Below are 57,671 nucleotides of genomic sequence, written 5' to 3' on the forward strand. Positions count from 1 at the left end.
TGGGCTCCCCAAAGGTGGCACTCGGGGATATCGTGCTGTTGTCGTCCGGTTGAACGACCGATCGAACGGGGCATCACCCAGGTGACCGTTTCGGACCGCGAGCCAGATGGGAATGGCCGTGGAACCGAACCGACCTGAACCGCACCGAAACAGACCGGCCGGACCGGACGGGACACGGATTTCGCGCACTGGCGGCCGGACGGCCGTACCCCTGTCGCACACATCAAGAGGAGCCGCCTGATGTCCGACTTCGTACCCGGACTTGAGGGAGTAGTCGCGTTCGAGACGGAGATCGCCGAACCGGACAAGGAGGGCGGCGCACTCCGGTACCGGGGCGTCGACATCGAGGACCTGGTCGGCCACGTCTCCTTCGGCAACGTCTGGGGCCTGCTCGTCGACGGCGCGTTCAACCCCGGCCTGCCGCCCGCCGAGCCGTTCCCGATCCCGGTCCACTCGGGCGACATCCGGGTGGACGTCCAGTCGGCCCTCGCCATGCTGGCGCCGGTCTGGGGCCTGCGTCCGCTCCTCGACATCGACGAGCAGACGGCCCGCGACGACCTCGCCCGCGCCGCCGTCATGGCCCTGTCGTACGTCGCCCAGTCGGCGCGCGGGCAGGGCAACGCCATGGTCCCGCAGCGCGAGATCGACAAGGCGCAGTCCGTCGTCGAACGCTTCATGATCCGCTGGCGCGGCGAACCGGACCCGAAGCACGTGGCCGCGGTGGACGCGTACTGGACGAGCGCGGCCGAGCACGGCATGAACGCGTCCACGTTCACGGCACGGGTGATCGCGTCGACGGGCGCGGACGTGGCGGCGGCGCTGTCGGGGGCGGTCGGGGCCATGTCCGGCCCTCTCCACGGAGGCGCTCCCTCCCGCGTCCTCGGCATGATCGAGGAGATCGAACGCACGGGCGACGCGGACGCCTACGTCAAGCAGGCCCTGGACAAGGGCGAGCGCCTGATGGGCTTCGGCCACCGCGTCTACCGCGCCGAGGACCCACGCGCGCGCGTGCTGCGCCGTACGGCCCGTGACCTGGGCGCTCCGCGCTTCGAGGTCGCCGAGGCTCTGGAGAAGGCCGCCCTGGCGGAGCTGCACGCCCGCCGTCCGGACCGGGTCCTGGCGACGAACGTCGAGTTCTGGGCGGCGATCGTCCTGGACTTCGCGGAGGTCCCGGCCCACATGTTCACGTCCATGTTCACGTGCGCCCGCACGGCCGGCTGGTCGGCGCACATCCTCGAACAGAAGCGCACCGGCAGGCTCGTACGCCCGTCGGCCCGCTACATCGGCCCGGGCACCCGGAACCCGCGTGAGATCGAGGGTTACGAGGGCATCGCCCACTGAGCCCACCGGCCTGCCCCGACCGGGTACGGCCCGGGTACGCCGACCTGCTGCCCGCTCCGATAACGTGTCCCGCTCGAACAGGGGAGGCACAGCACATGCTGGTCGGGGCGGGAAACAGACGGCACGGAACGGCCAAGGCGGCGCTGCTGGCGGCGTCGCTGACGGCACTCACGGCACTGACGGGCTGCTCGGAGGCGGCGAACGAGGGCGCGAAGCCGCCCGCGCCAGTGACCGCCTCCGCGACAGCACGCGAGGCCACCGCCGAGAGCGGCGGCAACATCGGAGCCGCCGACTCGGCCTGCAAGCTCCCCGCGACCTTCGACATCGCCAAGGACTGGACGGCGGAAGCCGTGACCGATCCTCCGCGTCAGGGCCCGGTCGCCCTCGTCTGCGAGGTCGACGCCAAGCCGGCGGGCCACATCGGCTTCCTCCGCGTGTGGACGGCAGGCCCGGGCACCGCAGACGCACGCGCCGTACTGGAAGCCTTCGTGACCGCGGACAAGAACACGAGCAAGGCGCGGTACAGCACGTTCCAGGCGGGCCCCCTCGCCGGCGTCGAGGTGAGATACGCGTACCAGAGCCAGTTCGATGACGCGGCGAAGACAGAACGCGCCCTCGCGGTCACGACACCGCGCGGCCCGGTCGTCGTACACCTCGGAGGCATGGACGACGCCGAACACGAGGCAATGCTCCCGGCGTTCGAACTCGTGAAGCGCACCTTGAAGGGCTAGAGGCCTGAACGCAGGCGACCCGCGAGCTCGGGCCCTCTGGAGGAGGGGCCGGCCGGACTCACCGGCGAGCTCGCGGGTCGGGTGACTGCGTTGGATTCGGCCGGCTGCGTGTCAGTGACCCACGCTGGTCCGGCACCGCATTGAACGTGGTGGCGAGCCGCTAGCCCGCAGCCACCTCACGCGTCCGGGTTTCACTCATTTACCCGATCACCTCCCTTCAGTGTGCTCACACACTAGATACGGGCACGACCGTCGTTCAACCGTTTTTTCGAGAGCTTGGGCCAGGGGTCCCGCCCCCGTCGAGGCGGGCCTCCTCGGGACGGGCGATGTTCAGGATCTCGAAGTGGTCGCACAGAGCGTTCAACGAACGGGACAGACGGCGCGCGTAAGCGATGTGTGAACTCAGGCCGGGGCGCGGCTCGATACGCAGCTTCCTGCGGCTCTCGGTGACGGCCGTCCAGGCGCACACACGGGCGAGGTCGTAGTCCTCGTCCGGTCCTGCGGCAGCCCGCTCCACTTCGGGGATGACGAGCGCCAGGTGTCCCTTCAGCATGAGCATGAGTGTCTCCAGTTCCTGCGCGGAGGGCACTGTGGCGTCGGGCGCGAGCAGGCGGCCAGCGCTGGCGCGCATCGTCTCGATGTCGACGGGGAGCGAGGCGTTCGCGGTCACAGCCACTCTCCCCGTGAGCGGGCGTTGGCCACCGCGACGGCGGTGCGCAGGGCCTGAGACTCGGTGACGGGCCGGAGGTCGTCCGGCCGTGCGTCCCATTCCCGGCCACCGCCGATCGGCCGCAGTTGGACGTACGGCCCCACGTAGCCCATGACCTTGCCGACCTTCCTGGTGCCGGTGTCCTCGACGGTGTCGCCGAGATTCGGCTCGTACGCAGTCACCTTCAACGGGCCTCCTGCGCCGACACCGCCAGCGCGTACGCCGGCCCGTGTGGTGGAAAGGCGTACGCGCGCATCGGAGAAGCAGCGCCCCGTTCGAGGCAACGAGCAGACGTCGACATAAACCCTTTGCGCTGGGCCCTGCGCCGTCGGGCGTGGACGAGGATGGCACCCCACATCTCCGGCGACGGATCGCGCACGATCACGTTCGAGTCCTCCTCCCGGTCTGAACCGAGCGCGTGGCGGCTGGATTCAGGCAGCCCGAGCAGGAGTGCTCTCACCCGTTCGAGCAATCGTGGTACAAGGTTCACGTCGACTCCTTCGCAGTCGGCCACGCCTCGGGACCGTGTCAGCGGTCGCCGGGGCTTCATCGGAGCCGTTGCCCCGTATTGCCGTTTCTCGTCCCACTACCGTTCCAAAAGCAGGGGGCGCCGTCACGGGCGGCCATGTCCAACTTTCCTGGACCGACAGCACAGCCTTGACCTGCGGCAACGCCTCTTCTTGGGCAGTGCCTTGGGCTGCACGCCCGGCGAAATCTCCCCGAGCCGACATCCTCTGGGTGACCGCACGGATACCGTGAGTTCACAACGTCGCGCAGGGGAGGCCGCCCATGACCGCTCGTCCCAAGCTCGGTTCCAAGGCTGACCGGGACGCCCTCCGCCACGACATGAACGGCGCCGGATGCACGGTCGCGGACATCGCCATCGAGATGCGCATCCGTTTTCGCATGCGCCCTCGTGAGGCGTGGAGGCATGCCCACGGGTGGACCCTCCAGGAGGCGGCGGACCGCGTTACTCAGGTCAGCAGCCGCCGTCCCGGCGAGGCCGTGGCCGCCGACGCGTCACTTGTCGCCAAGTGGGAGAAGTGGCCGGGACCGTCTGCCCGTCGACCGACCCCCGCCGTCTTCCTCGCCATGGCTGACGCCTTCGTCTGCCGCGTGGAGAACCTGCTTGACCTGGACGACCGGCGGGCCCTGCCCGAGGGAGACTTGCGCCTGTTGAGCGGCCCGGTTCCTTCCCCCAAGCCGACTCCTCCAGTACTGCGAGCATCAAGTCAACAGACGGAGTCGAGCGGCAGCGACCTGGTGCGCCTCGCCGCAGACGAGTCCGCGACCTGGGCGCAATGGGCAGAGGTATCGAACGTCGGGGACATGGCGCTGGAACAGCTCATGGCTGACACCAGGGCGCTGGCTTCCGACTACCTCACTTCCGACCCGCTGCCCCTCTTCACGCGCACACGTGCCCTGCGGGACCGTGTCTTCGCTCTCCTCGAAGGCCACCAGTACCCGCGCCAGTCCGCCGACCTCTACGCGGCGGCCGGTTACCTGTGCGGACTGCTCGCATGGATGTCGTCCGACCTCGGGCAGCTCAGGGACGCGGACACGCAAGGCCGCACAGCGTGGCTGTGCGCCGAACTGGCCGGGCACAACGACCTGCGCGCCTGGGTACTGTCCACCCGCTCCAAAGTCGCGTTCTGGGACGGGCGCCTACGGGACGCCATCACCTATGCCCGGCGCGGGACGGCGTACCGCTCCTCAGGCACGGTCGCCGTGCTGCTCGCCTGCCAGGAAGCCGATGCCTGCTCACAACTCGGAGCCGAGAACGAGGCTCTGGAAGCATTGACCCGCGCCGCCGACGCCCGCGGATCCGTGACCGGCGAAGACGACATCGGTGGCATCTTCGCTTGCCGGCCCGCACGCCAGGAGAACTACTCCGCAGCGGTCTACCTCCGTGTCGGGCGTCCGGCCGACGCTCTCCGCGCGGCGGACAGTGCCATCACCCTCCTTGCCGCACAGCCCGTACGTGCTTACGGCACCGAGGCACAGATCCACATCAGCAAGGCCGCAGCGCACCTGAGCGCAGGCGAAGCCGAGGGCGCGTTCGAAGCGCTCGCGCCGGTGCTCGCGCTCCCACCCGACCACCGCCTCGCGCCTGTCACCCGGCGTCTGGGCGAGTTGCCCGTCGATGCCGGTGGCCCGCACGCGAGCGGCACAGCGTCCGTCGGCCTGCGCGCGGCCATCGAAGAGTTCTGCCTGGACTCCGCCCCGCGCCACCTTGCGCTCTCGTCAGGAGAAGGCGCCTGCTGATTTCATCTCGGGCATGACCTCTCGAACCGAGACCATGCGGAACCATTGGTGGTGGCGGCCCGGTTGGAGCGTGGGCCGCCGCTTTTACACCTGGCACCTCACCTTTGAGGGCGAGACGGACGTGCACCGGCTTGCCGCCGAGTACCGGTCGGCCCTTGCTCCGCTCGGAGATTTCCTGACCCCCATCCCCGACCGATGGCTGCACCTGACCATGCAGGGCATCGGCTTCGTGGGTGAGGCCAAGGAAAGAGACGTGCAGGCCATCGCCGACCTGGCTCGCGACCGACTGGCAGTCCTCCCCGCCTTCGACCTCCGGATCGGGCCGGCCGTACTCGACCCCGAGGCGGTTCTTCTGCACGTCAACCCTGATGGTCCGGTCCGTAGCGTGCGGGACGCGATTCGGGACGCGATCGGTGAGGTCCTCGGCGATGTCCCGGAAAAGGCCGAAGGCTTCACACCGCATGTGTCGGTCGCCTACAGCAACAGCGAAGGCCCCGCTGAACCAATCGCCCGAGCTCTCGCCGGGCTCGACATCACGCCCGCTGGATCACGTGTCTCCGCGGTGGAACTGATCGTGATCAACCGGGACAACAAGATGTACGAGTGGGAGACGTTCGCGAGCGTTCCGCTCGGCTGACTCCCACCCGGGCATGCGCTCGAGCCCCGTCGCCCGTACGAACCCCCGAGTGAACTGGGCGGCGGGGTGCGGTTGCTCGCGGCTGGCGACAACGCCTCTCAGTGGGGCGCCGCCCCCGCAGCGCCCCAGGCCCGCCCGATCTCAGCCGCCGGGAATGGTGTCCGCTTGCTCTCGTTGAGCAGACGGCGGACGAATTCGCCCATGACCGTGGCGGCTCGGGCATGCCGGTCGATGAGCGCGGCGATCTCGCGCGGGACGTCGGCGGCCCGGTGGCCGTTGATCCACTCGCGCAGGAACGCTTCGTGCTCCATGCCGCCGCGCAGGCCCTCGGGCAGGTGGTGGCGGAGCAGATGGCTTGCTGTGTAGGAGCGGTCGTAAAGAAGGTGGTCGGAGTGGAACTCCGCCTCGGCAGCCGACAGTTCGAAGCGAGAACTCAGGGCGAGGCCGAAGTCCGCGAAGTAGAGCAGCTGTCCGTCGGTCAGGACATTGGCGAAGTGGGCGTCGAAGTGGACGAGTCCGCGCGAGCTCATGAAGGCACTCCCGCGCGCGAGGGCCTCCTCCACCCATGGGTACGGCGAATCCTCCCCGCCCTCGGGCGCGGCCGTCCGGTAGTTGTGCAGCCAGTCGGCGAGTGTCTGCGGCACATGTTCCAGGAAGAGCACGAGGCTGGACGAAGACCGGCCGATTGCCTCGAGGCGTTCGCGTACGGCCGCTGAACCCTCCCAGTGCGCGACCGCCCCGTCGATGCCCCCGAAAGCGTCGGCGAACCCTTCGGGAGGGGAGTCGGGCAGGATGCGCCAGTGGTACATCAGCGGAAAGCCCTCGTATTCGTTCCCGAGGACCCAGTTGGTGGTCATGGCATGCACGGCCAGCTCTCGCCATGCCCCGAAACCGGCTGACCCCACCCCGTACTGGTAGAACATCGGCAGTCCGAACAGGTTCGCCGTCGACCGCGCGTTCTCCGGCCGCGACTCGATCTCCGTCAGCGGTATCCGCTTGATGAACACCCGCGTGCCGTCGATGTCCAGCTCCGCCGATCTGCCGCCGATGCCGGACCCGAGCGGGTCGGCGGCGGCCACGGCCTCGCCGAGCCGATAGTCGCTCAGCAGGGACAAGTGCGTGGCCACGGTCCCGTAAGTGGCGAGCCGCGCGGCATACCGCGGGTTCGGGGGATGCATTCACGACTCCTCGGTGCCCCGAACCAGGGCTTCGGTAAGTGATCTCGTGCAGGTGATCGAGCCTATCCGCCATGCGAGTCCGCGCGTCCCAGGTTTTTCGTCGGGTGAGCCCGTGAGCTGCATGGTCACCATCTGGTTCCCGAGTCACCGAAAAGTGCGTTCTTCCACGTCAGCCGCCACTCTCCTATGGTTCCCGAGTAACCAACAGAGACCCACGAACAGGCGGACCCACCATGGCCATCACCCTGCTGAACCCCGAAGGACTGCCCAAGATCGACGTCTACCGGCAGGTGTCCGTAGCCACCGGCTCCAAGCTGGTCTTCCTCGCCGGGCAGGTCGCCTGGGACGCCGACGGCGTCACTGTCGGTGAAGGCGACCTCGCGGCGCAGGTCGAGCGGTGCTACCTCAACGTCGGCACCGCCCTGACGGAGGCCGGCGCCTCCTTCGACGACGTGGCGAAGCTGACCGTCTACGTCGTCGACTGGACGCCCGACAAGATGCCCCTGCTCCTGGAGGGCCTCTCCCGGGCGACCGAGAAACTGGGCGTGACCTCGGCGCCGCCGGTGACGATGATCGGCGTCGCGGCACTGGACATCCCCGAACACCTGGTCGAGATCGAGGCCACTGCGGTCATCGACTGACGGACCTGCCCGGCCGGATGGTCCGCACCGTGGTCATCGACTGACCGGCCTTCCCGGGCGGATCGTCCGCACGGCGGGCGCCGCGTCGACGGCCGGTACGCCGAGTTGCTCGACGGCGACTGCCGCGAGGTGGGCCGGCAGGTCGTCGTCCAGGAGTCCGTGCACGTACTGGAGGGCCTGGGCCGGAGACAGGACGGGCAGCCTCTGCCGCAGGCCCCGTACCGCACGTATCCGCCCCTGCGCGGCGGCGAGTTCGCGTATCTCGTCGTGCAGGTCGTCCACGGCGGTGCGGACGGCCAGGCCCCGGATGCGCGCCCGGTAGTCGGTTTCCCACGCCCCGTCCGCCATGGAGGCGGCCCCGATCACATGCAGCCCTCCGTCGACACGGTCGACGAGGTAGGGGGCGCCGCCGATCAGCATCGAGCGGAAATCCCGGGTCCGCATGTACTCCTCGGACTGACAGAAGACCAGCCACACCAGCTCGTGCGCCTCGACGCGCGCGATCGCCACGCGCATCACCGGATCCACGGCCGGCCCCGCCGACTTCTGGTACTCGCGGTCCAGCTCCTCCTCCACGATGCGCACCGCGTCCTCGCGCCCGATCCCGCCGAGGCGGCCCCCGTCACCCCTCACTGCACCTCGCGAACCATGAACACGTCCACCGCGTCCTCGCTCTCCACCCGGAACCCGTGCCGCTCGTACAGCCGTCGTGCCGGGCTGCCCTGGAGCACGTCCAGGCGGACGAGGGTGCCCTCGGCGTCGCATCGTGCCAGCAGGGCGCTCAGTACGCCCGAGCCGATGCCGCCGCCCTGGTGGCGCTGGTCCAGGTAGAAGTGTTCGAGCCAGTGGGCGTCCTCTGCGGGGCGCAGTGCCACGCAGCCCGCGAACTCGCCGCCCACCTCGATCACCCAGGTGTGGGCCGGGTCGAACGCGTCCCGGAACCGTTGCCGGACGCGGTGTTCGTCGTAGCGCCCGAGTCGTTCCAGATCCGCCCGCATCACCGCGGCTCGTACCTCGGCCAGCGGCTCGATGTCCGCTGTCGTCGCCGGTCGTATGTCCCAGTCCGCCATGATCGGCACGGTACTACTCGGTACTACTCCGTTGACGACGTCCTGCTGAGTGCTATTTCCTGGCGCCGTGTCTGATCTTCGTATCGTGCCCGTGAGCGATGTCGACGAGGTCGCCCTCGAGGACTGGCGGCTCGTCCACAACCTGATCGTTCCGCCTGCCGCCATGTCCCTGGACGCGGTACGCGCGCGTAGTGTCCGGAACCGGCTGGAAGTCGCTTATCTCGGCGACACCCTCGTGGGGTGCTCCACCGTTCGCCCGCCCGCCGGGGACGGTGCGGCGGCCGTGGCCACCGTCATCGCGCGCGTGCTGCCCGGTTTCCGGCGGCGCGGGTTCGGGGCGGAGATCTACGCGCGCGGGCTCGCGCTCGCCCGGGAGCTGGGAGCCGACCGGATCGAGACCGTCGTCCTGGCCGCCAACCACGACGGGCTCTCCTTCGCGCTCAAACACGGGTTTGTCGAGGTCGAGCGGTATGTGCTGGACGGGGAGAGCGACCTCTGGGTCGACCTCCGGCTGGCGGGCGGGGGCAGGGGCGCGGGATCATGAAGGCCTCGGACGTTCCCGTAGTCAGAGCTTCTCGCATTCCGGATGGTCGGTTTGGTCCGGCGGGGTGCAGGGCAGAAGGGGCTTGTTCCCGGAGTACGGCGGATTTCCGCCGTACAACGATTTCCTTCGAACTTGGGGGAACTCGATGTGTGCTGCGTCACGTTCGAGTTGAATGATGGTGAGTGAGCGAACCGTCGCGCAGTACGCGGACGCAGCCTGCAGGGGGTCCAGGTGAGTGCTTCCCGGCGTAGTGGGACCACCGACGAGCTGGGGCCGGACGAGCCCGAGAGGGACGGCCCGGAAGGTTCGGACGGCGGTGGGTTCGACCTGCTCGCAGCCCTTCTCGACGGCATGGACGCCGCCCTGTGCGCCTTCGACGCGGACGGCGTGGTCACCCACTGGAACCGGGAGGCCGAGCGGATTCTCGGCTGGACCGCCACCGAGGCCGTCGGACGGCACGGGTTCGCCGGGTGGGCCGTGCGCAGTGCCGACGCCGAGGAGATCGAGGGGCGGCTGCTGTCCGCGATGCACGCCCCGGGGCGCCAGGTGCATGAGTTCGCGCTGCTGACCAAGGACGGCGGGCGTGTGCTCGTACGGACGCAGTCGGCCGCCGTGCGCGGGCCCGACGGCAAGCCCGCCGGGCTGTACTGCGCCTTCAGCGAGGTGCACGCGCAGATAGACCTCGAGCGGTCGATCGCGCTGAGCGAGGCCCTGTTCGAGGACGCCAGCTGGGGTGTCGTGCTCGTCGACGCCGATCTGCGTCCCGCTGTCGTCAACGCGCACGCCGCACGTTCGTTCGGCATCGGGCGTACGGCCGTACTCGGGCGGCCCCTCGGTGAGCTGCTCGCGCAGGGCGTCGAGGAGCTGGAGAGCGCGCTGACGCACGTACTCGCCGAGGGCGCTCCGCCCGCGCCCGCCGAGATGTGGGTGAGCGTGCGGACGCCCGAGGGCGACAAGCGGCGCTGCTGGCGGAGCGGTTTCCTGCGGTTGGCCTCGCCGCTCACCGAGGAACCGGTGCCGCTCGGCGTGGGGTGGCTGTTCCAGGACATCACCGAGAACAAGCAGATCGAACAGGAAGCGGCCCAGCTGCGGTTCCGCACCAACCAGCTGCACCGCGCCGCGCGTGCCGCCGCCGAGTGCGAGGACGCCGCCGAGGCCGCGACCACGCACCTTGACTTCGCCCTCGCCGGCTTCGCCGACCACGCGCTCATCGACCGGATCGCCGTCATCGGCGGTACGGCGGCCGACGGCACGGCGAACGGCGGGGACGGGCCGGTACGGCTGGTCCGCGCCGCCGCGACGCCCTCCGGGGCGCCCGGGCCCAGCGTCCTCGCCGGCCACGCCGGACTGCCGGTGCGCTACGGCGACGGCCACCCTGCCGTGCAGTGCGTGGAGCGGTCCGGGTCCGTACGGGCGAGCGCCGGGTCGTACGCCGCCGAGCAGGCACGCGCGTGGGCCGTGCAGCGCCAGTGGCCGCCGGAGTCGGTCCACGCCCTGTGCGCGGTGCTGCGCAGCCGGGGGCGCACCCTGGGTGTCGTAACGTTTCTGCGGGGTGCCGGCCGAAGCCAGTTCGAGCGCACGGACGCCATGTACGCCGAGGACGTGGCCGCCCGGATCGCGACGGCCCTGGACCTGGCCGCGCTCGGCAAGGACGGGTAGCCGGTAAGCCGACCGGCCGGGTCCCGAGGAACCAGGCGATGAACGAGCCTCAGCGCTCGTAGAAGATCCGGTCGCCGTACTGCTTCATGATGTGCGCGTTCCAGTCGTGGCCGCCGTCCACGTTGCCCGAGCGCAGCAGCGGGGGCTCGATGCCCCGTTCCGCCAGGATGCCGGCCGCCGTCGCCATGACCGACTGGAGCAGCGCCGACGTGACGACCGTGGAGGCGGGGGCGAAGGGCGCCGGGACGGTGTCGAGGGTGAGTACGGCGTCCCCGGGGGCGATCTTCGAGTCCAGTACGACATCGCAGTGGTCCTTGAGGAACGTGCCCGAGGGGTTCCGGGGCGTCGTCTCCGTCGTGTACGCCACCGAGGTCACGCCGATGACCTTCACGCCCAGGGCACGCGCGTGCAGCGCCATCTCCACCGGGAGGGCGTTGCGGCCGGACAGGGAGACGACCACGAGTACGTCCCCGGCGCGCAGCGGTGACGTGTCCAGGACGGCCGTCGCCAGGCCCTCGACGCGCTCCAGGGCGGAGCCCAGGGTGGCCGGCATGACGTCGACGCCGACGACGCCGGGGACGGTCAGCAGGTTCATCAGGGCGAGGCCGCCCGCGCGGTAGACGACGTCCTGCGCGGCGAGTGAGGAGTGCCCGGCGCCGAAGGCGAACAGACGGCCCCCGGCGGCCACGGTGTCGGCGATGAGCGTGCCGGCGGCCCTCACGGCCTCCGCCTCCTCGTCGCGCACGCGCTGCAGCAGCCCGATCGCGGCGTCGAGGAACTGCCCGGCCAACTCGCTGTCGCTCATCGGTAAGCCCTTCGGGAGATCGGCGCATCCGTCCGTGTCGCCGATCACGGTGAGGTCTGGACCACTGCCCTGTCAACAGCGCCGCGAGCCGTTACCGCGGCCCTCGCCGTACCCTCGGTGAAACGTGCTGTGTACCCGGCCGCGGGGATCCGTAACCGTGTGGTCGCAACGCGGCGGCACGGTTGTCAGTGGTATGCGTCAGAATTGAAGCCAGGGCCAGCGCACGCGCCGGAGCCGTCGAGCCTCCGGCACATCTCATCAAGGGGCACGAATGTCCGGACTGATCGATACGACGGAGATGTATCTCCGCACCATCCTCGAGCTGGAGGAGGAAGGTGTGGTCCCCATGCGCGCCCGGATCGCCGAGCGGCTGGACCAGAGCGGTCCGACGGTCAGCCAGACCGTGGCCCGGATGGAGCGCGACGGTCTGGTGGCGGTCGCCACCGACCGGCACCTGGAGCTCACGGACGAGGGCCGTCGCCTCGCCACCCGCGTCATGCGCAAGCACCGTCTCGCGGAGTGCCTGCTCGTCGATGTGATCGGCCTGGAGTGGGAGCAGGTCCACGCGGAGGCGTGTCGCTGGGAGCACGTGATGAGCGAGGCCGTGGAGCGCCGGGTCCTCGAACTCCTGCGCCACCCCACCGAGTCGCCGTACGGCAACCCGATCCCGGGCCTGGAGGAGCTGGGCGAGAAGGACGGCGCGGACCCGTTCCTGGACGAGGGCATGGTCTCGCTGGCCGACCTCGATCCCGGCACCGACGGCAAGACGGTCGTCGTACGCCGGATCGGCGAGCCCATCCAGACGGACGCGCAGCTCATGTACACGCTGCGTCGCGCGGGTGTGCAGCCCGGTTCGGTGGTCAGCGTGACGGAGGCGGCCGGCGGGGTTCTGGTCGGCAGCGGCGGTGAGGCGGCCGAGCTGGAGGCGGATGTCGCCTCGCATGTGTTCGTGGCCAAGCGCTGATCCTGACTCCGACCCGGCCGACCCGACCCTCGCCGCGCGGCGAGGGTTCGTCGCACCGTCAATGCCTGTGACCGAGGGGGAGTTGCCGCCGTCCCGGCGGGTCGTGCCGTCCGGGGTGACAATCCAAGATTCAGTCCGCGGAATCGCAGCGCTCGGCCGCCGCGCGTGCCACGCTGTCGCGAGAGGCATATGACGTGAGGGGCTCTTGGCCGGGTGCGGCGGAGGCGTCGCCCGGCGGGGAGGGGGAGCGTGAGGATGTGCCGCAGACGTGAAGAGGGCCCCGGCGCCAAGTGGCGCCGGGGCCTGTCCTCCCCTGTGCTGACCCGGAGCCCCGAGCTCCCAGGGTCATCCCCTTCGGACCGTTTTCCCCGAGCGGTCCGCCTCCCGCAGAAGATCTCCCCTCGGCCACGCGGATCATTCCCTGAGCGGTGTCACTCGAACGAGGGGTGTTGCGGCCGGAGACCGCATTCTCGAATACCCATTCGATAATCTGGACTCCGGCGAGGAAACTTCGACAGGAACCTTCGACAGGAAACTTCGATGGCTAGGGGGGTGCCAGGACCTGTGGCGCGGCGTATCGATGTGACCGGAGCGGGCGGCGTACGACTTGCCGCCTGGGAGTTCGCCGACCCTCCCAAGACCGGCGAGGGCCAGGCCCCGGTCGGAGCACCCGACCGAGCACCCGGCGTGCTGTTACTGCACGGGCTCATGGGCCGTGCCTCGCACTGGGCGTCCGCCGCCCGGTGGCTGGGCGAACGGCACCGGGCCGTCGCACTCGACCAGCGGGGCCACGGCCAGAGCGACCGTCCGGCCGGCGACATCTACACCCGCGAGGCGTACGTCGAGGACGCCGAAGCGGCGATCGAACAGCTGGACCTCGGCCCGGTCGTCCTCATCGGCCACGCCATGGGCGCCCTGACGGCCTGGCAGCTCGCGGCGAAACGCCCCGACCTGGTGCACGCCCTGATCATCTGTGACATGCGGGCCTCCGCACTGGGCGCGGCCTCCCAGCGCGAATGGGAGGACTGGTTCAAGGCCTGGCCCGCCCCCTTCGCCACCCTCGCCGATGTACGCAAGTGGTTCGGCGAGGACGATCCCTGGGTGGAGCGGCCCAATCCGGCGCGCGGTGAGTTCTACGCCGAGGTGATGCAGGAGTCCCCGGACGGCTGGCGGCCCGTCTTCGAACCGGAGCAGATGCTCAAGTCGCGGGAGACGTGGGTGTACGACGCGCACTGGGAGGAGCTGACGCAGGTTCAGTGCCCGGCGCTTGTCGTGCGGGGGCTGGATGGGGAGTTGGGGCGGGCGGAGGCGATGGAGATGGTGCGGGTGCTGCCTCGGGGGGAGTATGCGGAGGTGGCTGACGCGGGTCATCTTGTGCACTATGACCAGCCGTCGGCTTGGCGGGGGGCTGTGGAGCCGTTTCTTGAGGGGGTGCTGGCTCGATAGTTCGCCGTTGGGTGGTCGGTTCTTTGGCTGCTGGCCGGTGGGGGCTTGTCGCGCAGTTCCCCGCGCCCCTAAAAACCGTTTCCTGTCGCCGTCAGGAAAGTGGTTGCGCCTGTTGCTACCAGGGTTACCGCCAGTAGGCACCAGCGGCGGGCCTCGTGGAAGGTTGTTCTGATCTGCCAGACGTGGGCCATGGCCAGCAGCCAGCGTACGAAGGGGTCGGTGCGGGCGATGTTGGTCTTCGCGCGGTCCAGGTGAGCTCGCAGCAGTTGTCGGCGGTGCGGGTCGGTCTCGGCCGTGAGCGCGCGGTGGATGTTCGCGGCGACGGTCCGGTGGCGCAGCAGATCGTCGACGCCGGTGGCGGCGGAGCCGAAGAAGTCGGCCGGGGAGGCGTCGATCAGCTCGCGCAGGCCGCGTGCCGCCGGGGAGTTGAGGGTGGCGGTGGTGGTGATCGGTGGTACGAGCACCCGGCTGACCTGCCAGACGGCGAGGCAGACCCCGGCGAGCGCGACGGCCAGCGCACCGCCGGCGACCAGCGCCTCGCCCGTCCCGTGCACCTTCCCGACGGCCACCAGCGGCCCACCGCCGACCAGCGCGGCCCCGACGGCACCGAACGCGGCGATCATCCACCGTGCGGCGGCCCGCAGTTCGGGCACGGCGTCGAGGGGGGAGGGCAGGGCGTCGAAGGGGGTGGCGACGCCGGGTTCTGGCGACGGCGACGGCGACGGCGGCGGTTCGGTGGTCACTGCGGCCGGTCTTCCGTGGTGGTCGGCGCGGTCGGCGCGGTCGGCGTGGTCGTGGTGGTCGTGGTGGGCGCGGAGTCCTTGGTCAGTGCCTGGGGCGGCCCGTCGTCGTCGGGCACATCGGGGTACAGGATCCACGCCGTGCCGTCGTAGAACTCCAGCACACCGTTGTCGCCGAGCCGTACGTCGTTGATCTTCGGGGCGTCCGCCATACGCGCAGTATCCCAGCCGGTGGCCGAGTGCCGGCAGCCTCCGCCGACAGGTCAACGGAGCCCCGTCTCCGCGTCGTTGAGGTGGCGCAGCAGCGCGGCGACGACGGCCCGGTGGGTCGGCTGCCCCAGCCCGCTGCCGAGCCCGGGGTCGCGTTCGCCGGCGAGGATCCGCTCCAGGACCGGCGCCATCGGCGCGAGGGCGGGGTCGGCGGCGAACCCGTCCAGGTTCTCCCGGGTCACCTCGTGCTCGCCGGTCGGGTCGAGGGCGTCGGCGACGAAGCTGCCGAGGGCGATGCCGAGGTACATCACCGTCCACAGCTCGACGGCCACGGTCCCCCGGCCGTCCAGCGCTTCGAGCGCCCGCACGGCCACCCCGGCGTCGAGGGGCGTCAGCCCGGCGAGGACACCCGAGCCGCGCTCACCGGCCTGGATGCGGCCCAGTACGTCGGCCAGTGGGCCGAACATCGGGTCCACCGTGCCGACATGGGCGAGATGCTGGCGCAGTTTCACCTTCGCCGCCGTGTTGCGCCGCTCGGCGGCCACCAGTGCCGCGAGCGTCGGCTCCCAGGTCATGTCCCACGCGGCCGTCCGCACGGAGGCGAGCCGGTTCGCCTCCGTTCCCTGCTCGGCCGCGCTCCTTCGCGCCTCCCGGACCAGTTCGGCGAGCGCCTCCCGGCTGCGGGCGAGCCCGGGGTCCAGGCCGGCCAGCAGCCGGTCCAGGGCGACCCCGGGTACCTCGGCCACCCGCGTACACAACTCCTCGACATTCTCCGGCAGTTGGGCGTCAGCCGTGGCGCCGAACTCCTGGAGGTCGCCCGCGAGGGACAGCGCGGCGTCCATCGTCCGGCCGCCCCCGGTGAGCGTGGCGAGCAGCGCGCCCGTCAGATGGTGGGCGACCGCGCCCGCCGCGTCCCGCGCGTGAGTGTGGAGGTAGGTGCCCAGGTTGGCGTGACCGACCGCGACGATCGCCACAAGCCCCGCGCGGTACGCGTACCGCAGGCTGTCCCGCTCCCGGGCGATCGCCACCTCGCCGTGTCCGCGCACGTCCGCCACATTGGCGAGCGCCCCGAACACCTCGCCCAGGTACGGGAAGTCCCCGGCGTCCTCGAACACCTCCCGGCACTCCTCCAGCAGCCGCAGCGCGTCCTGGATCCGGCCCAGACGCAGCAACGGCATGTACGCGGGCAGCCGGGCCTGCGCGAGGTCGGTGACCGGCGCGCCGCGCGCCCGTTTGGAGTTGCCCAGGTCGTCGGCGTACTCCAGCGCGCGCTGCCACTCGTGCGACTCGATCGCGGCGCGCTGCCCGGTGTCGCACAGCTCCTCCCAGACCTGCCACCAGTCGACGCCCTCGCGCGGCCCGCGTTCCCGGGGCACGTCACGCATCCGCAGGCGCAGGGCGTCGGCCTCGGCGAGGACTTCGCCGGCCCGGGCGGTCTGCGACAGGACGTGCAGCCGCTGAACCTCGTACAGGAGCGTCGTCCAGGTGCCGAGGCCGGCCCGCCGCGCGTGGTCGGCGCCCTGTTCGGCGAAGGCGAGCGCCTCGGTGAGGCGTCCGGTGCGTACGCAGATGTCGACCAGGCCGCTGGTCGCGGAGGCGGCGGTGGAGTGGTCGCCGCGGGCGAGCGCGGAGTCGAGGTTGTGGCGCTCCTGGCGTTCGGCGAGGACCGGGTCGGTCTCGTTGATCACCCTGGCCAGGGCGCTCGTCGGCGCTGCGACTCCGCTGTCCGGGGCGGACGCGGCGCGGGCCGCGATCCGGCGCAGCAGGGGCAGTACGCGGGCCCTGGTCGGGCCCGAGGTGTCCCGGCGCAGTACGGCTTCCAGCAGCGTCGCGGCGGACGACTCCTGCCGCAGCCGGATCAGATAGGGGGCGGCGGCCAGCGCGGCGTGGGTGAGGAGCCGCCCGGCCAACTGGGCGCCCTCGGCGTCGGTGCCCTCGCGGGACCACGACAGCTCGAACACCCGCAGCCAGTATCCCGACAGCCGGGTGTCGACCATTTCCCGGACCTGCTCACCGGCCCGCGCCCGCCCCTCGGCGGCGACGGCGGCCTGGATCTCGTACGACTGTCCCGGCCGCGGGGTGAGCAGGCCCTGGGCGACGAGTGTGCGCAGCGCCGGTTCCACCGGTGTGTCCGGGTGGCCGAGTCGGGCGCGCAGGTCGGGCCAGTTGTGGTCCACGGCGGGACGGGTGCGGTCAGTCTCCTCGAGGCAGCACAGGAAGTGGAACAAGTCCCGGTCGGCGGAGGAGAGTTCGGCGGCGACACCGTCGGACCAGGCGCGCAGTACGCGAAGCAGCTCGGCGTCGCCGCCGTCCTTGCCGCCTTCGCCGTCCCTGCCCCCGGTTGCCGTCGAGGCCCGGTTCCCGGCGGCCAGCAGCCGGGTCAGGCGCTCCGGATCGGCGGCCTGGGCGTCGGCCAGCTCCAGCAACTTCGGGTGTCCCTGCGCGAGTTGGAGGAGCCCGGTGGCGAGTCGGCGGGCGGCGGCGGGGGTCGTGCCGGGGAGCCGGCCGTCGAGCAGCCGGGCCAGATGGGGGAGTTCGCGGGCGAGCAGCAAAGCCTCGTCCGGGTTCAGCAGATCGACCGGCTCGGTCCGTACGCCCGCCCCCAGCCCGGCCGGCCGTACCCGTCCGCACAGGATCAGCCGCCCCGCCCCGCCGTGCGCGGCCAGCGCACCGACCAGCTCGCCCCAACTCCGCTCCCGCCAGGCCCTGTCGGGCGTCAGCAGTACGTCGATGCCGTCGATGACCAGCAGCGCCCGCTCCCGCTCCAGCCACGAGGAGACGGCGCCGGCGAACTCCGCCGCCGACCGGCCGGTCCCGCTGGTGTCGCCGTCCAGCAGATGCAGGCAGCGCAGTCCGGGCACCGCCTGTTCCAGGGTCAACGCGAAGGCGGCCAGCGCTCCGTCCGCGTACTGCGGCCCCCGGTGCGGCCGCTCGCCTTCCTGTTCCTGGGGTGCCGTGAACCAGACGACCCGGTCGAAGGCATGGGCGTGCGTAGCCACCAACTCCCGTGCGCACGCCGTCTTTCCGGCGCCCGGCATCCCTTGCAGCAGCATCCCGCACAGCCCGCTGCGGGGAGCCAGTACGGCGCTCGCACGGGCGAGAAGGGCGACGCGGCCGACGAAGTGCTCCGGTACGGGCGGGAGTTGGGCGGACACGCCCGTCTCGGCGGGCGGCACATCACCCACCGCCTCACCCACCGGCGCGCCCATCCTCAGCCCCACCGCTCGCGCACCGAACAACGCCGGCGTCCCCGCCCGGAGAGCGGAACCCGCCCCGGCGTCCTCCTGCGACAACTCAACCAGCACTTCCGCCACGGCCCGGGGCAACACCCGCCCCTCGACGACCAGTTTCCGGTACAGCCGCTCGGCGAGGGCGATGGCGAACCCGTCCTCCACCGGGTACCGCATGGCGAGCACCGCACACCCCAGCCGCTCGACGAGGTCCCCGGCGACGGCCCCGACGACCGCCTCCCCGGCGACCTCCTCGGCCTGCGCAGCCCCCGCCGCCGCCGACCAGCACGCCGACAGGGTGACAAGGCCGACGCCACGGGCCGTCCCGAGGAGATCGACGAGTTCGGGTCCGCGGATCCGGTCAGGGTGCCCGGCGTCGGTCTCCAGGAGCAGTTCACCGGGGGCGCCGTGCCCCGACACGTGCACGAGGTCCCAGCCGGCGGGCCGCGCCAGCACTGCACGCAGTCGCTCCCGCGTCACCCCGTACTGCAGCGTGTGCAGCTCCACCGCCCGGCCGGCGTGGGCCGCGTCCGTGAACAGCCGGGTCAGCGCCAGCCGTTCGCGCCGCAGGTTCAGCGCCCGGCTGCCCTCGGGCAGGCTGAACAGCGCCAGCACCCGCACCGGCCCGCCGCCCTCACGCCTTTCCCGACCGCCTCCAGGGGACGCTCCGCCCACCCCGAGCTGCGTCACCAGGGTGACGTCCTGGACGGCCAGGGGCAGCCCCCGCGCATGGGCCAGTTCCAGGGGGACGAACATCAGCCGCCGCGCCGAGGGCACGTCCGCCGGTACGACGACCCGCACTACCGCCGGGGCCCACGCGAGCAGGGCGGGCGCCACGGGCCCGAGGACCTCCGCGCCGATCCAGGTGCCCACCTCCCGGACGATCTCCCGTTCCCGTACGGCCCGTACATCCGGGGCGGCGTGCCGGCGCAGATAGCCGGGCAGGTCGAGGAAGGCCTCGTACTGGGGGCCGGCCGGGTCCAGGCGGACCTCGTGCCGGGTGACGACCTCGCCGTCCGGCGCCACCAGCACCCACCGCCAGCGGTCGGGACCGGTGAAGTCCTCGACGACAAGGGTCAGTTCGACGACCGGACGCTCCGGCATCGCGGTCAGATCCCCAACTGCCCGCGCAGACCCTTGAGCATCGCGACCGTCTGTTCCACCCCGGGCCGCGCGGGGTGGCGGGCGGGGAGTTCGCGCAAGCCGAACGCGTACATCTCCTCCGCCTCGACGAGGTGTCTCAACTCGCCGTTCTTGACGAGCCCGAAAAGCACACCGCCGAGGTTGACCAACCGCACCCCGTGCATCGGGTGGCCCGCCGGGGTGTCGCGCAGTGCGGCCCGGGCGTGTTCGGCGGCCTCGTTGAGGAGGTCGCTGTCGCCGTTCTTCCCGCCTTTGCGGAGAAGGGAGTTGGCGAGGTTGGACTCCTGCCCGGCGCGCTGCTCGCCCAGCGAGCCGCCGCCCGTCGGCATGAGCTCCAGACAGCCCCGGTACAGGGCGATGGCCTCGTCTATCGACTCCTCGTCCTGCGTGCTGTCGTAGACCTCCTGGAGGGCGGTGGCCAGGGAGGACATGTGCCGGGGGAGTTCCGAGTCGCCGGGCGGGGACTTGTCGACGGCCTGGCGCCCGTAGTCGACGGCCTTGATCAGGTCGGGGGCTCCCCGGTCCCGTTCCCAGCTCAGCCGGTGCAGCATGCACAGCGAGGACAGGGCGGCGGCGTGCCGGACATCGTCCACCGGGTAGACCTGCAGGGCGAGTTCGGCGGCCTGGAGCGAGCCGCGCAGCAGCTTCGGGTCGCCGGTGCGGCCGTACGCGAGCCGCAGGTCGTCGGAGACGCCGAGGGGTTCGAGGTTCTCGGACTCGGCGGCGGCGCCGGCCTTGTCGTAGCTCCTGGACCTGGACCTGCCGAACCATCTGGCCATGCGCGGACTCCCCCCCTGAAAAGCTTCCGTCACACCCTCCTCCCCGCGAATCAAGAGCCAGACACCCTATGCCGTAGGCAAGTTCGACCCAAAAAAGGAGTTGATGTACGGACGGTCGACGGGGGTCAGCCCTTGCTGACCGCCGTGAGGATCTCCGGCAGCCGCCGAGCCGTGCGCGGGGCGGCGAGGCGCAGTCCCAGCACGGTGAGCAGGGCCCCGTATCCGGCGCCGACGGGCAGCAGCAGCCAGGCCCACCGGTCGCCGCCCGAGGAGACGTTCAGCCAGACGGTGAGGGCGATGACCGGTGCGCACAGCAGGGCGGCCCCGACCATGCCGCCGAAAATGGCGACCGTCGCCAGCCCGGACTGCCCCGGGGCCACGTTCTTGTAGCCCTCCTGCGGGATCGAGTACGGGAACCTCGCCGACGACCAGGCCCCGGACGCCAGCATCGCCCCCAGTAGCGCGAGGGACAGCCCGAGGGCCTCCGGCAGTTTCGCCCAGTCGTCGAGCAGTGCGGTGGTGACGACGACCACGAGGGTGGCGTACGGCAGGCAGATCAGCGCCAACGCCAGTGCCCGGCCGCGCAGTTCGACGTACGCGTCCCGAGTGGACGAGATCGTCATCGCGACCATCCAGAAGGCGGAGGTGTCCTGGCCGAACTGGTTGTACATCTGGATGCCGAGCATCCCAGCCGCGAAGCAGGCGATGTAGATCGAACCGGTGCCCTGAATCGCGTTGAACACCGGCACGATCAGCCCGATCGCGAGCGAAGTCACCCACGCGGCCTTGGTCTTGGGGTCGCGCCACGCATACCGCAGACTCCGTTCCATCACGGTTCCGGTACGCCCGCCGGGCAGCAGCCCCGCGAGCCCGCCGACGCCCCGTTCCCGGGCACCGGAAGGCTCGGCGGCCTGAAGAGTGGACCCGTCGGGAGAGGTCATCAGCCGGGTGAGCGTCCGCGACCAGACACCCAGTGCCAGCACCAACGTGACCGCACTGAGCGCGAGTTGAGCGACGGCGACTCCGTACGACCCGTCGCTCACCGCGTCCACCGCCCCGAGGGCCGAAGCGGGCGGCACCCACGCCAACACATCGCCGACCGGGTCGAGTTGACCGAGCCCAGCCGAACCGAGCCGCTGCACACCGAAGTTGACGAGCTGCGCCCCGACCGCGATGACCAGCCCGCTGAGTAGGGCGAGATCGCGGCCCTTGCGACTGCTGAGCAGGCGGACGTTGGCGGCGGCGACGGCCCGCGCGAGCGCCACGCACACCAGCAGCGCGAGCGGGACGGCCACGAGCGACACGACGAACGCCGCCGCACCGCGCGCCACGGCGATCACCGACCCGACGAGCAGGGACAACGTGAACAACGGCCCTATGCCGACGAGCGAGGCCACGAGCAGCGCCCTGACCAGCGGCCGGGGCCGCAGCGGGAGCATCACCAGCCGGGTCGGGTCGAGGGTCTCGTCCCCGCTCGGAAAGAACAGCGGCATGACGGCCCAGCCCAGCGCCATCACCGCGAGGAGCAGGACGGCGACGGACGCGGCGTGCGCGTTGCCGCGCAGGGCGACCAGCCCGAGGAACTGGAGCGCGGCGAGCAGCACCACGACGACGAGGGAGGAGATGTACACGGCCCGCCGCCCAGCCGACTGCCGCAGCCCGTTGGACAGCAACGACAGCTTCAGCCGCACGACGACGGGAGTGATCGAAGGCGCCGTGCCCTTCTGCCCCTTGCTCATCGGGCGCCGCCGCCCAGCCAGTCCAGGTCGGACCCGTGGTCGCGCCCGCTCGCGCCGACGAGCTCGAGGAACGCCTGCTGCAGTGAGGAGGCCTCGCCGCGCACCTCGGCCAGCGGGCCGTGCGCCCGGATACGTCCCGCCGCCATCACCGCGACCCAGTCGCACAGCGACTCGACCAGCTCCATGACGTGCGAGGAGAAGACGACGGTGGCGCCGGAGGCCGTGTACCGCTCCAGCACACCCCGGATGATCTGCGCCGACACCGGGTCCACGCCCTCGAACGGCTCGTCGAGGAAGAGGACTTCGGGATTGTGGAGGAGGGCGGCGGCGAGGCCGATCTTCTTGCGCATGCCGGTCGAGTAGTCGACGACGAGCTTGTGCTGCGCGCCGGCCAGATCGAGGACGTCGAGCAGTTGGGCGGCCCGCTTGTCGACCTCGGCACCGGGCAGTCCGCGCAACCGCCCCGAGTAGGCGAGGAGTTCACGCCCGGACAGCCGCTCGAAGAGCCGAAGGCCTTCGGGCAGCACCCCGATCCGCGCCTTGACCTCGACCGGGTCCCGCCACACGTCGTGCCCCACGACCTCGACGCTGCCCTGGTCGGGCCGCAGCAGCCCGGTCACCATCGACAGCGTGGTGGTCTTCCCGGCCCCGTTGGGCCCGACGAGCCCGACGAACTTCCCCGCGGGCAACTCCAGATCGATCCCGGCAACAGCAACCTGTTCCCCGAACCGCTTCCAAAGCCCCACCACACGCACGGCAACCTCATCAACCATGCAAGGAGCCTAAGCGGCAGGCTTTCCCGGCACAGGGGGCTGTATGTATCCGATCCGCGGCAACGGGAGGCTTTTCAGGGGCGCGGGGCTGTATCTGATCTGCGGCTCCGCCGCGGGGCGCGACAAGCCACAGCGCACCCCCAAAGGCGCCCTGGGGACGAGGGGCCGCCTCCGATCGGCGGCAACGGGCAGCTTTTCAGGGACGCGGGGCTGCATTCATTCGGCGGCAACAGGACGCTTTTAGGGGCGCGGGGAACTGCGCGACAAGCCACAACGCACCCGCACCCGCCGAACAACAAGACCAGGCACCCCAACAGGCGAACTACCGATCCCGCCCGCACGCATACGCAAGCGGCGAGATCAACTCCTCCGCATCCGGCAACCACCGATTCGCAGGCGTAGGCCGGCAGGCCCACTGCACAGCCCCCCGAGACCCGTACCGAGTAGGCGGCGCAGCCACATACGCCCCCTCGCCCAGAGCCACCAGATCCAGCGAGGAAGGCGACCACCCCAACTTGCGCACAAGATCCGGCACCTTCGCCGAAGCCCCCGGCAACACGAAGAACCGCATCCGCCGATCCGGCGTCAACGTCACCGGCCCCAGCGTCAGTTCCATCCGTTCCATGCGCGCCAGCGCGAGGAACCCCGCCGTCTCGGGCACGTCGATCGCATCGAACGTGTGGCCGGTCGGCAGCAGGATCGACGCCGTCGGGTGCTCGGTCCACAGCCGGCGCGCGACGGTCGCGCTGCCCGTGGCCTGCGTCACCCAGTCGGGCCGTGACGGGTGTGCGCCGGGCAGGGCGCACGCTGTGTCGCCGCAGGAGCAGCGCTGCACCCCGTCGACTGCTTCCAGCCACGTACCGGGAAACACGTCCCAGTGGCGCTCTTCGGCGTACCGGACGGCGGTTTCCAAGAGGGATTCGCCGCGTTGCTTGGGGATTTGGGCAGCATCAGGGCCCGCGATGGTCTCTTCCACGATGAGGACAACTCTAGTGGGATTCATGAGTTACGCATGTCACATGCGCGGGGGAGGAGCATCGATTCCGCATCTGGGGCGCATGGATGCATGTGCGGGGGCGCGCAGGAGGATCCCGGGCGGGGCTGGGTAGGCAGGGGAGGGCCGGGGATCCGCCTTTACCCCGGCAATCCTCACATGTCTCGCATTGTCGGCATGTCTGCGGGGCATTGATCTTCGAGGCCGGATCTTTTCGCCGTACTCGTCCGCTTCACGGGCCGCGTACGGAAGGGGCTCCGGACACGGAAGACATGTCAACTCGGTGCGTGGGCACGCCACCGCAGCCACAGGGGGTACGCCATGGCCGCAAGGCCTCTCGTCGCGCGGCAGCCGAACGAACGGTTGCAGGCGCTCATCCAGGAAGCGGGCTGCTCGAACGCCGGGCTGGCCCGCCGGGTCAACATGTGCGGCGCGGAGCACGGCCACGATCTGCGGTACGACAAGACGTCCGTGGCCCGCTGGCTGCGCGGACAGCAGCCCCGGGGCCGGGCGCCCGCCATCATCGCCGAGGCCCTCGGCCGCAAACTCGGCCGTACGGTCACGATCGACGAGATCGGCATGGCCAACGGCAAGAACCTCGCCTCGGGCGTCGGGCTCCAGTTCTCCCCGACCGTCCTCGGCGCCATCGAGCAGGTGTGTGAGCTGTGGCGCAGCGACGTGGGCCGGCGGGACTTCCTGTCCGGTTCGTCCGTCGCCGCGTCCGCGCTCGTGGAGCCCAGCCGCGACTGGTTGATCTCGTCCCCCGACTCCCAGGTGGCGCGTCAGGCGGGGCCTCGGGTGGGGCCGTCGGACGTGGCGGCGGTGCGCGCGATGACACAGGCGCTGACGGATCTTGACCACCAGTTCGGCAGCGGGCATGTTCGTCCGGTCATCGTCCACTACCTCAACAGCGTCGTCTCCGGGCTGCTGGCGGGCTCGTACCGGGAGGCGGTCGGGCGTGATCTCTTCGCCGCCGTCGCACGGCTGACCGAACTCGCCGGGTACATGGCCGTCGACACCGGCCAGCCCGGTCTCGCCCAGCGCTACTACATCCAGGCGCTCCGGCTCGCCCAGGCGGCAGGGGACCGGGGGTACGGAGGGTACGTACTCGCCGCCTCCATGAGCCATCTCGCCGCGCAGCTCGGGAACCCTCGGGAGATCGCCCAGCTGGCGAGGGCGGCGCAGGAGGGGGCGCGTGGCAGGGTCACCCCGCGCGCGGAGGCGATGTTCTACGCGGCGGAGGCCCGGGGCCACGCGTTGATGGGGGACGCGCGGGCGGCCCAGCTGGCGTCGGGGCGCGCGGTCGACGCGCTGGACGCGGCCGATCCGGAGTCGGGGGACGACCCGGCGTGGATCGCCCACTTCGACGGGGCGTACCTGGCCGACGAGTTGGCGCACTGCCACCGGGACCTCGGGCAGGCCGAGGCGGCGGCGCGATGCGCCCAGGAGTCGCTGGACGGGCACCCGGAGACGCGGGCGCGGCGCCGGGCCATCGGGCTGGTGCTGCTGGCCACGGCGCAGGTCCAGCAGCGCGAGGTGGAGGAGGCCTGCCACACGGGCCTGCGCGCGGTGGAACTCCTGGGCACCCTGCGCTCCAACCGGGGCGCCGAGTACCTGGACGACCTCCAGTCGCGTCTGGAGCCGTACCGCGAGGAACCGGTGGTCCGGGAGTTCGGGGCGCGGCTGGACCTGCGGGCGGCGGCGTGACGGGAGACACAGCGGGACGCTGAGGGGCTGGTGGGGGAGTGGTCCGGCCCTGTGCTGCGTCAAAACGGATTCCGGGAACCCGGTAGCGTTAACCGACGATTCCGAAGGTCCCCCATTAGTAGGAGTCCCGGTGACGCAGAGTGGACAGGGCGAGGAGCCCTCGCCGCGCGTGGCGCGCGAAGGCATCGTGCTGCCCTCCGACGGTGGCGAACCGCTGCTGCCGGGTATGACGGGGGGCAGCGGCGGCCGACCGGCCCCCACCCCGGCCGCGCCTCCGCCTCCGGCCCCGAACCCGGCCGGCGGCCAGACCTGGGGACAGCCGTGGGGCCCGGACTCCGACGAGGCCCGGCACCCCGGCCAGGCTCAGGCGGCCGAGGGCTGGCCGACGCCGCCCGACGCCCAGCAGCACCAGCAGCAGCACCACCAGCAACAGTGGGGCCCCGAGGGCCAGTTCCACCCCCACTCCAACCCCCACGCCAACCCGTACTCCACCCCCCAGCCCCAGGCGCAGCAACAGCCCGAGCAGCAGGCACCGTCGGCACCGGCGTGGGACAACGACCCGCGCGTGTCCGGGGGTTGGTCCCAGCAGCCCGGCTACGGCGCCGAGTCCGCACCGCTGCCGCCCGCGGCCGGGGGTGCGCCCATGCCGCAGTACCAGCAGCAGTACGGGCAGCAGTACGGCGGCGCCCCGCTGCCCCCCGAGGGCGGTGCGGCCGTCCCGTACGCCGCCGCGTCCGGCGCTCCGCTGCCGCCCGCCGACGACGGCGCGACGCAGTACATCCCCCCGGTTCCCGGCAACTCCGGCCCGGTCGCGGACCCGGCCACCCAGTACTTCCCGCCGCACGCCCCCGCGCCCGGTCCCGCCGCCCCGCATGTCAACGAGGCGGCGACGCAGTACATCCCGCCGGTTCCCGGTAACGCCGGCCCGGTGGGCGACCCGGCCACCCAGTACCTCCCGCCGGTCGCGCCGCACGCCCCCGCGCCCGGACCTGCCGCCCCGCACGTCAACGAGGCGGCGACGCAGTTCCTGCCGCCCGTGGGCCCCGGCGCGCTGCCGCCCGAGGCGCAGGCCGAGGCGACCACGTACCTGGGCCGGGTGCCGCAGGCGGCCCCCGCGGGGTCCGACGCCGACGCCACCCAGTACATCCCGCCGGTGCCCGGAGGGTCGTACGGCATACCCGCGGGCGGCGCCGACGGCCGGCAGCCCCCCTCCGACTTCGACAACCTCTTCCGCACCGGTCCCGGCTCCGACGCCCCGGCCGGCTCCACCCAGCAGCTGCCCCGCGTCCAGCCCCAGCAGCCGCACCAGTACCAGCAACCCGCCCCCGCGCCGTCCTACGGCCAGCAGGCTCCGTACGGCGCCCAGCAGCCCCCGTACGGCTTCCCGGGCCAGCCCCACGACATGGACGACCGGCACGACGGGCGGGGTGGCAGGCGTTCGCGCGTGCCCGTCATCGCGGCCCTCGGGATCGGCATCGTCGTGCTCGGGATCGGCGCCGGCGCCCTGCTGAGCGGCGGGGGCGGCGACAGCGACACCGAGGCGGGCAACAAGACGGTCGCGGCGACCTCGGGCGCGCCGGAGGAGTCCAAGGCCCCGGCCGCCGACCCGGCGAAGGCGCAGGCCGTCGAACTGGACAAGCTGCTCGCCGACAGCAACAACAGCCGCGACGCGGTGATCAAGGCCGTGGCGGACGTCAAGTCCTGCCGGAACCTCGGCCAGGCGGCCTCCGACCTGCGTGGCGCGGCCCAGCAGCGCGGTGAGCTGGTCACCCGGCTCTCCGCACTGGACGTCGACAAGCTCCCCGAGCACGACCAGCTGACCGATGCCCTCACCAAGGCATGGCACGCGTCCCAGTCGGCCGACGACCACTACGCGGCCTGGGCGGACCAGGTGGCGGGCAAGAACGGCTGCAAGAAGGGCCAGGCCCGTACGACGGGCCAGACGCAGAAGGGCAACCAGCAGAGCGGCATCGCCACCGCCCAGAAGGCCAAGGCGGCCGAGCTGTGGAACGCGATCGCCCAGCCGTACGGCCTGACGGAGCGCCAGTCCACCCAGCTCTGACCGCTCAGTGCTCTGACCGCTCAGTCCTCGACGTTCTCCAGCAGCTTCGACGTGTTGACGAAGTCCTTGCGGGCGGCGACGAGCCGGCCCTCGCGGACGACCTGGAGGGTCACCCGCGCGTTGACCAGGCGCGGGAAGCCCGCCACGGCGAGCAGGTCCTCCAGGCGCCAGCGCAGCGTCGGGGTGAGGCCGCCGGTGGTGACCCGCAGACCGTCGTCGAGGGCCCGCCGGACGGTGATCGAGGACACCTCGCCGCCTTCCAGCGACTCCACGACCGCCTTCAGGACGGTGTACGCGATCCAGGTGGTCTGCACACCCGCGTCCTGCGGGTCGATGCGGTTGTCGCCGAAGGCCTCTTCGCTGATGACCTTCTTCATCTGTGCCCAGCGGACGTCACCGGCGGCCGGGTACCAGCCGGTGATGTACGAGTCCTCGTACGGACCCGACCTGCCGCCGTTCGCGTTGATCACCGTCTGGTCGACGCTGCCGAGCATGGCGGCGGTGCGCACCGCCGGATAGTCCTGGCGGTCGCGTCGGAAGGAGTCCATGAAGGTGTTGGTGCGGTCCCCGAGCGCCGGCACCACACAGCCCTTGCGCCCGGACCTCGGGTCCGTCGTGTGTTCCAGGGCGACCTTGGTCTGCGTGCCGTACTCGGTGGCGTTCTCGGCGGCCAGCTGGTCGAGCGCCGGATCGTGCCCGCCCGCGCGCAGGCCGGAGTCGAGGAGCTGGGGCAGCTGGTCGCCGGCGATGGAGTCGGGGCGGACCAGGGCGACGGGACCGCAGACCTCGGCGAGTTCCTTGCCGAGGCCGGCGAGGAGGGCGGGCGAGCCGCCGTTGACCGGGTAGGACATCGGGTTGGTGAACTCGTCGTTGGTGACGCCGTAGCCGCCGATGTACGGGATTCCGGCGGAGGCCAGCGGGCCCAGGAAGTCGTCGCCGAACTGGCTGTAGGAGCCGACGACCGCGACGACGTCCTCGTCCGCGGCGCGGCGGGCGCACTTCGCGGCTGCCACCCGCTCGTTGTGGTCGTTGCAGGTCAGGACCTTGAGCTTGCGCCCGTTCAGACCGCCGGTCGCGTTGATCCAGCGGGCGTACGCCTGTGCCATGGCCGGCATGCCGGGCTTGTTGGTCGCGTCGGTGTTCTCCGGCGCCCAGGTCATGACGGTGATGTCGCTTCCCGTACCGTCCGAGGTGCCGGGGACGACCCCGCAGCCCGCGGCGAGCGCCGCGCACACGGCGAACGCGCCGACGGCCCGGACACCCCAGGTACCGGGGAGGTTGTTGCGGAAGGTGTTGCGGAAGGTGTTGCGGAAGGTGCTGCGGATGCGTCGCCTGCCGGTCATGGGCATGCACGATTCCGTCACACAGCCAACCCACGTGTGACTGTCGGTCGACAGCCGGTGGCGGTGAGGTGAATTACGGGGGGTGTGGGTCTCGTTTTCGAGGGGAACGTACGATCGATGACCGTGCAAGGTTCGGAAGACTCTTCCCGTCGCGGCCGTCGCTCCTCCACCATGGGCGGCATGCCACTCAACGACATGCCGTGGTGGCGCTGGCGCAGCAATGTGCGCTCCGCGCTGCACATGCTCTCCGACCCGGTGTTCCAGCGGGACGTCTGGCTGGCCGGCGTCGACGGGTACGGGGACGTCACCGACGCCGTGTACCGCCTGGTCGAGGACACCTGGCTGGACAGCTGGTCCGCCGAGAAGTACGTCGGCACGATCTTCCGGGACTCCCAGGAAGCCGCCCTCGTCGACACCGCCGTGCTCCGCGTCCTGCGGATCATGCACCAGGTCGGCCCGGACGCCCCCGTCTCGGCCTACCTCGACCACGCGGGCTGGCCGGAGGCGGTCCGGGCGGCCCGGGACGCGCACGTGCGCCTCGCGGCGAGCGACGGGGAGGAACCGGACGTCCCGCCGCGCACGCTGGAAGTACTGCGGATACTGACGCGCTCGGCGTAGGCCGGGTTCGGGCGGCCCGTACAGGGTGGCCCGTCATGGCCGGCCCCAATCCGATGGCCCCATCCCGGTCGGCCCGTTCCGGTTGGCGGACGGGAGTCGGCCGGTCGGGGCGGATATGGGACCCTGTCCGGCATGAACGAGCAGTCCAGCCAGGCCGTCGACACCGGCGCGGCCCCCGCCGAGCAGTACGTCCTCACCCTCTCCTGCCCCGACAAGCAGGGCATCGTGCACGCCGTGTCGAGCTATCTCTTCATGACCGGCTGCAACATCGAGGACAGCCAGCAGTTCGGCGACCGGGACACGGGACTGTTCTTCATGCGCGTCCACTTCTCGGGCGAGTCGCCCGTGACGGTGGAGAAGCTGCGGGCGAGCTTCGCGGCGATCGGTGACGCCTTCCACATGGACTGGCAGATCAACCGGGCCGAGGACCGTATGCGGGTCGTCCTGATGGTCAGCAAGTTCGGCCACTGCCTCAACGACCTCCTCTTCCGCGCCCGTATCGGCGCGCTGCCCGTGGACATCGCGGCGGTCGTCTCCAACCACACCGACTTCGCCGAGCTGGTCGACTCGTACGACGTCCCCTTCGTCCACATCCCGGTGACGAAGGACACGAAGGCGCAGGCGGAGGCGCAGCTGCTGGAGCTGGTGCGCGAGAAGGACGTGGAACTGGTCGTCCTGGCCCGCTACATGCAGGTGCTGTCCGACGACCTGTGCAAGGCGCTCAGCGGGCGGATCATCAACATCCACCACTCCTTCCTCCCGAGCTTCAAGGGCGCGAAGCCGTACCACCAGGCGCACGCCCGGGGCGTGAAGCTCATCGGGGCCACGGCCCACTACGTCACGGCCGACCTCGACGAGGGCCCGATCATCGAGCAGGAGGTCGAACGCGTCGCCCACGACGTGACCCCGGACCAGCTGGTGGCCATCGGCCGCGACGTGGAGTGCCAGGCACTGGCACGGGCGGTCAAGTGGCACGCGGAGCGGCGAATCCTGCTGAACGGGCGGCGGACGGTCGTGTTCGCTTAGGGGGTGAACAGCGGAGTGGAGCCCCGATCGGAAACCGCAGCACCCCGGTGGCGGTTGAGGTGGGGCAAGGATGCCAAGGGCCGGTCGTCCTGGGCACGTGGGTGTGTGCTCGCGTCGCTGGCCGTGCTGACCTCCGGTCTGCAGGCCTTCCACGCGGCCGTGCCCGACACCGTCGGTAATGTGGGCAGCCTGCTCGAGGCATTCCTCCCCTGGCTGGGCCTGGCCGTCCCCGTGCTGCTGCTTCTGGCTGTACTGCGCCGCTCGGCTACCGCGCTGGTGGCCCTGCTGCTCCCCGTGGCCGTCTGGGCGCACCTCTTCGGCGGGATGCTCTTCCCCGGGGACGGGGATGGCGGCGCACACGACATCACGGCGGTCCAGCACAACGTCAGTGACGAGAATTCCCACCCCGCAGGCACCGCGGAAGCGCTGATCGACGGCGGCTCGGAACTCATCGCCCTGGAAGAGCTGACACCCTCCGCGCTGCCGCTCTACGAGAAGGCCCTGGCACCCGTCTACCCCCACCACGCGGTCGAAGGCACCGTCGGCCTCTGGTCGAAGTACCCGCTGACGGACGTACGGCTGCTGGACATCAGGCCCAGGGGGATCGGCGAGGGCTGGAACCGTGGGCTGCGGGCCGGCGCGCGTACGCCGTGGGGCGAGGTCGCCGTCTACGTCGCCCACCTGCCCTCGGTCCGCGTCCGGCCGACCGGCTTCGATTCCCGCTACCGGGACGAGAGCGCCGAACTGCTGGGCGAGGCCGTCGCCGCAGAGAAGCTGGACCAGGTGATATTGCTGGGTGACTTCAACGGCACGCTGGACGATCGCGGGCTGGCCCCGCTCACCTCGCGGATGGAGTCGTCGGCGCGACGCTTCGCGTTCAGCTGGCCCGAGGTGTTTCCCGTCTCCCGGATCGACCACATCATGACGCGCGCGGCGACGGTCACGGACTTCCGCACGTTGCCTGCCACGCACAGCGACCATCTTCCGGTGGTCGCTGGCATCAGGTTCGCGACGAGCTGATCGCGTACACCAGGCTGCTGATCCACCGTTTTCGCGAGCGACCAGGCGTGTCGACTCGGACTGGACGCCGGAACCCCTCTTCCCTGCCCCCGCTGCGTCTTGGGCCCGGCACCCCCGCTGCCGGGTCGCCGAACCCCGCGACACCAGCGTGCCCGGAGCCCGCTACCTCGTGTGCACCTGTTCACATCCGGCTCAGCGAAGCCGCCGCGTACAGCACATCCCTGATCGCCTCCCGGTCGCCGTCCTGGCCTGCCGCTGCCTCCTCCGGGGGTACGTGGCCTGCCGCGAGTTGGCAGAACTCCGTGCCGTCCAGGGCGACATGGGCCACCTCGTGGGCCGCCGAGGGGAGGGCGGCCGGGGAGTCCAGGGGGATCAGCCACTCGCCGCCGCCCGAGCCCTCGATCTCCAGGCGGAGGCTGCGGCCCGGTTCGCCGGCCGGGACCAGGTGGCGGGTTGTCCGGCTCGGGGAGGCCAGGCCTGCCCGGCGGCGGGCGGCGAGGGCCTGCGGGAGCATGCGGGCCGCGAGGTCGATCATGCCGTGGAAGTGGCGCGGGGCGGGTGGGTCGTAGGGGTAGTCGACCGCCTCCGCGATATCACCGGCGTGCACCCAGCACTCGAAGGCGCGGTCCAACATCGCCTCGTTCAAAGGCAGTTGGAAATCGCCGTACGGTACCGGCAGCTTTCCCGAGCCTCCGCCCGCGAAGGCCACCGTCCGTACGATGTCGTGGCTCTGCTCCCGCCACGGCACCCTCACGGAGCGGGTCGGCGGGAAGTACGAGGCTCGCCAGTACGCCTCCGTACGGCCTGCCGGAGTCGGTGCGACCGGCGTCCTGTGCTCGCCGGTGAGCGGGTCGTCGAGGCCCAGCGCGACCGCGACCAGGCCGTCCACGCTCAGCAGATGCGCGATGACGCCGGCGACCGTCGTACGCCTGCTCGTCTGCTCGTCGGCCTCGAACCAGCGCAGCCGCACGGGCGCGTGCCACTCGGCGTCCCCGAAGTCCTGGAGCAGGGCGTCGAGGCGGGCCGTCTCCGCGTCGTACGGGGCCGCCCACTCCGGTACCGGGATGCGCGGCGGACGCCGGTCGAGGCACCCCTGCAGGACACGGGTGCGCAGGGTCGGGTCCAGGTCGAGGGGTTCCGGGCGCTGGAGCAGTTCCACCGCCTCGCGCAGGCGCCGCGCCTCGTCCGCGCAGGCCCCGCACTCCCCGAGGTGCTCCTCGACGGCCAGCGTCTCCTCCGGCGCACAGGCGGCCAGCGCCCACGCCCCGAGCAGCGACCTCAGCACGTCGTGTTCCAGGACGAGAGGGACGACGACCGGGACGACCGGTACGCGGGCCGCGTCGGGGAGGGCGTCGCCCGTGTCCTCGACCGAGGAGCGCGGCATCGGTATGCGGGGCGGGCCGTCGCCTGCGCCGGAGGCGGGGCCGGGTTCGGGGGGTGTGCCTCCCGGTCCCCTGCCCTCGCCGGCGTCGTCTCCGGGGCGCCGGGGGCCATGCCCCTCGTACCCCTCGTATCCCTCCCAGGCCCCGTCCTCCTGGCCCGCGCCGCTCATACCGCGCCCCCGTATTCGGGGGGTGCCCCCGGTGTGCCCGTGTCGTGGGCCGTGGACAGGAGCTGGAGGCCGAGGCGCAGGCGGCGGCGGGCCTCCGCCTCCGTGACGCCCAGGTCGGCGGCGGTCTGGCGGTAGTCGCGCCGTTGGAAGTACGCCAGCTCAAGGGCCGCGCGCAGCGGGGCCGGCATCGACGTGACGATGTAGTCGGCCCGGGCGGCGACCGAGGCGCGGCGGACCCGGCGTTCCAGTTCCTCCAGGGAGCCCGTGGAGCTCGTGGAGCTCGTGGTGCCCGTGGAGGAACCCGAGGCGTCGTCGGTGTGCGTGGTGTCGGGGTCACCCTGGGCCAGCGCGGCCGTCTCCGTCTGGCGCAGGCGCTGGACCGCCAGACGGTGGGTCAGGGTGGCCAGCCAGGAACGCAGCGGGCCCTCTTTGGCGTCATAGGTGTCGGGGTGCTGCCAGACGTGGGCGAAGACCTCGCGGGTGATGCGGTCGGCCGCCTGTTCGTCGCCGAGGACACGATGGGCGAGGCCGTGCACGAGTGAGGCGAAGCGGTCGTACAGCTCGCCGAGCGCGGCTGCCTCCCCGCGCGCGAGCCGCTGTTGCATCTTGCGGTCCCAGCGGGGCGGTGTGTCCTGCTTCGCCATGCTGCTCCCTCACCCCCTGTACCGCTGTCCAGGTCCGGCGGTCGCCCACCCTCTGCTCGAATGTAGTCGGCCCCTCCGACAGCCCACTCCGCTTTGCGGCATTGTGCGCCCTCCCAGACGCCAAAGATGGTAGAGAACCGACGAAGAGTGACCGGTCATGACCCATTCTGTGTCGCTTTCGATCGAACGCGATCGCGGGTGACCGAAACAAGCCCCCTGCAAACCGCTTGCAAGTCTCTTGCGATCTCGGCCGAGTCGATGTGCGGTGTTTGGTGACACGGCTGTTGGGCAGCCGCGTCAACAGGAAGCGTAGGTCGGGCTTCCGTTTGTGTTGGACGAGTCGGGCGAGTCGGACGAGAGGCGTGATGGTGGCGTTCAAGGTGACCGACGGCGAGCGCGGCGGCTGGATCGTGATTCAGGTGTCCGGAGAGATGGACCTGGTCACCTCACCGGAGTTGCGACAACGGGTCCACAGTGCGGTGGCCGAGGGGCGCCATCGTGTCGTCCTCGATCTGTCCGAGGTCGTCTTCTGCGACTCCAGCGGCGTCGGCGTCCTCATCGCCACTCGCCGGCTGATGCGCTCCTGCCAGGGCAGTCTGCGCCTGATCCTGCCCGCGCAGGGCGCCGCGGACAGCGCCCACGCCCACCACGTCAACCGGGTCCTCAACGCCCTGGGAGTCCGCCGTCTCTTCGACGTCTACGCGGACCTCACCACGGCGGCCGACGAGTCGGCGGCACCGCTCCAGGCCGCCACGCCCGCGTGACGCGGTTCGTGACGCGGTTCGTGACCCGCTCGGTGACGTACTTCGTGACGCGATTGTCGGGGAATTCCCCCGGTCTTCCCCCAGTCTTGGCACAGGCGTCGTTTTCCCGTCCCCATCGGCCTCCGCACGTCGTACGCTCCCTGCCAGAAAGACCCTGACACAGACGTAAGGCGGGCCCGACAGACATGGTCAGCTCCGAGTACGGGCGGAAGATCGCCGCCCGGTTCACCACCTTCGACCAGGACGGCAACGGCTACATCGACCGGGAGGACTTCAACGTGGCGGCCAAGGCGCTGCTCGCCGAGTTCGGCACTCCCGCCCGGTCCGACAAGGGCCAGGCCCTCTACGGCGGCGCCGAGGCCTTCTGGCAGGGCATGGCGGGGATAGCGGACCGGGACGGCGACCAGCGGATCACCCGCGACGAGTTCGTCTACGGCGCCGTGAAGCGGCTGCACGACAACCCCGGCCGGTTCGCCGAGATCGCCCGCCCCTTCCTGCACGCGGCCCTCGCCGTCGCGGACCAGGACGACGACGGCACGGCGACCCTGGGCGACACCGAGCGCGTCCTGAAGGCGCTCGGCGTGCCCGAGGACATCGCCGCCATGGCCGCCGCGACGCTCGACACCGACGCCGACGGCCGGGTGGGCGAGACGGAGATCGTCGACGCGTTCGCCCGCTACTTCGACGTGTCCGACTCGGACGGAGCCACCGGGACCGGCTCCGAGTAGCGCTCGCGCAGCCTGTACTTGAGCACCTTCCGCAGGGCGTCGTTGCGCGGAAGGGCGTCCACCAGCTCCAGCCGCTCCGGCAGCTTGTGCACGGACAGCCCTTCCGCCCGCAGATACGAAGTCAGCGCGGACAGGGTCAACTCGCCCGCCTGCCCAGCCTCTCGCCCCTGCCCTGCCCCTGCCGCTGGTTCCACCACCGCGCAGACCAACTCCCCGCGTTCCGCGTCCGGCAGCCCCACCACCGCCACGTCGCCCACCCCCGGGTGCGTGTGCAGCAGGTCCTCGATCTCCTTCGCCGAGATGTTCTCGCCCTTGCGGATGATGACGTCCTTGAGCCGCCCGGTGAGCACCAAGTGCCCGCTCCCGGTGACGAATCCCAGGTCCCCGGTGCGCAGGAACCCGTCCTCGTCGAAGGCCTCGGCGGTCTGCGCGGGGTCCAGATACCCCTGGCAGACGGCCTCCCCCCTCAGCCGCACCTCACCGTCCACCACCCGTATCTCCATCCCTTCCGGCGGACGCCCTTCTGTCGTCGCCAGGTTGTCGGCGGTGTCGTCCGGGGCCCCCATGGTGATCATCGGCACTTCGGTCATCCCGTACCCGTGCGTGAGCTGCACGCCCATCTCGCGTACGACGGAGTGGTAGACCTCCGGCGGCTTGGGAGCTCCGCCGCCCGCGAGCAGTCGCAGGGTGGGGATCACCGGAACGCCGGGCTGTTTGCGCTGTTCGGCGAGGAACATGGAGTAGAAGGCCGTCGACCCGCCCGCCACCGTGACCCCGTGCTTGCGGTATCCCTCCAGCGCGTCCGGCAGCGCGAACTGCTCGAACATCACCGCCGGGAAGCCGTAGAGCAGCAGCATCACCGTGTAGTCGGGGCCCGCGATATGGGCGTACGGGAAGGCCATCGAGCCCACGTCGGACTTGCTGAGGCGCAGGGCGTGGGCCAGGCACGAACCGCCCGCGATGAGCGAACGGTCCGTGTGGAGTACGCCCTTGGGGTCGGAGGTCGTGCCGGAGGTCCAGTAGATCCAGCGGACAGAGGTGCCGTCGGCAGGCGGGGGCGGCAGCGACGACGGGTCGCCGTCCGGGAGTTCGTCGCTGTCGTACGCCGGGAAGATCCCCTTCGCGCCCAGCCGCCGTGCCATCTCGGTGTGGTCGAAGCCGCGCCACACCCCCGGCACCGCGAAGAACTCCGCCTTCGACTCCCGTAGCGCGAAGCCGACTTCACGGTCCCGGTAGAAGGGGATGACCGGCGACTGCACCGCGCCGAGCCGGGCCAGTGCGAAGGACAGCAGGGCGGTCTCGATACGGGTGGGCAGCTGCCAGGCGACGACCGTGCCGGGGCGTACGCCCATGCCGTACAGGCCCGCCGCCACCCGCTCGGCACGGGTGCGGAGTTCACCGAAGGTGAGCGAGCGGTCGTCCTGGAGGAAGACGGGCCGGTCGGGGGTGAGTTCGGCGCGGCGGGCCACCAGTTCCCAGAGGGTACGGGCCGCGCCAAGGGCGTGGGCGGTGTCGACGGCGTTCACGTTGCCCCCTGAGGCCGGTTGACCGGAAGGATGCGAAGGGACGTCTGACGGACAGTCAGATCGTGCGGGGAGCGTAGGCCTTGATGCCTTGTCGGTCCATAGGTGCGGGTCTAACCTTCTAAGGGGCTGGAACTGACGGATCGTCAGATGATCAATCATCACCCGTCACCCATCACCCGGCCAGGCGGAGGGGACCCCATGACCGAACTGCCCCGCATCATCAGCGTCGACGACCACGTGATCGAACCCGCGCACCTCTTCGAGACCTGGCTGCCGGCCAAGTACCGGGACAGGGGACCCAGGCCCTTCACCGCCGGAATCGGCGAACTCGCCTACGTGGGCGGCAAATACCGGATCACGACCGACCCCGAGGGCCCGGTCACGGACTGGTGGCAGTACGAGGACCTGCAGTTCCCGTACAAGCGGATCATCGCTGCCGTCGGGTTCTCCCGGGACGAGATGACCCTCGACGGCATCACGCGTGAGCAGATGCGGCGCGGCTGCTGGGACCCGAAGGCCCGGCTCGCGGACATGGACCTCAACCATGTCGAGGGCTCCCTCTGCTTCCCCACCTTTCCGCGGTTCTGCGGGCAGACCTTCGCCGAGGCCCAGGACAAGGAGGTCGCGCTGGCGTGCGTGCGCGCCTACAACGACTGGATGGTGGAGGAGTGGTGCGGCGACAGCGGCGGCCGGCTGATCCCGCTGTGCCTGATCCCCTTGTGGGACGTCGAGTTGGCGGTCGCGGAGATCAGGCGCAACGCCGAACGCGGGGTCCGGGCGGTGACGTTCTCGGAGATCCCGACCTACCTCGGGCTGCCGTCGATCCACTCGGGCTACTGGGACCCGTTCTTCGCGGTGTGCCAGGAGACCGGCACGGTCGTCAACATGCACATCGGCAGCAGCAGCCAGATGCCCGCCGCCTCTCCGGACGCGCCGCCCGCCGTACAGGCCTCGCTGAGCTTCAACAACGCGATGGCGTCGATGATGGACTTCCTCTTCTCCGGGGTGCTGGTGAAATTCCCGGCCCTCAAACTCGCCTACAGCGAAGGGCAGATGGGCTGGATCCCGTACGCCCTGGAACGCGCCGACGACGTGTGGGAGGAGCACCGCGCGTGGGGCGGGGTGCGGGATCTGATCCCCGAACCCCCGTCCACGTACTACTACCGGCAGATCTTCTGCTGCTTCTTCCGTGACAAGCACGGGGTCGCCTCGCTGGATGTCGTCGGCCGGGACAACGCCACCTTCGAGACCGACTACCCGCACGTCGACTCGACCTTCCCGCACACCAAGGAGGTCGCCCTCGAGCATGTGAAGGGCCTCGACGACGAGACCGTCTACAAGCTGATGCGCGGCAACGCCATCCGCATGCTCGGCCTCGACCTGGACCGGGACCGTTAGTGGACCTCGCGGACACGACCCAAGAGGCTGAATTCCGGGCCGGGTTGAGGGAGTGGCTGGCGAAGACGCTCCCCTCGCTGCCGACCGCGCCCTCGCCCGACAACTGGCCCGGACGGCGCGCGTACGACCTCGGCTGGCAGCGCACGCTGTACGACGCCGGGTACGGCGACGTCCACTGGGGCGCCGACCCCGCCGTACGCATGATCTTCCTGGAGGAGACGGAGAAGGCCGGCGCGCCCTATGTGGGCGCGAACTTCGTCGGGCTGCTGCACGCCGGGCCGACCGTCGCCGCCGAGGGGACCGACGAACAGCGGGCCCGCTGGCTGCCGCCCGTGCTGCGCGGCGAGGAGGTCTGGTGCCAGGGGTTCAGCGAGCCGGACGCCGGTTCGGACCTCGCGGCGCTGCGCACGCGCGCGAGGCGCGAGGGCGACGAGTACGTGGTCAGCGGCTCCAAGATCTGGACCTCGCACGCCGAAGTCGCCGACTGGTGCGAGCTGTTGGTGCGAACCGACCCCGACGCGCCCAAGCACCGCGGGATCACCTGGCTGGCCATGCCCATGGACGCCCCGGGCATCACCGTACGGCCGCTGCGCACGCTCGCCGGGTCCAACGAGTTCGCCGAGGTCTTCCTCGACGAGGTCCGGGTGCCCGTCGCCAACCGGGTCGGCGAGGAGAACGACGGCTGGCGCGTGACGATGGTGACGCTGTCCTTCGAGCGCGGTACGGCGTTCGTGGGTGAGGTGGTGGCCTGTCGGCGCGTGCTGGGCGAACTCGCCCTGGCGGCACGGGAGAACGGGCGTTGGGACGACCCCGTACTGCGCCGCGGACTCGGGCGGCTGAACGCCGAGTTCCGGGCGCTGTGGCGGCTGACCCAGTGGAACGTGAGCGAGGCGAGTGAGGCGGCCAGGGGGGTACCCGGGGTCGGCGGGTCCGTCTTCAAGCTGCGGTACTCGCACGCCCGCCAGGAGCTGTACGAGGCGGCGGCGGAGGTCCTGGGGGCGGGTGGCGCGGCTCTGGATCTCGAACAGCCCTGGGTGCTCGACCGGTTGTCCTCACTGTCGTACACCATCGCCGCCGGCACCTCCCAGATCCAGCACAACATCGTGGCCGAACGCGTTCTCGGGCTGCCGAAGGGACGGTGACACTCGCCCATGCGTTTCCAACTCACCGAGGATCAACGGGCGTTGAGACAGGGCGTACGGGAGCTGCTGGCGGCGCGGTTCGGGCGCGAGCGGTTGCGGGAGGTCGCCGAGGGCCCCGAACTCGACCGGGGGCTGTGGCGGGAGCTGGGGGACGCCGGGTTCTTCTCGCTGCGGCTGCCGGAGGAGGTGGGCGGGGTCGGACTCGGGCTGCCCGAGGCGGTGTTGGCGTTCGAGGAGGCGGGGCGCGTACTGCTGCCGGGGCCGCTGATCGCCACGCACCTCGCGGCGGGTGAGGTGCCGGGGGCGGCGACGGGGGAGGCGGTGGTGACCGTCGTGGACGGTGAGGGGGTGGTGGAGTGGCTTGCGGCGGCGGATGTCGTGCGGGGGGAGGGCGCTGGGGCGGCGGTGCCGATGCGGTCGGTGGATCCGCTCACGCCACTGCACCGGGTCGCCGGCATCGCGGCCGACGGGACCGCAGCCGCTCCGGACTCCGGCAGTGGCCGTACGGACGTACTCCTGACTTCCCTGCTCACCGCCGCCGAGCAGCTCGGTGGCGCCGGGCGCGTGTGTGAGCTGGCCGTGCAACATGCGCGGACCCGTGAGCAGTTCGGGCGGCCCATCGGGGCCTTCCAGGCGGTGCAGCATCTGTGCGCCGGGATGCTGGTGCGGGTCGAGGTGGCCCGCGCGGCGGTGTACGCGGCCGCCGTCACCGTCGATCCGGCGGACGTCGCGGCGGCCCGGCTGCTCGCCGACGAGGCCGCCGTGCGCGGGGCGCGGGACTGCCTTCAGGTGTACGGCGGGATGGGATTCACCTGGGAGTCGGACGTCCATCTGTATCTGAAGCGGGCGTGGGTACGGGCCCGGCGGCCCGGTTCGGTGACGGAGTGTGAGGAGTTGCTCGCCGCCGAGTTACTGGCCGAGGCGCGGTGACTAGGGGGTGACAAGGGGCGCAGCCGTGAATGGCCGAATAATGTCGCCGATTGTGGCGTGATGGAAATGTGGTCCAAGCATTTTGAGATTACTCAGCGTTGATATCGGGTTGTGTCCTACGCGTGACTTGTCACAGCCCGGAGTCGCGTGTTCGCTCCGGTACCTTCTGTGGAATGCGAGTGGTTCCGAGGTCGAGCCATCCCGGTGTTGCCCCTGAGGCGGCCCCGGATTCGGCAGTGCGCGCCGCTCGCGGGGCGGGTCGCGGTTCTGCGCCCGCCTGTTCGACTACTCGCGGCGAGCGTCGCACAGTATGCCTCAGGCGTACTCCTTCGCGTTGGAATATGCCTGAAGCGCTTGTTGGCATGACTGTACGTCAACCATGCTTTCGCGTAAGGGATACACATTCCGTGATCCCTGATCTGGCCGATGGCCCAACCGTTGTTCTGGGCATGCAGAAAATGGCTACGATCGTGGCCCTCGTGCGGCGCGAGGCGATGTGTCCGCCGGTTCGGATGGTGTGAGCGGTGCAGGTGCTTCAAGTGCAGCTGGAGATCCGGCCCGACCCTGCTGAGGTGGGGCGGGCCCGGAGATGGGCGCGGTCGTGGCTCGCCGGGTCGGGGGTCGCGGACGACGATCCCCTGGCCGAGACGCTGATCCTCCTCGTCTCCGAACTCGTGACCAACGCGGTGGTGCACACCGGGTGTCCGGCCGTGCTGCGGCTGTCGTTCCGCAAGGTGTTCGGCGCGCAGTCCGGTGGGCCGCCCCGCGCCCGGATCGTGGCCGACGGGGTCGTCCGGCTGGAGGTCGCCGACCTGAGCGCCCGGCCGCCCGCGCCCCGGCATGCCGAGGGCGACGACACCAACGGGCGCGGGCTGGAGCTGGTCGACGGGCTCGCCGACCGCTGGGGGTGGAACCCGGAAGGCGTCGGCAAGCGCATCTGGTGCGAACTGGACCGCTGCCCGGCCGCAACGCCCTGCGGAGACCGGGGTGATGGCGCCGACAGCGCCGCGGCCACCGCCCCGGCCGCCCCCGCGTCGACCGCCGCCGCGCCATCCACTGCCACCGCCCCCGGCCCGTCCACTGCCACCTCCACCTCCACCGCCTCCGCGTACGGGGGCATGGCGGCGTACGAAGCCGTCTGACGGCAGGTCCTGGCTGTGCCGCGTGCGTCGGTGGTGCCCGGCGCGGCGCGTGGCGGGGCACGGTTGCAGAAACACCGGGGGTTTTCGGCCGGTCGCGGTGCGGTGCGCCGGGGTGTGCCCCTGTGCGCGGTCCTCGCAAAAGGTGCGTAAGGGGTGAATCGCCGAACAGGTGTTGACGTGACGTGACCGTGTGAACACGCTTGTGTGCAGCGCGATTCGCCGGAGGGGACGGCGAGGGTTCGGTGACGGGGGCCCTCGACGAGTGCGAATCGTGATTCGGCGTAAGCCTCCTCGGGGCCAAGGGGGGCGGGGGTGGGAACGCCGAAGGCGGGTGGCGGCGCGCGATGCCGTACTTGGGGTGGGCAATGGCGCGCCGCCGGCCGGCCGTTACGAGCTAGAGGATCGCTACGGGTGCCACCGGACTGCCGGTGGCACCCGTGAACGGTTCTGGTGTCGCCGACAGCAGGAACTCGTACCGGTCTTCTTGTCCACAGGCTGTGGACAACTTTTCGAGATTCCAGTTCTGGCCCTGGGGCATCCCCATCTCCACCAGGTCGAGCGCGTGTACGGGCATCCAGAGATCCTCCGACTCCGGCGGGAAAATCTCAAAGGTCAGCGTGTCGTTCGCGACCGCCGCGACATCCCGTGCGTGGAACCACTCCGGCGTACGGATCGACAGCCCGGGCGAGGGGTACGTGTACGCGTGCTTGTCGCCGGCCAGGTACACCTGGATCTGGCCCGTCCGTACGAGCACGATGTCACCGGCACGCACGCGCGTGCCCGCCAGTTCCTCCGCCGCCTCCAGGTCCTCCGGGGTCACCGCGTGCCCCCCGTCGAGCCGGTCGACACCCCGGGCCCGGGCCACGTCGAGGAGCACCCCGCGCGAGACGACATGCCGCGCCTTGTCGACGCCGGCGAACTCGGCGCCGGAATGGGCCGTGATCGTGTCCGCCGGGCGCCCGTTGTAGAGCTTCCCGGAGTGGGAGGCGTGGGCGAGGGCGTCCCAGTGGGTCGCGCACTGGAGTCCCAGGGTCACGATGTCGTCGCTCGTCGCCACGGTTCCGCCGCCCGGCGGCCCGAACAGCTCCTGGTTGATCTGGACCATGGCGTGTACGGGGTTCAGCCGGCCCGGGATCGCCCCGGTCTGGACGCCGTCCTGCTGCAGCGGGAGGGCGAGGGGGACGCGGTGGCCCGTACGGACGGTCGCGGCGGCGTCGCGTACGACGGCGTCGGTGATGAGGTTGAGGGTGCCGAGTTCGTCGGCCTCCCCCCAACGCCCCCAGTTGTTCACGCGTTTGGCGATGGCGTGGAACTCGGCCGGCAGCGGCATGAGTCCGGTCCTTCCTGGAGACCGGTCCCCTCCCGGGGCTTGCCTCCGCATATCTGACGGGTCATAAAATCTAACGGTCCGTCAGAAACCGCGGGAAGGGGCCGGGCATGGGGAACTTCTTGGCAGGCAAGGTGATCGCCGTGACGGGCGCGGGGCGGGGCATCGGCCGGGCGGTGGCATTGGGCGCGGCGGCCGAGGGCGCGCGGGTCGTCGTCAACGACTACGGCGTCTCCGTCGACGGCGCCTCACCGACGAGCGAGATCGCCGAAGGCGTCGTCAAGGAGATCGTGGCGGCGGGTGGGGACGCGGTCGCCGTGGCTGACGACGTGTCCACCATGGTGGGCGGCCAGCGGATCGTCGACACGGCCCTGTCGTCGTACGGGCGCCTCGACGGCGTCGTGTGCGTCGCCGGGATCCTGCGCGAGCGGATGCTGTTCAACATGTCCGAGGAGGAGTGGGACCCCGTGGTGGCGACCCACCTCAAGGGCACCTTCACCCTGTTCAGGGCGGCCTCGGCGGTGATGCGGCAGCAGCGGTCGGGGACGCTGATCGGGTTCACCAGCGGCAACCACCAGGGGTCGGTGTCGCAGGCCAACTACAGCGCGGCGAAGGGCGGGATCATCTCGCTCGTACGGAGCGCGGCGCTGGGGCTGCACAAGTACGGGGTGAGTGCGAACGCGGTGGCGCCGGTCGCCCGTACGCGGATGTCGGCGAACGTGCCGATGGAGTTGGCGGAGATCGGGGAGCCGGAGGATGTGGCGGCCCTGGTCGTGTATCTGCTGTCCGACCGTGCGAAGGAGCAGGGGATCACCGGGCAGGTGTACACGGTGGCGGGGCCGAAGATCGCGGTGTGGGCGCAGCCGAGGGAGTTGCGTGCGGCGTATGCCTCCGGCGGGTGGACGGCGGAACGGATCGCGGAGTTTCTGCCGGGGTCGGTGGGGGTGGATCCGATGCCGATGCTTTCGCAGGTGGAGCGGATGGAAGAGGCGGCGCGGGGTGGGGGGCGGCCGAACGCCCAGTAGCTCGGGCGCGTGTGTTGTATGGCGGCTGCGGGCCGTCCGTGGCTGGTCGCGCAGTTCCCCGCGCCCCTAAGAAGTCGGTCGTGTCCTGCGTCGAGAGGAGAGGGCTGTGGACTTTGCGTTCGGTGGCGGGGATGACGAGTTCCGGGCGGAAGTTCGGGCTTGGCTCTGTGGGCGTGTCGAGGAGGGCCTTGAGCGGCGTGCATGGGAGCGGATGCTTGGTAAAGGGGGGTGGATCGGGCTCTCCTGGGGGGAGTCGGGGTACCGCAATCGCAGTGCCGGTCTTACGCAGCAGGTTGTCTGGGCCGAGGAGTACGCGCGGTCGGGGGCGCCGGCGCGGTCCGGGCACATCGGGGAGAATTTGCTTGCCCCGACGCTGCTCGCGCACGGTACCGAGGAGCAGCGGGCGCGGTTTCTGCCGCCCATCGCCGCCGGTGAGGAACTCTGGTGCCAGGGGTACAGCGAGCCCGGGGCGGGGTCGGACCTCGCCGGGGTGAGTACGAGAGCGGAACGGGCCGCCGACGGCTCGTACCGGATCACCGGGCAGAAGATCTGGACGTCCCTCGCCCATGAGGCCGACTGGTGCTTCGTGCTCGCCCGCACGGAAGCGGGATCGGTCCGGCACCGGGGGCTCAGTTTTCTGCTCGTCCCCATGGACCAGCCGGGGCGGATCGAGGTCCGGCCCATCCGGCAGATGACCGGGACCAGCGAGTTCAACGAGGTCTTCTTCGACGGGGCACACGCGCGCGCGGAACACCTCGTCGGAGGCGAGGGCGACGGCTGGAACGTCGCGATGAGCCTCCTCGGGTTCGAGCGGGGAGTTTCGACCCTGGCTCAACAAATCGGGTTCGCCGGGGAGTTGCAGCGGATCGTGCGGGCCGCCGTCGACAGCGGGGCGGCTGCGGGGGATCCCGTCCTGCGGGAGCGACTCGTGCGGCAGTGGGCCGAGTTGCGGGTGATGCGCTGGAACGCCCTGCGCACACTGGGGAGTTCGGGTGACGCCGGAGCGCCGAGCGTGGCCAAGCTGCTGTGGGGCGGCTGGCATCAACGGCTCGGTGAGCTCGCCGTGTCGGTGCGGGGCGCGGGGGCGGCCGTGGGGCCGGTTCCGTGGTCCGAGGCGACACCGTACGAACTCGACGCCGCACAGCACCTGTTCATGTTCTCCCGGGCCGACACGATCTACGGCGGCTCCGACCAGATCCAGCGAACGATCATCGCCGAGCGCGTGCTCGGACTGCCGAGAGAACCCAAGGGCTGACGGCTGACAAGGGGCTGCGTGATGCGAGGTGTGCTCTTCGACGGAAAGCAGATCGAGGTCGTCGACGATCTGGAGGTACGGGATCCGGGCGCGGGGGAGGTGCTCGTCGCGATCTCGGCGGCGGGGTTGTGCCACAGCGATCTCTCCGTCGTGGACGGAACCATCCCCTTCCCCGTTCCCGTGGTGCTCGGGCACGAGGGCGCGGGCGTGGTGGAGGCGGTCGGGGCAGGGGTCACGCATGTCGCGCCCGGGGATCACGTGGCCCTGTCGACGCTCGCCAACTGCGGTGCGTGCGCGGAGTGCGACCGGGGGCGCCCGACCATGTGCCGGCAGGCGATCGGACGGCCGGGACGGCCGTTCACCCGGGGCGGGCGGCCGGTGTTCCAGTTCGCGTCCAACTCGGCCTTCGCGGAGCGGACGGTGGTGAAGGCCGTACAGGCGGTGCGGATACCCGAGGACATCCCCCTGTCCTCCGCCGCGCTCATCGGGTGCGGGGTCCTGACCGGCGTGGGCGCCGTACTCAACCGGGCCCGGGTCGACCGCGGCGACACCGTCGTGGTGATCGGTACGGGCGGGGTCGGGCTGAACGTCCTTCAGGGCGCGCGGATCGCGGGCGCCCTGCGGATCGTCGCCGTGGACGCGAACCCGGCGAAGGAGACGGTCGCGCGACGGTTCGGCGCGACCCACTTCCTGACCTCGACGGAGGGCGTGCGGGACGTGCTGCCGACGGGCGCCGACCATGTCTTCGAGTGCGTGGGGCGCGTCGAACTCGTACGCCAGGCCGTCGACCTGCTCGACCGGCACGGCCAGGCGATCCTGCTCGGCGTACCACCGGCGACCGTCGAGGCGTCCTTCCTCGTCTCGTCGATGTACCTGGACAAGTCGATCCTCGGCTGCCGCTACGGGTCCTCGCGGCCGCAGCGGGACATCGCGCTGTACGCCGAGCTGTACCGCGAAGGGCGGCTGCTGCTCGACGAGTTGGTGACGGAGACGTACCCGGTGGAGGACTTCGAGAAGGCGATGGGGGATGCGGAGGCGGGGCGGGTCGCGCGAGGGGTGCTGACTTTCTGAGAGCTGAGAGCTGAGAGCTGAGAGCTGAGAGCTGAGAGCTGAGAGCTGAGAGCTGAGAGCTGAGAGCTGAGAGCTGGAGAGTCGTGGTGTCTGAGTGGGGCATGCCAGGAGTTGTCCACAGGCGCTGGAAATCCCCTGGGGCATTGTCGGTCCCTGCCTTTACCTTCGGCCCATGAGCTATCGCGACGTCGCCACGAAGCAGGTCCTGATCTGGTCCTGCACCTCCGTCGGTGCCCGTATGCCGGTGGCCATGGCTCCGCTGGCCCTGGTGTTCCTGGTGCGGGAACGGCCGGGCGGCTATGCCCTGGGCGCGGCTCTCGCCGCCGCGTACGTACTCGGGGAGATCGTCGGCGCTCCGGCTCTCGGTCTGCGGCTGCGTCCCGAACGGGCCCGTCCGCAACTGGCCGCGGGGCTCGTGGTGGGGGCTGCCGGATTCGTGGCGCTCGGGGTTTTCCCGGGTGCGCATCCCGGGGTTCTCGCGGCGTTCGCGTTCATGGCGGGCGGTGCTCCGGCCGCCAGCGCCGGTGGGTTGCGCGCGCTGCTCACCGACCTGGTTCCGGCGCGGGCCGTGGCGCAGGCGATGTCCGCGGAGTCGATGCTGATGTCGGGCGTGTGGGCCGTCTCCCCGGCCGCCGTGACCAGCCTCGCGCTGGGACTGGCCCCGCGCCTCCCGCTGCTCCTCGCCGCCGTGCTCATGGCGTCGTCGCTCGTGGGCCTGTGGCTGCTTCCGGCCGACTGGGGGACGGACGACGCGCGAGGAGAGGGACAGGGGCGGGGGACGGGCCAGGGGCGGGGGAAGGGCCATGGGAAGGGCCATGAAAAGGAGGGGGCGGGTCCTTCGCTGCTCGGTCTGCTCGTCGGCGCCTGGCCGGTGTACGTCACCGGTGCCGCGAGCCTCACCCTGCTCGGTCTGGCGGAACTCGTGCTGCCCGCGCTGCTCGAACAGCGCGGGATCGGTGTCGGCTGGTCCGGGCCGATCCTGGCGGGAATGGCGGTCGGCGCGGGTCTGGGCGCCTTCGTCTACGGCCTGAGAGCCTGGCCGGGGCGGCTGCGCACCCGCAGCGTGGTCCTGATCGTCGGAATGTCCGTCTGCGTGACCGGCGCCGCGCTGATACCGGGGATGGCCGGGATCGCCGCCGCGCTGGCGGTGAGCGGCATGCTCCAGTCGGGAGCGCTCGTCACCCGAAACCTGTCCCTGCGCGAGGCGCTGCCGCCCGGCGCCCTGGCCGCGGGTTACTCGGTCATGTACGCGGCTGCCGGGGCCGGTTACGCGGCGGCCGGCTCCCTCGCGGGCGCCCTGCTCCAGGTGACGGCACCGTCGACCGCGGTCCTGGCCGGCGTGGCCCTGACGCTTCTGCTGACAGGCGTCGGGTGGTGGGGCGAGACCCGCACGGGGGACCGTTCGGCGGGGGGCGCCGACACGGTCGTAACAGCCGGTCCTGCCGGTCTTGCCGGCCCTGCCGCCGCAGGTGCCTCCTCAGGTGCCTCGGATGTCTCAGCCGGCGATCCTGCCGGCCCCGCTTGCCTCGACGGCCCCGGCCCGGAAGGTACGGCGATACGCGGTCGGTGTGACCCCGAGCACCGCCTGTAGGTGCTGCCGCATCGACTGGGCCGTGCCGAAGCCGGCGTCGCGGGCCACCTGGTCGACGGACAGGTCGGTGGACTCCAGCAGGTGCCGGGCCCGTTCCACGCGCTGCTGGGTGAGCCACTGACCCGGGCTGACGCCGACCTCCTCACGGAACCGGCGCGTGAACGTACGTACCGACATGGACTCCTGCTCTGCCAGGTCGCGCAGCTGGAGGGGCTCGTGAAGGTGGCCGAGTGCCCAGGCGCGGGCGGTGGTCGTGGTCGCCAACTGGGTTTCGGGAAGCGGGCGTTGGATGTACTGCGCCTGCCCGCCGTCCCGGTGCGGCGGTACGACCGTACGGCGGGCCACCTCGTTGGCGACGGCGGCGCCGTGGTCGCGGCGCACCATGTGCAGGCACAGGTCGATCCCGGCCGCGACGCCCGCCGAGGTCAGTACGTCGCCGTCGTCGATGAAGAGAACGTCCGCGTCGACCTTCACCTGCGGGAAGATCCGCTGGAAGTGCTCGGCATCGGCCCAGTGCGTGGCCGCCGGGCGGCCGTCCAGAAGTCCGGCGGCGGCGAGGACGTACCCGCCGGTGCAGATGGCGGCGAGCCGGGTGCCGGGCCGGATGTGGGCGAGGGTGGCGGCCAGCTCGTCGGTCAGCACACCGCGCTCGAACACCGGCCCGAGCTCGTACGAAGCCGGGACGATCACCGTGTCGGCGGTGCCCAGGGCCTCCGGCCCGTGGGCGACCTGGATGGCGAAGTCGGCGTCGGTCTCGACGGGGCCCGGCGGCCGGATCGAGCAGGTCACGACCTCGTACAGCGGCCGGTGCAGGGCATCCCGGGGGCGGCCGAAGATGCGGTGCGGGATGCCCAACTCGAAGGGGAGCAGCCCGTCGAGGGCGAGAACGACGACGCGGTGGGGGCGGAAGTCGGGGTCCGCCTGCGGGTGGGTGGAGGGGATGGGCGCGTCGGGGGCGGTGGAGGCGTTGAAGGTGACGGCCATGGCCCGATCCTATCGAATGCTGTCCTTCGGGCCACTCGTCGGCTGAGTGCGCAGGTCGGACGCTTGATGACGTGACGACGACTTCAAGACAGACCGCCGACTCCGCCGACGATCTCCGCAAGCCCGGCCGGGCCCCGAGCCCGCGTATCCATCGGGCCTGGTTCGTCGCCGCTGTCACCTTTGTGACGATCATCGGTGCCGCCGCCTTCCGTTCGCTGCCCGGGCTGCTCATCGACCCTCTCCATGACGAGTTCGACTGGTCGCGGGGCACGATCGGCGCAGCCGTCTCCGTCAACCTCGCGCTCTACGGGCTGACGGCACCCTTCGCCGCCGCGCTCATGGACCGCTTCGGTATCCGGCGGGTTGTCGCGGTCGCCCTCGGGATCATCGCGCTCGGCTCCGGCCTCACCGTGTGGATGACGGCCGCCTGGCAACTGATGCTGTGCTGGGGCCTGTTGGTCGGGCTGGGTACCGGTTCGATGGCGCTCGCCTTCGCGGCGACCGTCACCAACCGCTGGTTCACCGAGCGGCGGGGCCTGGTGACGGGCATCCTGACCGCCGCGTCCGCCTCCGGCCAACTGATCTTCCTGCCGCTGCTGTCGTGGATCATCGAGACGTACGACTGGCGTCCCGCGGCCGTGACGGTGTCCCTGGCCGCCCTGACGGTCATCCCCTTCGTCTGGCTGCTGCTGCGCGACCACCCGGCTGACGTCGGCCTGAAGCCGTACGGCGCCGAGGAGTTCGTACCGAAGCCGGCCCCCGTCCAGGGCGCGGCGCGGCGTACGATCCAGGTGCTGCTCTCGGCGGTGCGCACCGGCCCGTTCTGGCTGCTCGCCGGCACCTTCGCGATCTGCGGTGCCTCCACCAACGGCCTGATCCAGACCCACTTCGTACCCGCCGCCCACGACCACGGCATGCCCATCACGGCCGCCGCCTCACTGCTCGCCGTCATCGGCGTCTTCGACGTGGTCGGCACGATCGCCTCCGGCTGGTTCACCGACCGCTACGACCCGCGTCGCCTGCTGGCGGTGTACTACGCGCTGCGCGGCGTCTCGCTCCTCTTCCTGCCCGTGCTGCTGGGCCCGTCCGTCCACCCGCCGATGGTCTTCTTCATCGTCTTCTACGGCCTCGACTGGGTCGCCACGGTCCCGCCCACCGTGGCCCTGTGCCGCGAGCACTACGGCGACGACAGTGCGATCGTCTTCGGCTGGGTTCTCGCCTCCCACCAGGTCGGCGCGGCCCTCGTCGCCTTCCTCGGCGGCCTGGCCCGGGACGTCTTCGGTTCGTACGACGTGGTCTGGTACGCGTCGGGCGCGCTGTGCGCGGCGGCGGCGCTGATGGCGCTGGTCATTCGCAGGCGGCGGCCTGTCGTTGGGGCGGTGAGGGTGGCGGCGGCCTGAGAACGGGCCTCGGGCGCCGCATCAGCGCGATGTGGCCGCACGATGACGAGGAAGACGGAGTCGTCCGAGGACCGGTCACCAGGGGATTATGGCCAGGGCTTCCACCTCCAGCATGAGCTCCGGCCGGTACAGGGCGGCCACCTGTACCGCGGTACTGGCAGGCGGACGCGCGGTGTCGATGTGCGTGTCGCGGACGGCGCGTACTTCCGGCAGGACGGCGACGTCGGTGACGTAGTAGGTGAGCTTGGCGACCTCGGCGAACGTCGCGCCTCCCGCCGACAGACAGCGCCGCAGGTTCTCGAAGACCTGGCGGGCCTGGGCGGCCGCGTCGCCCTTCCCGACCACGTTTCCCTGTTCGTCCAGTGCGACCTGCCCTGAGATGACTACCAGTCGGCCTTCGCCTACAACCACATGGCTGTAGCCGTTGCCTGGGGCGACCCCGTCCGGCGGAACGTGGGTAAGCATGTTCTCTTCTGACTCATCCGGCACAGTTGCCTCCACGAACGACAGGCGGAGAGGCAACGGTATACGGCACCAAGTCGGCCCAGCCCGGCGCACGTTGGGTTGTGCGAGCCCAACGCGGGCCGCGCTCCCGTGCGAACCATCAGCAGTTCCACCCCCAGTTCGGGGTCAGAGGAAGCGACCGCGATGGAAAAGCAGCGGAGTGTCCTCGTTTGGGCCCGTTCCCAGCGCGTCCACCCGGCCTACGACGATCAGGTGGTCGCCGCCCGTGTGGACCGCGTGAATCGTGCAGTCGACCCACGCTGAGGAGCCCGTGAGGCGCGGGGAACCGGAGACCGGGGCCGGGTCGTACTCCACTCCCGCGAACTTGTCCGCGCCGCTTCTCGCGAACCCGCGGCACAACCCGCCCTGGCCGGCGCCCAGTACGTTGACGCAGAAGACGCCCGCGCGTGCGATGAGCGGCCACGTCCTCGACGTACGGCCGACCATGAAGACGACGAGGGGCGGCTCGAGGGAGAGGGCGGCGAAGGACTGGCAGGCGAAGCCGGCGGGAGAGGTCTCGCCTTCAGCGGCCGGGGCAGTGACGACAGTGACGCCGGTGGCGAAGTTGCCCAGCACGCGCCGAAACTCGGCCGGGGCGACCGGTACCCGTTCGTCCTCGCCGACCGCCCGTAAGTCCGGCCGGGGCAGCGCCTCGACGGAGCCCGCGACCGTGGGCGCCACTGTCGGCGCACCGGCGGACCGGAGATAACGAACGGCAGCCGCCGCCATTCCCGCTTGTCCCAACATGTGTTCCATTGGAACTGACGGAGCGTCAGAAGTGAAGCCCCGTAAGCGAGTCAACCCAGTCAACGCCCGCTGTAGCGAGGACTCCGTCGCTCCACGAAGCTCGCCACCCCTTCCTTCGCGTCCGCCGTCGTCATGTTGATCTCCTGGGCGGTGGCCTCGGCGGCGAAGGCGGTGGTGCGGTCGGAGTCGAGGGAGGCGTTGACCAGTTGCTTGGTCAGGGCGAGGGTGCGGGTCGGTCCGGCTGCCAGGCGTTCCGCCCATTCGCGGGCCGTCTTGTGGAGGTCCGCGTCCGGTACGACCCGGTTGACCAGGCCCATGCGTTCGGCGTCCGGCGCGGTCAGCGCGTCGCCGAAGAACATCAGCTCCTTCGCGCGCTGCGGGCCGATCAGGCGGGGGAGCAGGTAGGCCCCGCCGCCGTCGGGGACCAGGGCCCGGCGTACGAACACCTCGATGAACCGGGCCGACTCCGCCGCCAGGACCAGGTCGCAGGCGAGGGCCAGGTGGGCGCCGAGGCCGGCCGCCGTGCCGTTGACGGCGGCGACGACAGGCTTCTCGCAGTCGAGGACGGCGCCGATCAGGCGCTGCGCGCCGAGCCGGATGACCCGGGCCACGTCACCGGCGACCCGTTCCCCGGCGGTGCTCCGGCCTCCGCCCCGCAGGTCCGCGCCGGTGCAGAAGCCGCGGCCCGTCCCGGTGAGGACGACGGCTCGTACGGCGGGGTCCGCAGAGGCGTCGGAAAAAAGTTGGATCAGGCGTTCTCGCTGGTCAGGGGTGATGGCGTTGAGTGCTTCGGGGCGGTTGAGGGTGATCCACGAGACGTGATTGTCAGTGGCGTGCAGTACCAATGACTCAGGCGCATCAGCGGATTTTCCCGGCTCTTCCGGGATTTTCGGCGTGCTGGATTCTTCGGGGGAGGAAGTCATGGGAGTGCTGCTCCGTTTCTTGTGGCGGCTAGAGCGGCTGCTGGTTCACGTCCTGGTCCTCCGGACCAGGGCCGCACACCGCCAGCGCGTCCAGCGCCACCGCTCCCTGTCCCCTGGGCAGCACCATCAGCGGGTTGATGTCGAGCTCCGCCAGCTCGTCCCCGAGTTCCAGCGCCATGCGCTGCACCCGCAGGACGACCTCGACGAGCGCGTCCAGGTCGGCCGGGGGGCGCCCCCGGACCCCGTCGAGCAGGGCCCGCCCGCGCAGCTCGGTCAGCATGTCCCGCGCCTGGTCCTCACCGAAGGGCGGCACGCGTACGGCGGTGTCCCGCAGCACCTCCACGAGCACGCCGCCGAGCCCGACCGTCACCGTCGGCCCGAACAGGTCGTCGTGGGTGACGCCGACGACCATCTCGACGCCCCGCTCGACCATCTGGCACACGAGTACGCCGTCCAGGTCCACGCCCTCGTAGCGGGCGATGTCGGTCAGCTCGCGATAGGCGTCCCGGACCTGGCTGGCCGAGGTCAGCCCGATCTTCACCAGCCCGAGTTCCGTCTTGTGCGCGATCTGGCCGCCCGACGCCTTCATCACCACCGGGTAGCCCACCAGCCCCGCCGCCCGCACGGCCGCCGCCGCGCTGGTCACCAACTGCTCGCGCGGCACCCGGATTCCGTACGCGCGCAGCAGCAGCTTCGCGGCGTGCTCGCTCAGCGCCTGGCCCGGCCGCATCAGCGCGCGTGCCTTGCGGAAACTGGGCGAGGGGGTGCGCGGTGCCTCGTCGAAGGGGGAGCGGTAGGACGCCGTGAAGCGGGCGTGGTCGAGGTGGGCCCGGACCGCCGTCACGCAGTTCGCGAAGGTACGGAAGGTCGCCACCCGGGACGACCCGAGCAGCGTCTCGCGGTACGCGGACTCCGTGCCGACCGGCGATCCCCAGATCACGCACACCAGCTTGTCCGTCTGCTCGGCCGCGTCCACGAGGTCCTGGGCGAGCTTGTCGCTCATCGGGGGGAAGGGGCCGGTGATGGGGCAGATCAGGACGCCGACGGCCGGGTCGGCGAGGATCGAGTCGATGATCTTCCGGCCGCGCCAGTCGCCGACCGGATGCCCGCCGTTGTCGATCGGGTTGGCCACGTTCAGGTAGTCGGGTATCCACTCGTGCAGCTCGGCTTGCTTGCCGGCGGACAGCTGCGGCAGGTGCAGTCCCGCCTCGGTCGCCAGATCCGCGAAGTGCGCGCCCGTGCCGCCCGAGATCGAATAGACGGCGACCCCGTCGGCGAGCGGACGGCGGGCCCGCGCCAACAGGGCTGAGGTGTCCTGGAGTTGGTCGAGTCCGTCAACGCGGATCACTCCGTACTGCCGCATCGCCGCGTCCACGACTTTGTCGGCGCCGGTCAGTTTGCCGGTGTGGGAGGCGGCCGTGCGAGCGCCGGTCTCGGTGCGGCCCACCTTGACGGCGACGACGGGTACTCCGCGCCGGGCGGCCCGGTCGGCCGCGAGGAGAAAGGAGCGGCCGTCCTTGAGGCCCTCGACATAGCAGGCGATGGCGCCCACCTCGGGGCGCTCGGAGAAGTAGGAGATGAAGTCGGCGGTCTCCAGATCGGCCTCGTTGCCGGTGGGGGCCCAGTGGGAGAGGCGGATGCCGAGTTCCTGGAGGGCGAAGACCGGGCGGCCCTGGTGGCCGGACTGGGTGATCAGGGCGATCGCCGGGCCGTCGAGGTCCTCGCGGAAGTTCTCGAAGGCGTTGAGGTTGGTGTTCGGGCCGAGCAGTCGCAGGCCGGAGCGGCGGACGGCGGCGGACAGCCGGGCCTGTGCCTCGGCGCCCGCGTCGCCGGTCTCCGCGAACCCGGAGGCGAAGGCGACGGCGAACTTCACCTTGGCCTCGGCGAGTTGCTCGACCACGGGAAGGGGGTCGGCGACCAGCAGCACGGCGAGATCGACCTGCTCGGGCAGGTCCGCGACGGAAGGGAAGCAGGGGAGGCCGAAGACGGCCTCGCGGGTCGGGTGCACCGGGTGCAGCCGGGCACCGACCCGCTCGGCCCACGCCAGCAACTGCCTGGTGATACCGGTGTTCGGCCGCCCCTCGGCGTCCGAGGCACCGACCACCGCCAGGGACTCGGGCCGGAAGAAGCGGTCGAGATCAGGTACGCCGGCGTACAGCGGACGGCCGCTGACGTCGAGGTCGTCGACGTCGGCGGGCCTGCCGTGCACGACCGGCGAGGGCTGCTCGCCGCAGGCGATGACCCGGGCCCGGCGGGAGGTGGTGGTGGTGAGGGTGCCGTGGGTTGATCCAAGCATCGGTCCACCCGATCCTGTGTGACAGCCAATAAACTGACGCAGTGTCAGGTTACTGAACTGACACTGCGTCAGGAACCGGTGTGTGCGAGGAACTTCTTCGCGATACGTGCGAAGTTCCAGCCCGGTGGCCCGGTGGCCCGGTGGCCCGGTGGCCCGGTGGCCCGGTGGCCCGGTGGCCCGGTGGCCCGGTGGCCCGGTGGCCGGGTGGCCGGGTGGAGCGGTACCTGGGGCGCCGGGGGTGTGGTGGCTGGTGGAGGGCAGCGCGGCGGACTCCCTGGCCGGCTGCCGCGCGGGCCAGGACGCGGGTGGCGTGGGTAGCCGGGTGGCCGAGTGGCGTGGCGTGGCGGCCGGGTGGCGCGGGAGCCGGAGCCGGTCGCCGAGTTCGCCGTGGTGGGTGGGATTGCGGGCGGTTCGGCTACTTCCGGGTAGCGGACTGCTGGCGCGCGATCCTCTTCGCGATGCGTACCGCGTCGATCGCCAGTTCGCGGAGCATGCCGCTGATGGGGTTGGTGTAGCCGGTGAAGAAGAGGCCCGGTGCGTTCTTCGGGGAGCGGGGGCCGTGGACGACCGGCTTGCCGTGTGCGTCGAGTACGTCGAGGTGGCCGACGAGGCCTTCCAGGCCGCGGAGGTATCCGGTGGCGGCGATGACGGCGTCCGGTTCGAGGTGCTCGCCGTCGGCGAGGACCACCTTTCCGTCCTCGAACTTCTCGACGGAGGCCACGATCTCGACGCGGCCCCCGCGTACGGCGTCGATGAGGCCGACGTCCTGCACGGGGAGGGAGCCTTCGGTCACCCGGGAGTACAGCCCGGTGTCGGGGCGGGGCAGCCCGTGCGCGGACAGGTCGGGCACGCTGACCTTGGCAACCGGCCCGGCGAGCTTGTCGACAAGGCGCACCGGCAGCCGTCGTACGGCGATGCCCGTGAACTGGGCCGCCCAGCCGGCCGTGGACCGCCGCACGATGTGCGGAGTCGTGCGGACCGACAGCCGCACCCGCGAGGCCCCGCCCTCCACCAGGTCGACGGCGATCTCGGCACCGGTGTTGCCGATCCCGACGACGAGGACGTCACGGCCGACGTAGGGCGCGGGGTTGCGGTACTGGCCGGCGTGCAGCAGCTCGCCCCGGTAGGCGTCGCGCCCGGGCCAGTCGGGTATCCGGGGTGTGTGGTTGGTGCCGGTGGCGACGACGACCGCGCTGCCGGTCAACTCGCGCCCACCCGTGGCGTGCAGCAGCCAGCCGGTGCCGTCGGCGGTCCGCTCGACCCGGGACACCTCGACGCCGGTGACGACCTCCAGCTCGTGGTGCTCGGCGTACTTCTCGAGATACCGCACCACGTTGTCCCGGGCCACCCACCGCCCGAACGAGCGCGGCATCGCCAGCCCCGGCAGCGAGGACAGCCGTCGGGTGGTGTGCAGATGCAGCCGGTCGTAGTGCCGCCGCCAGGACGATCCGACCCCTTCGCCCCGCTCCAGTACGACGGCCCGCACCCCCTGGGCCCGCAGCGCGTACGCGACGGCGAGACCGCCCGGCCCGCCGCCGATGACGTAGACGGGGGCGGCGGAGGACAGGGGCGGTGTCGGTGAGTCGGCCATGTGCCGAGCGTATTCACGCGCTCACCTGTTGGGTCTCGGCCAAGACCGGAATTGGTTGCGGATTGATCACGGCTGTGGGGGAGATGGGTGGGGCCGGTGGCGTGGAGGCTTGGAGTGTGGCTGTTCAGTGTCGCTCTACGCCCCCTTGCGGGGTCTGCCTCGTTTCGGGGCGGGGGGGCGCCAGGAGTTCACGTCCTCAACCGTCAGGCCGAGGCGGGTGAGCTGTTCCTCGTACACGTGCAACCAGGTCCCGTCGTCATCCGACGGCAGTGTGGGGCCGATACCGCGGCCGGTCATGCTGATCCAGGGGAGTACATCAACCCAGGCTGCGAGTAGTGGCAGAGCTGACTCGGCGCGATGTGCGTGCGCGTGCGCGTCTGTTTCGAGGAGGTCCAGCATCGCCTGCATTCGTTCGCGGGCGTCCCAGCCCGCCCAGCCGATCAGCGTTGTGGGGGACAAGGTCGACACAGAGGTCGGGAACGAGGTGAAGCGCTCGTTCGGGACGTCGAACTTGCCGCGCTGCTTCCAGTAGGAGAGCCGGGTGAAGTCTCCCGGTGTGAAGCGCGGCGGGTTCAGTTCGTGCTCGGCGGCACCGGTGGGATCCCGTTGGGCTGTTGCACGGCTGGAGTCCTCCCTCCTCCATTGCGCTTGCCACAGTTCTTCCCAGCGATGCAGCTTGGCGAGTCCCGACGCTTTGTAGCGGAGAGGGGCCGCCTGTGGCACGTGCTCGTCGGCTAGGAGGCCCAGCAGTAGGACCTCGACGCTTTCCGTGGCCGTATCAGAGAGGGCAGCCAGCTCCATGAACTCCTCGTTCTCCGCGAGAAGTTCAGCGAGTTTCCGAATGGTTCGCGCGACGGGGCGGAGGCCCGCCGGAGTGGGGTTGAACCATAGCTCCGGCGTCTCGCAGAGGTCGAGCAGACGTTCCCTGAGGATGCTCTGGACCGTCTTGTCCCAACCACCGGTGGACCAGCTGCGCTTGTATTCGGGCCGTTCGATCATCGCAATGGGCATGTTCCGCTCGATGACTTCCACACGACGCTGCACGAGGTCCCCGTATGCCGGAGGCCAATGCTTTGGGAGCTCCGTCACTGGGGTCGCATTGTGGCGTTTGAACCATGACGTCGTGGCTTCGCCGGCCAGGACTTTTCTGGCCAGCACGATTTCGAAGGCGCGCTCGCCGAGCTGGAGAGGGGGGACATCTGCACGGTGTGCGGTCAGCTGTCCGTCGTCGGGAATCAGTCCGTAGCAGGCGTATACCTGCCAGTCCAGTTCTTCCTGGAGCGCCACCATCCGTGTTCGGATGTCGTGCCACTGCCGTTGGGCGACGTCGAGTGACTGAATGGTGGGGTGCACGTCGGGGGCGGCGACGTGGGACAAGCCTTGCTCCAGCTCTGTTGCCAGACTGTCCAGTTCCGCGGCTGGGGAGTTGGGGAGCGTGGCGGGAAGCGGGAGGTCGAGGAGTCTTGTCGAGGTGAACTCGTAGATCTTCTCCCAGGCTTCACCGCTGCGGAGTGCGCCAACGTGCGGCTGTCCCTTGCTCTGACTCATCTGCTTGAGCCAGAAGGAGACAGTCGAACTGTTCAGGATGCCAAGGAGTTCGAGATGAGTGGCCTTGGTGGCGCTCGGCGGGAGCTTGATCACTGGTGCGGAGTTGAGCGGGACGGCGGAACCCCGGAGCAGGCTGAAGTGAGGCTGTGTGGCCACCCATGGAAAGACGATGGACCACGGATGGGTGTCCCAGTCCGACGCGAACTGGT

At 70.9% G+C, this 57,671-nt stretch carries 50 protein-coding genes (1 of these 50 only partly in view); 25 read left to right on the top strand and 25 right to left on the bottom strand.

The window, feature by feature from the left end; all coding sequences use genetic code 11:
* Nucleotides 1-240: 240 nt before the first annotated feature.
* Nucleotides 241-1,341, top strand: coding sequence for a citrate synthase 2 (locus PV396_RS27115; RefSeq protein ID WP_319208834.1), 1,101 nt, complete (start codon nt 241-243; stop codon nt 1,339-1,341).
* 95 nt (nt 1,342-1,436) lie between these two features.
* Nucleotides 1,437-2,072 (top strand): lipoprotein, encoded by a 636-nt coding sequence (locus PV396_RS27120; protein WP_319208836.1) that lies wholly within the window; start codon nt 1,437-1,439, stop codon nt 2,070-2,072.
* Nucleotides 2,073-2,328: 256 nt separating this feature from the next.
* Here PV396_RS27120 and PV396_RS27125 read toward each other — a convergent pair whose 3' ends face one another.
* Nucleotides 2,329-2,742, bottom strand: coding sequence for a DUF6415 family natural product biosynthesis protein (locus tag PV396_RS27125; protein ID WP_319208839.1), 414 nt, complete (start codon nt 2,740-2,742; stop codon nt 2,329-2,331).
* Complete coding sequence (locus PV396_RS27130) at nt 2,739-2,969, bottom strand: hypothetical protein (RefSeq protein WP_319208842.1); 231 nt, start codon at nt 2,967-2,969, stop codon at nt 2,739-2,741. The genes PV396_RS27125 and PV396_RS27130 overlap by 4 nt, the downstream gene beginning before the upstream one ends.
* 601 nt (nt 2,970-3,570) lie before the next feature.
* Between PV396_RS27130 and PV396_RS27135 the strand changes: the two genes are divergently transcribed.
* The gene (locus PV396_RS27135) at nt 3,571-5,046 is read left to right on the top strand and encodes an XRE family transcriptional regulator (protein ID WP_319208845.1); all 1,476 of its coding nucleotides are present in this window, start codon (nt 3,571-3,573) and stop codon (nt 5,044-5,046) included.
* 13 nt (nt 5,047-5,059) lie between these two features.
* Nucleotides 5,060-5,683 (top strand): 2'-5' RNA ligase family protein, encoded by a 624-nt coding sequence (locus tag PV396_RS27140; RefSeq protein ID WP_319208848.1) that lies wholly within the window; start codon nt 5,060-5,062, stop codon nt 5,681-5,683.
* Between the two features lie 98 nt (nt 5,684-5,781).
* Here the strand turns inward: PV396_RS27140 and PV396_RS27145 are convergent, their stop codons facing one another.
* Nucleotides 5,782-6,861, bottom strand: coding sequence for a protein kinase family protein (locus PV396_RS27145; RefSeq protein ID WP_319208850.1), 1,080 nt, complete (start codon nt 6,859-6,861; stop codon nt 5,782-5,784).
* Nucleotides 6,862-7,094: 233 nt separating this feature from the next.
* Between PV396_RS27145 and PV396_RS27150 the strand changes: the two genes are divergently transcribed.
* Nucleotides 7,095-7,502, top strand: a complete 408-nt coding sequence (locus tag PV396_RS27150) for a RidA family protein (RefSeq protein ID WP_319208853.1) — start codon at nt 7,095-7,097, stop codon at nt 7,500-7,502.
* A gap of 33 nt (nt 7,503-7,535) precedes the next feature.
* Here the strand turns inward: PV396_RS27150 and PV396_RS27155 are convergent, their stop codons facing one another.
* Both PV396_RS27155 and PV396_RS27160 read right to left on the bottom strand, forming a co-directional pair.
* Nucleotides 7,536-8,135 carry a YrhB domain-containing protein gene (locus PV396_RS27155; protein ID WP_319208856.1) on the bottom strand — a complete coding sequence of 200 codons (600 nt, stop codon included), beginning with the start codon at nt 8,133-8,135 and terminating at the stop codon, nt 7,536-7,538.
* The gene (locus PV396_RS27160; RefSeq protein ID WP_319208858.1) at nt 8,132-8,572 is read right to left on the bottom strand and encodes a GNAT family N-acetyltransferase; all 441 of its coding nucleotides are present in this window, start codon (nt 8,570-8,572) and stop codon (nt 8,132-8,134) included. Before PV396_RS27160 ends, PV396_RS27155 begins: the two co-directional genes overlap by 4 nt.
* 67 nt (nt 8,573-8,639) lie before the next feature.
* Between PV396_RS27160 and PV396_RS27165 the strand changes: the two genes are divergently transcribed.
* Nucleotides 8,640-9,116 (top strand): GNAT family N-acetyltransferase, encoded by a 477-nt coding sequence (locus PV396_RS27165; RefSeq protein ID WP_319208860.1) that lies wholly within the window; start codon nt 8,640-8,642, stop codon nt 9,114-9,116.
* Between the two features lie 231 nt (nt 9,117-9,347).
* Nucleotides 9,348-10,775: a PAS domain-containing protein gene (locus PV396_RS27170; protein ID WP_319208862.1), complete on the top strand. Its 1,428-nt coding sequence runs from the start codon at nt 9,348-9,350 to the stop codon at nt 10,773-10,775.
* A 49-nt stretch (nt 10,776-10,824) separates the two neighbouring features.
* On the opposite strand, the gene PV396_RS27175 is transcribed toward PV396_RS27170, so the two are convergent.
* Nucleotides 10,825-11,580, bottom strand: a complete 756-nt coding sequence (locus PV396_RS27175) for an SIS domain-containing protein (RefSeq protein WP_319208865.1) — start codon at nt 11,578-11,580, stop codon at nt 10,825-10,827.
* Between the two features lie 271 nt (nt 11,581-11,851).
* Here PV396_RS27175 and PV396_RS27180 point away from each other — a divergent pair, with 271 nt between their 5' ends.
* Nucleotides 11,852-12,544 (top strand): metal-dependent transcriptional regulator, encoded by a 693-nt coding sequence (locus PV396_RS27180; protein WP_319208867.1) that lies wholly within the window; start codon nt 11,852-11,854, stop codon nt 12,542-12,544.
* Nucleotides 12,545-13,108: 564 nt separating this feature from the next.
* Nucleotides 13,109-13,990 carry an alpha/beta hydrolase gene (locus PV396_RS27185; protein WP_319208869.1) on the top strand — a complete coding sequence of 294 codons (882 nt, stop codon included), beginning with the start codon at nt 13,109-13,111 and terminating at the stop codon, nt 13,988-13,990.
* 68 nt (nt 13,991-14,058) lie between these two features.
* Here the strand turns inward: PV396_RS27185 and PV396_RS27190 are convergent, their stop codons facing one another.
* From PV396_RS27190 to PV396_RS27220, 7 genes are all read right to left on the bottom strand, one after another.
* On the bottom strand, nt 14,059-14,733 hold the full coding sequence (locus PV396_RS27190; protein ID WP_319208871.1) for a hypothetical protein: 675 nt from the start codon (nt 14,731-14,733) through the stop codon (nt 14,059-14,061).
* Complete coding sequence (locus PV396_RS27195) at nt 14,730-14,942, bottom strand: hypothetical protein (RefSeq protein WP_319208873.1); 213 nt, start codon at nt 14,940-14,942, stop codon at nt 14,730-14,732. The genes PV396_RS27190 and PV396_RS27195 overlap by 4 nt, the downstream gene beginning before the upstream one ends.
* A 51-nt stretch (nt 14,943-14,993) precedes the next feature.
* Complete coding sequence (locus PV396_RS27200; RefSeq protein ID WP_319208875.1) at nt 14,994-19,274, bottom strand: CHAT domain-containing protein; 4,281 nt, start codon at nt 19,272-19,274, stop codon at nt 14,994-14,996.
* 5 nt (nt 19,275-19,279) lie between these two features.
* Complete coding sequence (locus PV396_RS27205; protein WP_319208877.1) at nt 19,280-20,092, bottom strand: hypothetical protein; 813 nt, start codon at nt 20,090-20,092, stop codon at nt 19,280-19,282.
* A gap of 125 nt (nt 20,093-20,217) precedes the next feature.
* Complete coding sequence (locus PV396_RS27210; RefSeq protein ID WP_319208880.1) at nt 20,218-21,831, bottom strand: transporter; 1,614 nt, start codon at nt 21,829-21,831, stop codon at nt 20,218-20,220.
* Nucleotides 21,828-22,604, bottom strand: coding sequence for an ABC transporter ATP-binding protein (locus tag PV396_RS27215; RefSeq protein ID WP_319208883.1), 777 nt, complete (start codon nt 22,602-22,604; stop codon nt 21,828-21,830). The genes PV396_RS27210 and PV396_RS27215 overlap by 4 nt, the downstream gene beginning before the upstream one ends.
* Before the next feature lie 322 nt (nt 22,605-22,926).
* Complete coding sequence (locus PV396_RS27220; protein WP_319208884.1) at nt 22,927-23,580, bottom strand: bifunctional DNA primase/polymerase; 654 nt, start codon at nt 23,578-23,580, stop codon at nt 22,927-22,929.
* Between the two features lie 339 nt (nt 23,581-23,919).
* Here PV396_RS27220 and PV396_RS27225 point away from each other — a divergent pair, with 339 nt between their 5' ends.
* On the top strand, nt 23,920-25,305 hold the full coding sequence (locus PV396_RS27225; protein ID WP_319208886.1) for a transcriptional regulator: 1,386 nt from the start codon (nt 23,920-23,922) through the stop codon (nt 25,303-25,305).
* A gap of 130 nt (nt 25,306-25,435) precedes the next feature.
* A complete protein-coding gene (locus tag PV396_RS27230; RefSeq protein ID WP_319208888.1) occupies nt 25,436-27,367 on the top strand; it encodes a hypothetical protein in 1,932 nt (643 codons plus the stop codon).
* Nucleotides 27,368-27,387: 20 nt separating this feature from the next.
* On the opposite strand, the gene PV396_RS27235 is transcribed toward PV396_RS27230, so the two are convergent.
* Nucleotides 27,388-28,710, bottom strand: coding sequence for an ABC transporter substrate-binding protein (locus tag PV396_RS27235; RefSeq protein WP_319208891.1), 1,323 nt, complete (start codon nt 28,708-28,710; stop codon nt 27,388-27,390).
* Nucleotides 28,711-28,827: 117 nt separating this feature from the next.
* On the opposite strand from PV396_RS27235, the gene PV396_RS27240 reads away from it, so the two are divergent.
* From PV396_RS27240 to PV396_RS27250, 3 genes are all read left to right on the top strand, one after another.
* The gene (locus tag PV396_RS27240; protein WP_319208893.1) at nt 28,828-29,328 is read left to right on the top strand and encodes an SCO4402 family protein; all 501 of its coding nucleotides are present in this window, start codon (nt 28,828-28,830) and stop codon (nt 29,326-29,328) included.
* Between the two features lie 132 nt (nt 29,329-29,460).
* The gene (gene purU, locus PV396_RS27245; protein WP_319208895.1) at nt 29,461-30,354 is read left to right on the top strand and encodes a formyltetrahydrofolate deformylase; all 894 of its coding nucleotides are present in this window, start codon (nt 29,461-29,463) and stop codon (nt 30,352-30,354) included.
* 54 nt (nt 30,355-30,408) lie between these two features.
* Entirely contained in the window at nt 30,409-31,374 is a 966-nt protein-coding gene (locus PV396_RS27250; protein ID WP_416071496.1) for an endonuclease/exonuclease/phosphatase family protein, read from the top strand.
* A 181-nt stretch (nt 31,375-31,555) separates the two neighbouring features.
* Here PV396_RS27250 and PV396_RS27255 read toward each other — a convergent pair whose 3' ends face one another.
* Both PV396_RS27255 and PV396_RS27260 read right to left on the bottom strand, forming a co-directional pair.
* Entirely contained in the window at nt 31,556-32,926 is a 1,371-nt protein-coding gene (locus PV396_RS27255) for a zf-HC2 domain-containing protein (protein WP_319208900.1), read from the bottom strand.
* Nucleotides 32,923-33,570, bottom strand: coding sequence for a sigma-70 family RNA polymerase sigma factor (locus PV396_RS27260; protein ID WP_319208901.1), 648 nt, complete (start codon nt 33,568-33,570; stop codon nt 32,923-32,925). Before PV396_RS27260 ends, PV396_RS27255 begins: the two co-directional genes overlap by 4 nt.
* Nucleotides 33,571-33,932: 362 nt before the next feature.
* Between PV396_RS27260 and PV396_RS27265 the strand changes: the two genes are divergently transcribed.
* Complete coding sequence (locus PV396_RS27265; protein ID WP_319208903.1) at nt 33,933-34,334, top strand: STAS domain-containing protein; 402 nt, start codon at nt 33,933-33,935, stop codon at nt 34,332-34,334.
* A gap of 185 nt (nt 34,335-34,519) precedes the next feature.
* Nucleotides 34,520-35,062, top strand: a complete 543-nt coding sequence (locus PV396_RS27270; RefSeq protein WP_319208906.1) for an EF-hand domain-containing protein — start codon at nt 34,520-34,522, stop codon at nt 35,060-35,062.
* Here the strand turns inward: PV396_RS27270 and PV396_RS27275 are convergent.
* Nucleotides 35,011-36,588, bottom strand: coding sequence for a class I adenylate-forming enzyme family protein (locus PV396_RS27275; RefSeq protein ID WP_319208909.1), 1,578 nt, complete (start codon nt 36,586-36,588; stop codon nt 35,011-35,013). The two genes, PV396_RS27270 and PV396_RS27275, sit on opposite strands and share 52 nt — an antisense overlap.
* A 198-nt stretch (nt 36,589-36,786) precedes the next feature.
* On the opposite strand from PV396_RS27275, the gene PV396_RS27280 reads away from it, so the two are divergent.
* From PV396_RS27280 to PV396_RS27295, 4 genes are all read left to right on the top strand, one after another.
* Complete coding sequence (locus tag PV396_RS27280; protein WP_319208911.1) at nt 36,787-37,986, top strand: amidohydrolase family protein; 1,200 nt, start codon at nt 36,787-36,789, stop codon at nt 37,984-37,986.
* A complete protein-coding gene (locus PV396_RS27285) occupies nt 37,986-39,128 on the top strand; it encodes an acyl-CoA dehydrogenase family protein (protein ID WP_319208912.1) in 1,143 nt (380 codons plus the stop codon). The genes PV396_RS27280 and PV396_RS27285 overlap by 1 nt, the downstream gene beginning before the upstream one ends.
* A gap of 9 nt (nt 39,129-39,137) precedes the next feature.
* Complete coding sequence (locus PV396_RS27290; protein ID WP_319208914.1) at nt 39,138-40,058, top strand: acyl-CoA dehydrogenase family protein; 921 nt, start codon at nt 39,138-39,140, stop codon at nt 40,056-40,058.
* A 524-nt stretch (nt 40,059-40,582) separates the two neighbouring features.
* Entirely contained in the window at nt 40,583-41,200 is a 618-nt protein-coding gene (locus PV396_RS27295) for an ATP-binding protein (RefSeq protein ID WP_319208916.1), read from the top strand.
* Nucleotides 41,201-41,594: 394 nt separating this feature from the next.
* Here the strand turns inward: PV396_RS27295 and PV396_RS27300 are convergent, their stop codons facing one another.
* Nucleotides 41,595-42,530, bottom strand: coding sequence for a cyclase family protein (locus PV396_RS27300; RefSeq protein WP_319208918.1), 936 nt, complete (start codon nt 42,528-42,530; stop codon nt 41,595-41,597).
* Between the two features lie 107 nt (nt 42,531-42,637).
* On the opposite strand from PV396_RS27300, the gene PV396_RS27305 reads away from it, so the two are divergent.
* The 4 genes from PV396_RS27305 to PV396_RS27320 all read left to right on the top strand — a co-directional run bounded on the left by PV396_RS27305 (nt 42,638) and on the right by PV396_RS27320 (nt 47,469).
* On the top strand, nt 42,638-43,552 hold the full coding sequence (locus tag PV396_RS27305) for an SDR family oxidoreductase (protein ID WP_319208920.1): 915 nt from the start codon (nt 42,638-42,640) through the stop codon (nt 43,550-43,552).
* 106 nt (nt 43,553-43,658) lie between these two features.
* Entirely contained in the window at nt 43,659-44,807 is a 1,149-nt protein-coding gene (locus tag PV396_RS27310; protein ID WP_319208922.1) for an acyl-CoA dehydrogenase family protein, read from the top strand.
* A gap of 21 nt (nt 44,808-44,828) precedes the next feature.
* On the top strand, nt 44,829-45,878 hold the full coding sequence (locus PV396_RS27315) for a Zn-dependent alcohol dehydrogenase (RefSeq protein WP_319208924.1): 1,050 nt from the start codon (nt 44,829-44,831) through the stop codon (nt 45,876-45,878).
* A 172-nt stretch (nt 45,879-46,050) separates the two neighbouring features.
* Complete coding sequence (locus PV396_RS27320; RefSeq protein WP_319208926.1) at nt 46,051-47,469, top strand: MFS transporter; 1,419 nt, start codon at nt 46,051-46,053, stop codon at nt 47,467-47,469.
* On the opposite strand, the gene PV396_RS27325 is transcribed toward PV396_RS27320, so the two are convergent.
* Nucleotides 47,374-48,453 carry a GlxA family transcriptional regulator gene (locus PV396_RS27325; protein ID WP_319208928.1) on the bottom strand — a complete coding sequence of 360 codons (1,080 nt, stop codon included), beginning with the start codon at nt 48,451-48,453 and terminating at the stop codon, nt 47,374-47,376. The genes PV396_RS27320 and PV396_RS27325 overlap by 96 nt on opposite strands.
* 71 nt (nt 48,454-48,524) lie before the next feature.
* Here PV396_RS27325 and PV396_RS27330 point away from each other — a divergent pair, with 71 nt between their 5' ends.
* Nucleotides 48,525-49,853 (top strand): MFS transporter, encoded by a 1,329-nt coding sequence (locus PV396_RS27330; protein WP_416071484.1) that lies wholly within the window; start codon nt 48,525-48,527, stop codon nt 49,851-49,853.
* A 75-nt stretch (nt 49,854-49,928) separates the two neighbouring features.
* Here PV396_RS27330 and PV396_RS27335 read toward each other — a convergent pair whose 3' ends face one another.
* The 6 genes from PV396_RS27335 to pglX form a co-directional block, all read right to left on the bottom strand.
* Nucleotides 49,929-50,318, bottom strand: coding sequence for a RidA family protein (locus PV396_RS27335; protein WP_319208930.1), 390 nt, complete (start codon nt 50,316-50,318; stop codon nt 49,929-49,931).
* A gap of 165 nt (nt 50,319-50,483) precedes the next feature.
* Nucleotides 50,484-51,104, bottom strand: a complete 621-nt coding sequence (locus PV396_RS27340) for a flavin reductase family protein (protein ID WP_416071485.1) — start codon at nt 51,102-51,104, stop codon at nt 50,484-50,486.
* Nucleotides 51,105-51,163: 59 nt separating this feature from the next.
* On the bottom strand, nt 51,164-52,027 hold the full coding sequence (locus tag PV396_RS27345) for an enoyl-CoA hydratase/isomerase family protein (protein ID WP_319208933.1): 864 nt from the start codon (nt 52,025-52,027) through the stop codon (nt 51,164-51,166).
* Between the two features lie 28 nt (nt 52,028-52,055).
* Nucleotides 52,056-54,323, bottom strand: a complete 2,268-nt coding sequence (locus PV396_RS27350; RefSeq protein WP_319208935.1) for an acetate--CoA ligase family protein — start codon at nt 54,321-54,323, stop codon at nt 52,056-52,058.
* A 415-nt stretch (nt 54,324-54,738) separates the two neighbouring features.
* On the bottom strand, nt 54,739-55,914 hold the full coding sequence (locus tag PV396_RS27355; protein ID WP_319208937.1) for an NAD(P)/FAD-dependent oxidoreductase: 1,176 nt from the start codon (nt 55,912-55,914) through the stop codon (nt 54,739-54,741).
* Between the two features lie 135 nt (nt 55,915-56,049).
* On the bottom strand, nt 56,050-57,671 hold the 3' portion of the coding sequence (gene pglX, locus PV396_RS27360) for a BREX-2 system adenine-specific DNA-methyltransferase PglX (RefSeq protein ID WP_319208939.1). It continues 1,939 nt past the right edge of the window; 1,622 of the gene's 3,561 nt are visible here — the last part of the coding sequence; its start codon lies beyond the right edge, outside the window; it ends in the stop codon at nt 56,050-56,052.

It is taken from the genome of Streptomyces sp. ME02-8801-2C, from assembly GCF_033793965.1.
Classification (GTDB): domain Bacteria; phylum Actinomycetota; class Actinomycetes; order Streptomycetales; family Streptomycetaceae; genus Streptomyces.

Coding starts and splice junctions, on each gene's coding strand:
- PV396_RS27235 (WP_319208891.1), bottom strand. CDS start 28,710: ATGACCGGCAGGCGACGCATCCGCAGCACCTTCCGCAACACCTTCCGC.
- PV396_RS27225 (WP_319208886.1), top strand. CDS start 23,920: ATGGCCGCAAGGCCTCTCGTCGCGCGGCAGCCGAACGAACGGTTGCAG.
- PV396_RS27210 (WP_319208880.1), bottom strand. CDS start 21,831: ATGAGCAAGGGGCAGAAGGGCACGGCGCCTTCGATCACTCCCGTCGTC.
- PV396_RS27145 (WP_319208850.1), bottom strand. CDS start 6,861: ATGCATCCCCCGAACCCGCGGTATGCCGCGCGGCTCGCCACTTACGGG.
- PV396_RS27135 (WP_319208845.1), top strand. CDS start 3,571: ATGACCGCTCGTCCCAAGCTCGGTTCCAAGGCTGACCGGGACGCCCTC.
- PV396_RS27175 (WP_319208865.1), bottom strand. CDS start 11,580: ATGAGCGACAGCGAGTTGGCCGGGCAGTTCCTCGACGCCGCGATCGGG.
- PV396_RS27270 (WP_319208906.1), top strand. CDS start 34,520: ATGGTCAGCTCCGAGTACGGGCGGAAGATCGCCGCCCGGTTCACCACC.
- PV396_RS27255 (WP_319208900.1), bottom strand. CDS start 32,926: ATGAGCGGCGCGGGCCAGGAGGACGGGGCCTGGGAGGGATACGAGGGG.
- PV396_RS27300 (WP_319208918.1), bottom strand. CDS start 42,530: ATGCCGCTGCCGGCCGAGTTCCACGCCATCGCCAAACGCGTGAACAAC.
- PV396_RS27160 (WP_319208858.1), bottom strand. CDS start 8,572: ATGGCGGACTGGGACATACGACCGGCGACGACAGCGGACATCGAGCCG.
- PV396_RS27240 (WP_319208893.1), top strand. CDS start 28,828: ATGACCGTGCAAGGTTCGGAAGACTCTTCCCGTCGCGGCCGTCGCTCC.
- PV396_RS27215 (WP_319208883.1), bottom strand. CDS start 22,604: ATGGTTGATGAGGTTGCCGTGCGTGTGGTGGGGCTTTGGAAGCGGTTC.
- PV396_RS27195 (WP_319208873.1), bottom strand. CDS start 14,942: ATGGCGGACGCCCCGAAGATCAACGACGTACGGCTCGGCGACAACGGT.
- PV396_RS27150 (WP_319208853.1), top strand. CDS start 7,095: ATGGCCATCACCCTGCTGAACCCCGAAGGACTGCCCAAGATCGACGTC.
- PV396_RS27115 (WP_319208834.1), top strand. CDS start 241: ATGTCCGACTTCGTACCCGGACTTGAGGGAGTAGTCGCGTTCGAGACG.
- PV396_RS27315 (WP_319208924.1), top strand. CDS start 44,829: ATGCGAGGTGTGCTCTTCGACGGAAAGCAGATCGAGGTCGTCGACGAT.
- PV396_RS27280 (WP_319208911.1), top strand. CDS start 36,787: ATGACCGAACTGCCCCGCATCATCAGCGTCGACGACCACGTGATCGAA.
- PV396_RS27180 (WP_319208867.1), top strand. CDS start 11,852: ATGTCCGGACTGATCGATACGACGGAGATGTATCTCCGCACCATCCTC.
- PV396_RS27345 (WP_319208933.1), bottom strand. CDS start 52,027: ATGACTTCCTCCCCCGAAGAATCCAGCACGCCGAAAATCCCGGAAGAG.
- PV396_RS27260 (WP_319208901.1), bottom strand. CDS start 33,570: ATGGCGAAGCAGGACACACCGCCCCGCTGGGACCGCAAGATGCAACAG.
- PV396_RS27305 (WP_319208920.1), top strand. CDS start 42,638: ATGGGGAACTTCTTGGCAGGCAAGGTGATCGCCGTGACGGGCGCGGGG.
- PV396_RS27200 (WP_319208875.1), bottom strand. CDS start 19,274: ATGCCGGAGCGTCCGGTCGTCGAACTGACCCTTGTCGTCGAGGACTTC.
- PV396_RS27120 (WP_319208836.1), top strand. CDS start 1,437: ATGCTGGTCGGGGCGGGAAACAGACGGCACGGAACGGCCAAGGCGGCG.
- PV396_RS27350 (WP_319208935.1), bottom strand. CDS start 54,323: ATGCTTGGATCAACCCACGGCACCCTCACCACCACCACCTCCCGCCGG.
- PV396_RS27140 (WP_319208848.1), top strand. CDS start 5,060: ATGACCTCTCGAACCGAGACCATGCGGAACCATTGGTGGTGGCGGCCC.
- purU (WP_319208895.1), top strand. CDS start 29,461: ATGAACGAGCAGTCCAGCCAGGCCGTCGACACCGGCGCGGCCCCCGCC.
- PV396_RS27205 (WP_319208877.1), bottom strand. CDS start 20,092: ATGGCCAGATGGTTCGGCAGGTCCAGGTCCAGGAGCTACGACAAGGCC.
- PV396_RS27340 (WP_416071485.1), bottom strand. CDS start 51,104: ATGTTGGGACAAGCGGGAATGGCGGCGGCTGCCGTTCGTTATCTCCGG.
- PV396_RS27355 (WP_319208937.1), bottom strand. CDS start 55,914: ATGGCCGACTCACCGACACCGCCCCTGTCCTCCGCCGCCCCCGTCTAC.
- PV396_RS27325 (WP_319208928.1), bottom strand. CDS start 48,453: ATGGCCGTCACCTTCAACGCCTCCACCGCCCCCGACGCGCCCATCCCC.
- PV396_RS27320 (WP_319208926.1), top strand. CDS start 46,051: ATGAGCTATCGCGACGTCGCCACGAAGCAGGTCCTGATCTGGTCCTGC.
- PV396_RS27335 (WP_319208930.1), bottom strand. CDS start 50,318: ATGCTTACCCACGTTCCGCCGGACGGGGTCGCCCCAGGCAACGGCTAC.
- PV396_RS27290 (WP_319208914.1), top strand. CDS start 39,138: ATGCGTTTCCAACTCACCGAGGATCAACGGGCGTTGAGACAGGGCGTA.